The sequence below is a fragment of the Streptomyces sp. NPDC003034 genome, from assembly GCF_053591375.1.
In genome coordinates, this window is the sequence record NZ_JBSFTS010000004.1 from 225,123 (window position 1) to 280,841 (window position 55,719).

At 72.1% G+C, this 55,719-nt stretch carries 54 protein-coding genes and 1 pseudogene (1 of these 55 cut by a window edge); 26 read left to right on the plus strand and 29 right to left on the minus strand.

Annotation, left to right across the window (positions count from 1 at the left end; translation table 11 throughout):
• Positions 1–16: 16 nt before the first annotated feature.
• Positions 17–1,243, plus strand: a complete 1,227-nt coding sequence (locus ACWDX7_RS07445) for a GDSL-type esterase/lipase family protein (RefSeq protein WP_451491071.1) — start codon at positions 17–19, stop codon at positions 1,241–1,243.
• Positions 1,244–1,351: 108 nt separating this feature from the next.
• Here ACWDX7_RS07445 and ACWDX7_RS07450 read toward each other — a convergent pair whose 3' ends face one another.
• From ACWDX7_RS07450 to ACWDX7_RS07465, 4 genes are all read right to left on the minus strand, one after another.
• Positions 1,352–2,011, minus strand: a complete 660-nt coding sequence (locus ACWDX7_RS07450; RefSeq protein ID WP_451491070.1) for an O-methyltransferase — start codon at positions 2,009–2,011, stop codon at positions 1,352–1,354.
• Complete coding sequence (locus tag ACWDX7_RS07455; protein WP_451491069.1) at positions 2,008–2,841, minus strand: HAD family hydrolase; 834 nt, start codon at positions 2,839–2,841, stop codon at positions 2,008–2,010. Before ACWDX7_RS07455 ends, ACWDX7_RS07450 begins: the two co-directional genes overlap by 4 nt.
• Positions 2,838–5,414, minus strand: a complete 2,577-nt coding sequence (locus ACWDX7_RS07460; protein WP_451491200.1) for a phosphoribosyltransferase — start codon at positions 5,412–5,414, stop codon at positions 2,838–2,840. The genes ACWDX7_RS07455 and ACWDX7_RS07460 overlap by 4 nt, the downstream gene beginning before the upstream one ends.
• 101 nt (positions 5,415–5,515) lie before the next feature.
• Positions 5,516–6,682 (minus strand): HpcH/HpaI aldolase/citrate lyase family protein, encoded by a 1,167-nt coding sequence (locus tag ACWDX7_RS07465; protein ID WP_451491068.1) that lies wholly within the window; start codon positions 6,680–6,682, stop codon positions 5,516–5,518.
• A 194-nt stretch (positions 6,683–6,876) separates the two neighbouring features.
• Here ACWDX7_RS07465 and ACWDX7_RS07470 point away from each other — a divergent pair, with 194 nt between their 5' ends.
• Positions 6,877–7,680: a TerD family protein gene (locus ACWDX7_RS07470; RefSeq protein WP_451491199.1), complete on the plus strand. Its 804-nt coding sequence runs from the start codon at positions 6,877–6,879 to the stop codon at positions 7,678–7,680.
• A gap of 69 nt (positions 7,681–7,749) precedes the next feature.
• Here ACWDX7_RS07470 and ACWDX7_RS07475 read toward each other — a convergent pair whose 3' ends face one another.
• From ACWDX7_RS07475 to ACWDX7_RS07500, 6 genes are all read right to left on the minus strand, one after another.
• The gene (locus tag ACWDX7_RS07475; protein ID WP_451491067.1) at positions 7,750–8,490 is read right to left on the minus strand and encodes a TerD family protein; all 741 of its coding nucleotides are present in this window, start codon (positions 8,488–8,490) and stop codon (positions 7,750–7,752) included.
• Between the two features lie 129 nt (positions 8,491–8,619).
• On the minus strand, positions 8,620–9,759 hold the full coding sequence (locus ACWDX7_RS07480; RefSeq protein ID WP_451491066.1) for a DUF475 domain-containing protein: 1,140 nt from the start codon (positions 9,757–9,759) through the stop codon (positions 8,620–8,622).
• A gap of 25 nt (positions 9,760–9,784) precedes the next feature.
• Positions 9,785–10,360 (minus strand): TerD family protein, encoded by a 576-nt coding sequence (locus ACWDX7_RS07485; protein WP_451491065.1) that lies wholly within the window; start codon positions 10,358–10,360, stop codon positions 9,785–9,787.
• A gap of 243 nt (positions 10,361–10,603) precedes the next feature.
• Complete coding sequence (locus tag ACWDX7_RS07490; protein WP_451491064.1) at positions 10,604–11,179, minus strand: TerD family protein; 576 nt, start codon at positions 11,177–11,179, stop codon at positions 10,604–10,606.
• Positions 11,180–11,319: 140 nt separating this feature from the next.
• Complete coding sequence (locus ACWDX7_RS07495) at positions 11,320–11,778, minus strand: peroxiredoxin (RefSeq protein ID WP_451491198.1); 459 nt, start codon at positions 11,776–11,778, stop codon at positions 11,320–11,322.
• Positions 11,779–12,166: 388 nt separating this feature from the next.
• Positions 12,167–12,598, minus strand: coding sequence for a DUF3052 domain-containing protein (locus ACWDX7_RS07500; RefSeq protein ID WP_451491063.1), 432 nt, complete (start codon positions 12,596–12,598; stop codon positions 12,167–12,169).
• Positions 12,599–13,036: 438 nt separating this feature from the next.
• Here ACWDX7_RS07500 and aceE point away from each other — a divergent pair, with 438 nt between their 5' ends.
• A complete protein-coding gene (aceE, locus tag ACWDX7_RS07505; RefSeq protein ID WP_451491062.1) occupies positions 13,037–15,769 on the plus strand; it encodes a pyruvate dehydrogenase (acetyl-transferring), homodimeric type in 2,733 nt (910 codons plus the stop codon).
• A 142-nt stretch (positions 15,770–15,911) separates the two neighbouring features.
• Positions 15,912–16,721, plus strand: a complete 810-nt coding sequence (locus ACWDX7_RS07510; protein WP_451489161.1) for a potassium channel family protein — start codon at positions 15,912–15,914, stop codon at positions 16,719–16,721.
• Here ACWDX7_RS07510 and ACWDX7_RS07515 read toward each other — a convergent pair.
• Positions 16,718–17,098: a peptidase inhibitor family I36 protein gene (locus tag ACWDX7_RS07515; RefSeq protein WP_451489162.1), complete on the minus strand. Its 381-nt coding sequence runs from the start codon at positions 17,096–17,098 to the stop codon at positions 16,718–16,720. The genes ACWDX7_RS07510 and ACWDX7_RS07515 overlap by 4 nt on opposite strands.
• A gap of 493 nt (positions 17,099–17,591) precedes the next feature.
• Here ACWDX7_RS07515 and ACWDX7_RS07520 point away from each other — a divergent pair, with 493 nt between their 5' ends.
• The 6 genes and pseudogenes from ACWDX7_RS07520 to ACWDX7_RS07545 all read left to right on the plus strand — a co-directional run bounded on the left by ACWDX7_RS07520 (position 17,592) and on the right by ACWDX7_RS07545 (position 23,509).
• On the plus strand, positions 17,592–18,848 hold the full coding sequence (locus ACWDX7_RS07520; protein WP_451489163.1) for a helix-turn-helix domain-containing protein: 1,257 nt from the start codon (positions 17,592–17,594) through the stop codon (positions 18,846–18,848).
• A gap of 90 nt (positions 18,849–18,938) precedes the next feature.
• On the plus strand, positions 18,939–19,238 hold the full coding sequence (locus tag ACWDX7_RS07525; protein ID WP_451489164.1) for a DUF6415 family natural product biosynthesis protein: 300 nt from the start codon (positions 18,939–18,941) through the stop codon (positions 19,236–19,238).
• A gap of 370 nt (positions 19,239–19,608) precedes the next feature.
• Positions 19,609–20,643 (plus strand): protein-L-isoaspartate O-methyltransferase family protein, encoded by a 1,035-nt coding sequence (locus tag ACWDX7_RS07530; protein WP_451489165.1) that lies wholly within the window; start codon positions 19,609–19,611, stop codon positions 20,641–20,643.
• A 157-nt stretch (positions 20,644–20,800) separates the two neighbouring features.
• A pseudogene (locus ACWDX7_RS07535) lies at positions 20,801–21,124 on the plus strand (hypothetical protein); the annotation flags it as partial.
• A 304-nt stretch (positions 21,125–21,428) separates the two neighbouring features.
• Complete coding sequence (locus tag ACWDX7_RS07540) at positions 21,429–22,580, plus strand: alpha/beta hydrolase (RefSeq protein ID WP_451489341.1); 1,152 nt, start codon at positions 21,429–21,431, stop codon at positions 22,578–22,580.
• 74 nt (positions 22,581–22,654) lie between these two features.
• Positions 22,655–23,509 (plus strand): DUF4429 domain-containing protein, encoded by an 855-nt coding sequence (locus tag ACWDX7_RS07545; protein ID WP_451489166.1) that lies wholly within the window; start codon positions 22,655–22,657, stop codon positions 23,507–23,509.
• A 190-nt stretch (positions 23,510–23,699) separates the two neighbouring features.
• Here the strand turns inward: ACWDX7_RS07545 and ACWDX7_RS07550 are convergent, their stop codons facing one another.
• Both ACWDX7_RS07550 and ACWDX7_RS07555 read right to left on the minus strand, forming a co-directional pair.
• Entirely contained in the window at positions 23,700–24,791 is a 1,092-nt protein-coding gene (locus tag ACWDX7_RS07550) for an aldo/keto reductase (protein WP_451489167.1), read from the minus strand.
• Positions 24,788–25,186 (minus strand): MerR family transcriptional regulator, encoded by a 399-nt coding sequence (locus ACWDX7_RS07555; protein ID WP_451489168.1) that lies wholly within the window; start codon positions 25,184–25,186, stop codon positions 24,788–24,790. Before ACWDX7_RS07555 ends, ACWDX7_RS07550 begins: the two co-directional genes overlap by 4 nt.
• A gap of 70 nt (positions 25,187–25,256) precedes the next feature.
• On the opposite strand from ACWDX7_RS07555, the gene ACWDX7_RS07560 reads away from it, so the two are divergent.
• Positions 25,257–26,081, plus strand: a complete 825-nt coding sequence (locus ACWDX7_RS07560) for a serine hydrolase domain-containing protein (protein WP_451489342.1) — start codon at positions 25,257–25,259, stop codon at positions 26,079–26,081.
• A gap of 38 nt (positions 26,082–26,119) precedes the next feature.
• Here ACWDX7_RS07560 and ACWDX7_RS07565 read toward each other — a convergent pair whose 3' ends face one another.
• On the minus strand, positions 26,120–26,773 hold the full coding sequence (locus ACWDX7_RS07565) for a pirin family protein (protein ID WP_451489169.1): 654 nt from the start codon (positions 26,771–26,773) through the stop codon (positions 26,120–26,122).
• 69 nt (positions 26,774–26,842) lie between these two features.
• Here ACWDX7_RS07565 and ACWDX7_RS07570 point away from each other — a divergent pair, with 69 nt between their 5' ends.
• The 5 genes from ACWDX7_RS07570 (at position 26,843) to fabF (ending at position 31,746) form a co-directional block, all read left to right on the plus strand.
• Positions 26,843–28,051 (plus strand): PucR family transcriptional regulator, encoded by a 1,209-nt coding sequence (locus ACWDX7_RS07570; RefSeq protein WP_451489170.1) that lies wholly within the window; start codon positions 26,843–26,845, stop codon positions 28,049–28,051.
• An 89-nt stretch (positions 28,052–28,140) separates the two neighbouring features.
• A complete protein-coding gene (locus tag ACWDX7_RS07575; RefSeq protein ID WP_451489171.1) occupies positions 28,141–29,073 on the plus strand; it encodes an ACP S-malonyltransferase in 933 nt (310 codons plus the stop codon).
• A gap of 19 nt (positions 29,074–29,092) precedes the next feature.
• A complete protein-coding gene (locus ACWDX7_RS07580; RefSeq protein WP_355406390.1) occupies positions 29,093–30,097 on the plus strand; it encodes a ketoacyl-ACP synthase III in 1,005 nt (334 codons plus the stop codon).
• Positions 30,098–30,152: 55 nt separating this feature from the next.
• Positions 30,153–30,401, plus strand: a complete 249-nt coding sequence (locus ACWDX7_RS07585; protein WP_451489172.1) for an acyl carrier protein — start codon at positions 30,153–30,155, stop codon at positions 30,399–30,401.
• A gap of 79 nt (positions 30,402–30,480) precedes the next feature.
• Positions 30,481–31,746: a beta-ketoacyl-ACP synthase II gene (fabF, locus tag ACWDX7_RS07590; protein ID WP_451489173.1), complete on the plus strand. Its 1,266-nt coding sequence runs from the start codon at positions 30,481–30,483 to the stop codon at positions 31,744–31,746.
• A gap of 159 nt (positions 31,747–31,905) precedes the next feature.
• Here fabF and ACWDX7_RS07595 read toward each other — a convergent pair whose 3' ends face one another.
• Positions 31,906–32,400, minus strand: coding sequence for a DUF3145 domain-containing protein (locus ACWDX7_RS07595; RefSeq protein ID WP_030160508.1), 495 nt, complete (start codon positions 32,398–32,400; stop codon positions 31,906–31,908).
• Positions 32,401–32,649: 249 nt separating this feature from the next.
• Here ACWDX7_RS07595 and ACWDX7_RS07600 point away from each other — a divergent pair, with 249 nt between their 5' ends.
• On the plus strand, positions 32,650–33,546 hold the full coding sequence (locus ACWDX7_RS07600; RefSeq protein WP_451489174.1) for an SGNH/GDSL hydrolase family protein: 897 nt from the start codon (positions 32,650–32,652) through the stop codon (positions 33,544–33,546).
• 172 nt (positions 33,547–33,718) lie between these two features.
• Positions 33,719–34,429 (plus strand): carbon-nitrogen hydrolase family protein, encoded by a 711-nt coding sequence (locus ACWDX7_RS07605; RefSeq protein ID WP_451489175.1) that lies wholly within the window; start codon positions 33,719–33,721, stop codon positions 34,427–34,429.
• A gap of 55 nt (positions 34,430–34,484) precedes the next feature.
• On the opposite strand, the gene ACWDX7_RS07610 is transcribed toward ACWDX7_RS07605, so the two are convergent.
• The 4 genes from ACWDX7_RS07610 to ACWDX7_RS07625 all read right to left on the minus strand — a co-directional run bounded on the left by ACWDX7_RS07610 (position 34,485) and on the right by ACWDX7_RS07625 (position 39,087).
• Positions 34,485–36,071 carry a DUF2142 domain-containing protein gene (locus ACWDX7_RS07610; protein ID WP_451489176.1) on the minus strand — a complete coding sequence of 529 codons (1,587 nt, stop codon included), beginning with the start codon at positions 36,069–36,071 and terminating at the stop codon, positions 34,485–34,487.
• Positions 36,072–36,084: 13 nt separating this feature from the next.
• Positions 36,085–37,800 (minus strand): hypothetical protein, encoded by a 1,716-nt coding sequence (locus tag ACWDX7_RS07615; RefSeq protein ID WP_451489177.1) that lies wholly within the window; start codon positions 37,798–37,800, stop codon positions 36,085–36,087.
• A gap of 215 nt (positions 37,801–38,015) precedes the next feature.
• The gene (locus ACWDX7_RS07620; RefSeq protein ID WP_451489178.1) at positions 38,016–38,621 is read right to left on the minus strand and encodes a DUF1707 and DUF4190 domain-containing protein; all 606 of its coding nucleotides are present in this window, start codon (positions 38,619–38,621) and stop codon (positions 38,016–38,018) included.
• A 130-nt stretch (positions 38,622–38,751) separates the two neighbouring features.
• On the minus strand, positions 38,752–39,087 hold the full coding sequence (locus ACWDX7_RS07625) for a winged helix-turn-helix transcriptional regulator (protein ID WP_451489179.1): 336 nt from the start codon (positions 39,085–39,087) through the stop codon (positions 38,752–38,754).
• Positions 39,088–39,183: 96 nt separating this feature from the next.
• Here ACWDX7_RS07625 and ACWDX7_RS07630 point away from each other — a divergent pair, with 96 nt between their 5' ends.
• Complete coding sequence (locus ACWDX7_RS07630; protein WP_451489180.1) at positions 39,184–40,098, plus strand: NAD(P)-dependent oxidoreductase; 915 nt, start codon at positions 39,184–39,186, stop codon at positions 40,096–40,098.
• A 43-nt stretch (positions 40,099–40,141) separates the two neighbouring features.
• Here the strand turns inward: ACWDX7_RS07630 and ACWDX7_RS07635 are convergent, their stop codons facing one another.
• From ACWDX7_RS07635 to ACWDX7_RS07645, 3 genes are all read right to left on the minus strand, one after another.
• Positions 40,142–40,981 (minus strand): EI24 domain-containing protein, encoded by an 840-nt coding sequence (locus tag ACWDX7_RS07635; protein ID WP_451489181.1) that lies wholly within the window; start codon positions 40,979–40,981, stop codon positions 40,142–40,144.
• Between the two features lie 86 nt (positions 40,982–41,067).
• Positions 41,068–41,490 (minus strand): organic hydroperoxide resistance protein, encoded by a 423-nt coding sequence (locus ACWDX7_RS07640; protein ID WP_451489182.1) that lies wholly within the window; start codon positions 41,488–41,490, stop codon positions 41,068–41,070.
• 65 nt (positions 41,491–41,555) lie between these two features.
• Complete coding sequence (locus ACWDX7_RS07645) at positions 41,556–42,575, minus strand: NADP-dependent oxidoreductase (protein WP_451489183.1); 1,020 nt, start codon at positions 42,573–42,575, stop codon at positions 41,556–41,558.
• A gap of 187 nt (positions 42,576–42,762) precedes the next feature.
• Between ACWDX7_RS07645 and ACWDX7_RS07650 the strand changes: the two genes are divergently transcribed.
• The gene (locus ACWDX7_RS07650; RefSeq protein WP_451489184.1) at positions 42,763–43,185 is read left to right on the plus strand and encodes a MarR family winged helix-turn-helix transcriptional regulator; all 423 of its coding nucleotides are present in this window, start codon (positions 42,763–42,765) and stop codon (positions 43,183–43,185) included.
• 12 nt (positions 43,186–43,197) lie between these two features.
• Here ACWDX7_RS07650 and ACWDX7_RS07655 read toward each other — a convergent pair whose 3' ends face one another.
• Positions 43,198–43,953 carry an SCO2400 family protein gene (locus tag ACWDX7_RS07655; protein ID WP_451489185.1) on the minus strand — a complete coding sequence of 252 codons (756 nt, stop codon included), beginning with the start codon at positions 43,951–43,953 and terminating at the stop codon, positions 43,198–43,200.
• Positions 43,954–44,181: 228 nt separating this feature from the next.
• On the opposite strand from ACWDX7_RS07655, the gene ACWDX7_RS07660 reads away from it, so the two are divergent.
• Positions 44,182–44,721 carry a hypothetical protein gene (locus ACWDX7_RS07660; RefSeq protein ID WP_451489343.1) on the plus strand — a complete coding sequence of 180 codons (540 nt, stop codon included), beginning with the start codon at positions 44,182–44,184 and terminating at the stop codon, positions 44,719–44,721.
• Here the strand turns inward: ACWDX7_RS07660 and ACWDX7_RS07665 are convergent.
• Positions 44,718–45,428, minus strand: a complete 711-nt coding sequence (locus ACWDX7_RS07665; RefSeq protein WP_451489186.1) for an esterase/lipase family protein — start codon at positions 45,426–45,428, stop codon at positions 44,718–44,720. The genes ACWDX7_RS07660 and ACWDX7_RS07665 overlap by 4 nt on opposite strands.
• Before the next feature lie 211 nt (positions 45,429–45,639).
• Between ACWDX7_RS07665 and ACWDX7_RS07670 the strand changes: the two genes are divergently transcribed.
• The 3 genes from ACWDX7_RS07670 to ACWDX7_RS07680 all read left to right on the plus strand — a co-directional run bounded on the left by ACWDX7_RS07670 (position 45,640) and on the right by ACWDX7_RS07680 (position 50,009).
• Entirely contained in the window at positions 45,640–46,677 is a 1,038-nt protein-coding gene (locus tag ACWDX7_RS07670) for a rod shape-determining protein (RefSeq protein WP_355406426.1), read from the plus strand.
• On the plus strand, positions 46,674–48,314 hold the full coding sequence (locus ACWDX7_RS07675) for a GAF domain-containing protein (protein ID WP_451489187.1): 1,641 nt from the start codon (positions 46,674–46,676) through the stop codon (positions 48,312–48,314). The genes ACWDX7_RS07670 and ACWDX7_RS07675 overlap by 4 nt, the downstream gene beginning before the upstream one ends.
• A 306-nt stretch (positions 48,315–48,620) precedes the next feature.
• Positions 48,621–50,009, plus strand: a complete 1,389-nt coding sequence (locus tag ACWDX7_RS07680; RefSeq protein WP_451489188.1) for a carboxyl transferase domain-containing protein — start codon at positions 48,621–48,623, stop codon at positions 50,007–50,009.
• Positions 50,010–50,019: 10 nt separating this feature from the next.
• Here ACWDX7_RS07680 and ACWDX7_RS07685 read toward each other — a convergent pair whose 3' ends face one another.
• Positions 50,020–50,319, minus strand: coding sequence for a helix-turn-helix domain-containing protein (locus ACWDX7_RS07685; protein WP_451489189.1), 300 nt, complete (start codon positions 50,317–50,319; stop codon positions 50,020–50,022).
• Between the two features lie 58 nt (positions 50,320–50,377).
• Positions 50,378–51,640 (minus strand): MFS transporter, encoded by a 1,263-nt coding sequence (locus ACWDX7_RS07690; protein WP_451489190.1) that lies wholly within the window; start codon positions 51,638–51,640, stop codon positions 50,378–50,380.
• Between the two features lie 246 nt (positions 51,641–51,886).
• Here ACWDX7_RS07690 and ACWDX7_RS07695 point away from each other — a divergent pair, with 246 nt between their 5' ends.
• Positions 51,887–53,044, plus strand: a complete 1,158-nt coding sequence (locus tag ACWDX7_RS07695) for a carboxylate-amine ligase (RefSeq protein WP_451489191.1) — start codon at positions 51,887–51,889, stop codon at positions 53,042–53,044.
• 148 nt (positions 53,045–53,192) lie between these two features.
• Entirely contained in the window at positions 53,193–53,501 is a 309-nt protein-coding gene (locus tag ACWDX7_RS07700; protein ID WP_451489192.1) for a hypothetical protein, read from the plus strand.
• Between the two features lie 135 nt (positions 53,502–53,636).
• Here the strand turns inward: ACWDX7_RS07700 and ACWDX7_RS07705 are convergent, their stop codons facing one another.
• From ACWDX7_RS07705 to ACWDX7_RS07715, 3 genes are all read right to left on the minus strand, one after another.
• Complete coding sequence (locus ACWDX7_RS07705; RefSeq protein ID WP_451489193.1) at positions 53,637–54,005, minus strand: STAS domain-containing protein; 369 nt, start codon at positions 54,003–54,005, stop codon at positions 53,637–53,639.
• Positions 54,002–55,405, minus strand: a complete 1,404-nt coding sequence (locus ACWDX7_RS07710) for a PP2C family protein-serine/threonine phosphatase (protein ID WP_451489194.1) — start codon at positions 55,403–55,405, stop codon at positions 54,002–54,004. The genes ACWDX7_RS07705 and ACWDX7_RS07710 overlap by 4 nt, the downstream gene beginning before the upstream one ends.
• A gap of 270 nt (positions 55,406–55,675) precedes the next feature.
• A protein-coding gene (locus ACWDX7_RS07715; RefSeq protein WP_451489195.1) for an STAS domain-containing protein crosses the window boundary here: on the minus strand, positions 55,676–55,719 show its 3' portion. It continues 268 nt past the right edge of the window; 44 of the gene's 312 nt are visible here — the last part of the coding sequence; its start codon lies beyond the right edge, outside the window — the gene reads right to left on this strand; it ends in the stop codon at positions 55,676–55,678.

Sequence of the window (55,719 nt, forward strand, 5' to 3'; positions counted from 1 at the left end):
CCTGCAGAATGCACCCATGACCGAAGCGCTCGACGACGCCCCCGGCGCCCCCGCGGCTGCCCGGGCGGCGCACTGGATCACCACCCCCCTCACCGCCGATCTCCTGCGCGGCGCCCTGGACCTGGAGCGCACCGAACACGGCGTGCTGCCGCACCGGCTGCCCGCCCGGGCCCGCGCGCAGTGCGCCGACGGGCAGCTGGCGATGGTGGAGGCGCAGCCCTCCGGCGTGCGGCTGGTGTTCCGCACCCGGGCCACCGCCGTGGAAGTGGACGCGCTGCGCACCAAGAACGCCTACCTGGGCGCCCCGCCCCGGCCCGACGGCGTGTACGACCTGCTCGTCGACGGCCGGCTGGCCGGCCAGGCCAGTGTGACCGGCGGCAACGTCCTGACGATCGACATGGCCACCGGAACCGCGGAAACCCGCCCCGGCCCGGTGGGCACCGTCCGGTTCTCGGGTCTCTCCGACCACGTCAAGGACGTCGAGATCTGGCTGCCGTACAACGAGATCACCCAGCTCGTCGCCCTGCGCACCGATGCCCCCGTCGAGCCCATGCCGCAGGGGCAGCGCAAGCAGTGGCTGCACCACGGCAGTTCCATCAGCCACGGCTCCGACGCGGCGAGCCCCAGCACGACCTGGCCCGCGCTGGCCGGCTCCCTCGGCGGCGTGGAACTGACCAACCTGGGCCTGAGCGGCAGCGCCCTGCTCGACCCGTTCACCGCCCGCGCGCTGCGCGACACCCCCGCCGACCTGATCAGCATCAAGATCGGCATCAACCTCGTCAACACCGACCTGATGCGCCTGCGCGCCTTCGGCCCCGCGGTGCACGGCTTCCTCGACACCGTCCGCGAGGGCCACCCCACCACCCCGCTCCTGGTCGTCTCCCCCATCCTGTGCCCCATCCACGAGGACACGCCCGGCCCCAGCGCGCCGGACTTCAGCGCCCTCAGCGCGGGCAGGCTCCGGTTCCTCGCCGCGGGCGACCCGGCGGAGCGGGCCGGCGGGAAGCTGACGCTGGGCGTGATCCGGGACGAGCTGGCCCGCATCGTGGCGCAGCGGGCAGCCGAGGACCCGAACCTGCACTACCTCGACGGCCGCGAGCTGTACGGGGAGCAGGACTTCGCCGAACTGCCGCTGCCCGACCAGCTCCACCCGGACGCCGCCACACACCGACGCATGGGCGAGCGCTTCGCGGCCCTGGCCTTCGGGTCCGGCGGCCCGTTCGCCGCCGCCGCGCGTGCCTGAAAGGCCCTTGCCGCACCGGCTCGGCAGCGCCTTCGACAGCCGGCGCCATGACCGCTCGGACCGGGGCGGGGCAGCCGCCCCACCCCGGTCATACGCGGGCCAGCCCCGCTAGCGCTTGCGCGAGAGCGTCAGCCCGTCGGAGATCGCCAGGAGGACGGATTCCATGCGGGAATCCGCCGAGACGTGGTCGTTGAAGGCGCGGACGCCCGCCGCCGCACCCGTGGCGGATTCGTCGAGCACCGTGCCGTGGAAGAGCGTGTTGTCCGTGACGATCAGGCCGCCCTGGCGCATCCTCGGCACCAGCTCCTCCCAGTAGGCGATCTGGCTCTCCTTGTCCGCGTCCACGTACGCCATGTCGATGTGCGCTTCGGCCGGCATCGCCCGCAGGGTCTCCAGGGCCGGCGCGATGCGCAGGTCGATGCGGTCGGCGACGCCCGCCTCCTTCCAGGCCTCCTGGCCGTACGCCGTCCACTCCCGCGAGACGTCGCAGGCGATGAGGCGGCCGTCGGCCGGCAGTGCCTGGGCCATCGACAGGGTGGAGAAGCCGGTGAAGGTGCCCACCTCCACGATGTGGCGGGCGCCGGTCAGCCGGACCAGGAAGGCGAGCAGGGGCCCCTGTTCCTCCGCCGACTGCATCCCGGCGACGTCCGGGAACTTCTCGTACGTCGTCGCCACCAGCCCCCGCTGCACCTCGTCCAGCGGGGGGTTGTGGGCGAGCATGTACTGGTAGAGCTCATCAGTGATCTTGGTGCTGTTGCCTTTGGTCATGACGTCAGTGTGCCGAGTCGACTGCCCACCTCGCGGGCGAACGCCCGAACGATTTCCTCTCCGGCGAGGACTCCCGCCGTGGGCAGGGCCGTCACCGTCGGCGCCGTCCAGAGCGCGTCGGCCAGCTCGCCGTGGCCCGGGCGCCAGCCCGCGTCCGCCGCCAGCAGCAGGTCCGCATCCAGGAGCGAGTCCCCCGCGGCGAGGGTCGCGGTGGCCCCGGTACGCCGGGCCACTTCGCGCATCGCCGCGCTCTTGGTCAGCGGGCGCGGAACGGCGTAGACCTTGCGGCCCTGGAGCGAGACCGCCCAGCCGCGCGCCTCGCACCACTGCGCCAGGGACTTCAGCCATTCGTCGGGGAGCAGCGCGCGTTCCACGACCAGGTACGCGAAGAGGTCCTCCGCCAGCCGCGCCTTGCGCAGCCACGCCGGGTCGGCCGTCGCCAGCAGATGGGCGTACACCTCCTCCAGCGGGGCGCACTCCTGTGCGAGCCGCGCGGCGACCTGGCGCCGCCAGTCCCGGTCCGGCACCCCGTGCACGAGCAGCTGACCGCCGTTGGCGCAGATCGCGTACGGGATGGGAGCGCCGGGGAAGCGGATCCGCTGGTACTGCTTGCGGGTCCGCGTCGTCGTGGGGACGAAGACGACTCCCGGCTCCGCCGTCAGCTCCGCCAGCAGTCCCGCCGCCGTCTCCGTCATGTAGGACAGCGGCTTGCTCTCGTGGACCTCGACGCACAGCAGCCGCGGGGCCACCGGGTCGGGCATGGTCAGGCCGAGAGCGGCCGCCGAGTAGATGAGCGTACGGTCGAGATCACTGGCTACCAGGACAGTCACTTCGAGGCCACAGCCTTTCCGTCGGCGCCGGTCGCGCCGCGTGTGAATCGGGGATGGATGAGTCCTACGCACGTGTACGGCAGCCCGTCGACCTCTTCCACCGGGACCCCGCGCTGCTCGGCGAGGAGGCGTACGTGGTCCAGGTCCGCCCCGGCCCCGCGCTGGGCCAGGATCTTCCACGGCACCCGGCGCAGCAGCACGCGGGTGGTCTCGCCGACGCCCGGCTTGACCAGGTTCACGTCGTGGATGCCGTACTCCTCGCTGATCCGCTCCACCGCCGCCCAGCCCTCCCAGGTGGGTGTGCGGTCGGCCGCGAGCAGTTCCTTGACTTCGGCGTCGACTGCGTCGGCCACCTCGTCGAAGCGGGCCGCGACGGTGTCGATGAAGTCGACGGAGACATCGGCCGCGGCCAGCTCGCGGTAGTACTTCGCGCCGTGGAAATCGGCGGGACCGACCAGGTCGGACCTCAGAACCGTACGGGAGATCAGACCGGAGACGGTGGAATTGAGGCAGGCGGAGGGGATCAGGAAGTCCTCGCGGGTGCCGTACGTCGGCACGCACGAACCCGGGTCGGCCAGGACGACGATCTCCGGGTCGAAGCCGGGGAACTCGCCGAGCGCGGCCTTCAGTTCGCGCGTGATGGCGCCCTTGCCGGTCCAGCCGTCCACGAAGACGACGTCGGCCGGGTCGTGGTGGGCGGCGAGCCAGCGCAGGGCGTTGGAGTCGATGCCGCGGCCGCGCACGATGGAGACGGCGTAGTGCGGCAGGTCCAGGCCGTGCCGGGCCCGGGCCCAGCGGCGCATCAGCACGCCGACGGGGGTGCCGGCCCGGGCCAGGGAGACCAGGACGGGCGCCGGGGAGCGCTCGGCGAGGACGGTCTCGGTGACGGTGCCGACGGCCCGCGCGATGCGGGTGGCGGATGCGGTCAGGGCGCTCTGATAGAGCTCCTGGTACTGCGGGGACGGCTGGTACTCGACGGGCAGCGACTCGGCGTAGTGGGCGCCGCCCGCCTGGATGGCCTCCTCGCGCTCCTCCGTCGGGGCCTCCAGCTCCACGTCGGAGAAGTCCTGGAGCAGCCAGCCGACGTCCTCGGCGGCGTACGAGGAGAAGGCGGGGCCGCGCAGGGGCTCGGGCATGGTCGGCTCCTGCCGGTCTGAGGTGTACGGGTCTGCCGGGTACGGGTCTGCCGGGGCTGCGGTCGGCAGGTCCGAGGCGGTGCGCGGGGGGACGTACGAGGGGACGTACGAGGGGATCACGGCGAGCAGGACGCGGCCGGTGTGCGGGGCGAGGGCCGCCAGCAGACCCGTACGCAGCGCGGGGGTGTCCCCGGCCGAGTCGACCACGGCGACGACGGCGTCGAAGCCGGCGCCCGCGACGTTGTAGGCGTACCGGTCCCCGGGCCCGTCGGCGGGGGCGTCGTGGGCGGGGAAGACCAGCCGGGTGCGGATGGCGTAGCCGGGGTCGTCCACGGCGAGCACCGGCGAACGGGTGGTGGTCGAGAAGCGGACCTCGCGGGCCGCACCCGCCTCCTGAAGTGCCTTCGCGAGGCGCAGCGGCGCGTACATCAGCTCCTCGTTACCCAGTACGAGGATCCGTCCGGGCTCCGCGCCCAGCGCTCCGGCGAGGTGGCGGGCCATGGCGGGCAGCGCCTCCTCCAGCGCTGTGCGGTGGGCCGGGGTGAAGCCGTGCCGGGCCCCGTCGGGGACGCCGGGGGGCCAGTGGAGCTCGACCCTCCGCCAGGCGCCGTCGCTGTTGCCGTCGCTGTTGCCGTCGCCGTCGCCGTCCGGCAGCGGGTCCGGGGTGGCGTGCACACCGTCCACCGCCGCGGCCGGGGCGGGCCGGGGCGGGCGCATGTCCTCGTACCGCTCGACCAGGGCCCGGCCCTTGGCCAGTACGCCGTCCGGCAGGGACACGGTGCCGCGGGCCAGGGCGATCAGGTCCACCCGCGCGCCGAGCTCGGCGGCGAAGGCGGTGAGCCGGTCCCGGTCGGCCGGGGAGCGCATGTCGACCAGGGCGACCACCACGTAGTGGGAGCGGGGGTGGCGTGCGTGCAGGTCGCGGATGGTGTTGAGGACGGTGTTGCCGGTGGAGAACTCGTCGTCCACGAGCACCAGCGGCCCGCTGCCGGCCAGCAGGGCCGGGTCCTCGGGCAGCAGCAGGTGGGAGGTGGCGTGCGAGTGCGCTTCCTCGAAGCCGCCGGCGGGCTCGACGCCCGTCACGGGCCGGCGGGTGGAGTGCAGGTAGGGGGCCGGGCCCAGGCCGTCGGCCACGCAGTGGCCGAGCCCGGTGGCGGTCTCCGCGTAGCCGACGACGACCGCACGGGCCGCCGCGTCCTCGCCGAGCAGATCCCGGACCCGCCGGCCGAGTCCGTACCCGGCCGTGTACACGGTCTCCGGGGACTGCGGGACGTGCTTGCCCAGCACCTGCGAGACCAGCAGGTGAGCCCGCTTGGGGTTGCGCCGCAGCGCCAGCCCGAGCAGCTCGGCAAGCCGTGGTGATCCCGGCTCGGCGGTCTCCCGCAGGCTCACGCCCAGCCGGTCCGCGACCCAGGTTCCCGACCACACTTCTTCGATCGTCTTGCCTTTCCTCGTTGTCCCGTGACTCTCGCCCGTCCCGCAGGCCCCGACAGCCCCCGGGCCCTCAGTCGGCCCGCCCTCGCCCTGCCCGGACACGCTCACACCTGCAGCCCGGCCGTGAGCAGGTCGACGAAGCCGACCTCCTCCTTCGCCACGCCGAAGACCTCGGCGCGCAGCATGGTGCGCTCCGCCCAGGCGCGGTGGGGCTTCACCTCGTTCATCTTGTTCGTGTAGGCGGAACGCATTACTCCGCCGCCGCCCCGCTCGGGGCGCAGGATGTCCTGAGCGTCGCTGAACTCCTCGTGGGAGACCACCGACAGCGCGTGGACGGGGGTGACGTGGGCCGGGTGGATGCACGTCTTGCCCAGCAGCCCGTTGGCCCGGTCGAGTTCGATCTCGCGCAGCAGGCCGTCCAGGTCGTGCTCGATCAGCGCGGTGCGCAGCTCTTCCACGCCCTCCTCCAGGAAGGGGCTGCGGCGCAGCTGCGGTTTGAAGAGGCGCTGCTGGCTGCGGAAGTACTCCCACACCGGTCCGGTCACGGTGAAGCCGGTGCCGTCGGCGCGGCTCAGGACGTTGACGACGTCCGCGATCACCCCGGCCACGATCTGGACGTCGTAGGCGGTCATGTCGGGGGTGCGCCGCAGGCCGTACGCCGAGCAGAAGTCGGTCACGCCCAGCCGCAGCGCGAGCACCCGCTCGCGGTGGCTGTTGACGGTGCGGGAGATGCCGGCGAGGGCTTCGACGCGGGTTTCGAGATGGAGGAGGTCGGGGGTCTCCAGGACCGGCATGGCGTACAGGCGGGGCTGCCCGCTCGCCGCCTCGGCATCGGCGACGGCGTCGAGGAAGGCGGTACCGCGGCTTTCGTTGAACTTGGGCAGTACGAATCCGGCCAGTCGCCCCGCGGAGCCGCCGAGGCGCTTGACGAGGTCGGGTATCTGCTCGGGCGTACGGATGCGGATGAACAGCAGCGGGAGCTCGTCCACGTCCTCCCGGAGCTCGGCGAACTGCCGGACGAGGTTCTCCTCGGCGCCGGTGACATCGCCGTCGCTGATGGAATCCTCCAGGCAGAGGACCATGGAGACGACCCCGCGCCCGGCTTGCTTGCGGATGTCCGCGGCGAGCTGGGGGCGGGTGGCGGGGCTGTACAGCGTGGCACCCAGGGCGGCGGCGAGGGTGCGGGCCGGTGAGGCAGCGGTGAATTCGGCCGGCTCCTGGTGGAAGAGGCCCTTACGGACAGTGGGCGATATGTGCCCGAAGTGACGCATGTGCTTCCCCCGTACTGCCTCGACGGCCCAACTGGCGTGGCCGGTAATAGTACGTACGAATGAGAGTCAAGAGTTCCTCAAGCACATGAAGTTCAGGTAACCCTCCTGCACCATGCCCAGGTCTTCCGTTCGAGACAAGGCCCTACGGGGGGCCGCATTGTCCCGCTCCGCCCCGGGAGGGCAGGATGACCGGCATGACGCACGCGATGCAGAAGGGCTCCAACATCCCGGTGACCGCCGTGGCGGTCCGGGCGGTGCTGCGCTGGACCGGCGGACCCCAGGTGCCGGACGTGGACGCCTCCGCGCTGCTCGTCGGCCCGGACGGCCGGGTGCGTTCGGATGAGGACTTCGTCTTCTACAACCAGCCCCGCCACCCCTCGGGGGCCGTATGGCGCCTGGGCAAGAAGCAGCTCGGCGATTCCGTCACCGACGCCGTCCAGGCCGACCTGCGCGCCGTGACCCCGGCGGTGGACCGGATCCTGGTCGTCGCCTCCGCCGAGGACGTCCCCTTCGAGCACGTCCGCGACCTGCGGATCCTGCTGTACGACGCCACCGCGAGCGGCGGCTCCGAACCGCTGGCCCACTTCGACGTGCGGCCCGAGACCGGCGCCGAGACGGCGCTGATCTGCGGGGAGCTGTACCGCCGGGGCGAGGGGTGGAAGTTCCGCGCGCTCGGTGAGGGCTACTCCGACGGGCTGGTGGGGCTGGCCACCGACCACGGGATCTCGGTGGACGAGAACGCCCCCGAGCCCGCCGCCAGTCCCGAGGCGGGACCCACCGCCGAGCAGACGGCGGCGATGAGCGCGCCGCAGCCCCGGCCCGCGCCGGTCCCGTCGACACCCGTCCAGCCCGCGCCGGCGCCGCCCACGCAGGCGCCGCCGGCCGAGCCGCCGGCGTACGGGTACCCGCAGCCGGTGTCCCCCGCCCCGGTGCCCGGACCGGGCGGCGACCCGGCCTTCCGGCTACCGGTGCAGGGCCCGCAGTTCATCCGCCGCTGAGGCCTCATCGACCGCTGATGCCTCAGCCACCGCTGACGCCCGGGCCGGGCCCCGCCCGGCGGGCGGGCGTCAGGCCTTGGTGCTCTTGTAGCCGCGCCCCCACTGGAGTCCCCAGCCGTAGAGCCGGTCCAGCTCGGCCTGGAACCCGTACACGAACTTCACCTCGCGCCGCACGAGCAGCTCGCCCTTGACCTTCTCCAGGGAGACGACCGCGCAGGAACGGGCCTCCGGGTGCCGCTCATCCAGCGCGACCTCGATGCGCGGCCCGGAGCTCGGGTAGAGGGTGACCAGGGCGTGGGTGCGGTCGAAGGCCGGGGTCTGGTCGTAGATGTAGACGAAGAGCAGCAGCCTTTTTATCTCGTCGGCGTGATCGAGGTTGACGTAGAGGGTCTCCCCCGAGCCCGATCCGAACCTGTCGTCGCCGCTGAGCTTGACGTACGGCGGGTCGTTGATGTCCCCCAGGAGATTGCCGAGCGGCTGTACGGCGCCCCGGGTGCCGTCGGTGAGCTCGTAGAGGCAGCCGAGGTCGAGGTCGACATTGACCACGCCCTGGGTGTGCGCCTGCACCATGTCGGGTTTGAAGAGCTTGAACGGGTGCCGGAAGAGCTGGCCGCTCTGGCCGGAACGGCCGCCGAAGTCCGAGGTCCGCATGCGCCACGACAGATTGACGCGCAGGTTGCCGTGGACCGCTCCCTGCTTGGTGAGCGACACCGTCGGGCGTCGTTTGGTCAGCTCGATCGAGTTCGACGAGGCGCTGCCGGACTGGAACTGTGAGGCGCGAGCGCCCCTGAGCCCGTCGAAGAAAGCCATGCCCCAACCCCCCAGGTCGGTTCCCGCACCGGATGTGCGGCGGGGCGGCCGCGCGGTCCTGAAGGATCCGCGCGGCCGCCCCGCCGAGTGAATGGTCCCGCCTGAGAGTATTTCGCGGTCGGGGCCCGGTTACACCCCGGCCTTGACCTCCGCCGGCTCTCCGCCGTTGCCGCCCTCGGCGGCCAGTCGCTTGTTGCGGCGCACCGAGGACCAGAAGGACCACCCGATCAGCACCACGCCGATGAGGCCGGTGATGAGCTCGTTGATCTCGTACTGGATGGTGACGAGCAGGAGGATGGCGAGCGCGCCGATGGCGTAGTGCGCGCCGTGCTCCAGGTAGACGTAGTCGTCGAGGGTTCCCTGGCGGACCAGGTAGACCGTCAGGGACCGGACGTACATGGCACCGACACCGAGACCAATGGCCATGATCACGATGTCGTTGGTGACGGCGAAGGCGCCGATGACCCCGTCGAAGGAGAACGAGGCGTCGAGGACTTCGAGGTAGAGGAACATGAAGAACGCGGCCTTGCCGGCCATGGCGACGGCCGAGACCGGCTTGCCGCTCTTCCTCGCCACTTCCTCGGCCTCGTGTTCGGCCTCCTCCTCTTCCTCCAGCTTGTGCTCGAAGAAGCCGGAGAGGCCGCCGACGACCATGTAGGTGATCAGACCGAGGATTCCGGAGATGAGGACGGTCTGCGCCTTGTCCACGTGCGTCCCGCCGTGCTGGTGGGCGTGGGTGGCGAAGGTCATGGAGGTGATGAGCAGGACGATCAGCGCGATGCACGCCGACAGCATGTCGATCTTGCCGAGCTTGGCGAGCGGACGCTCCAGCCACGTGAGCCACTTGATGTCACGGTCCTCGAAAATGAAGTCGAGGAAGATCATCAGCAGGAACATGCCGCCGAAGGCCGCGATGGACGGGTGAGCGTCCGTGACCAGCTGCTTGTACATGTCCTTGTCGGTCATGGCCAGCTCGACGGCCTCGATCGGTCCGATCTTCGCGCTGATCGCGACGATCACGACGGGGAAGACCAGTCGCATGCCGAACACGGCGATGAGCACGCCGATGGTGAGGAAGATCTTCTGCCAGAAGGCATTCATCCTCTTCAGGATTCCGGCGTTGACCACCGCGTTGTCGAAAGACAGCGAGATCTCCAGGATGCACAGGATCGCCACGATTCCGAAGGCGGTCCACCCCCCGTAGAACACCGCTGCGACCAGACCGAGCGCAGTGACTGCGAACGACCAGCCGAAGGTTTTGAGAACCACTGGCACCCCATCGTGTTGTACGGCTTTACGAAACGTTGACCCCGAAGTCTAGAGCGATGCCCCTGAGACCCGACGCGTACCCCTGCCCCACCGCGCGGAACTTCCACTCGCCCCCGTACCGGTAGACCTCGCCGAAGATCATCGCGGTCTCGTTGGAGGCGTCCTCGGAGAGGTCGTAGCGCGCCAGTTCCTGACCGTCCGCCTGGTTCACCACGCGGATGAAGGCATTGCTGACCTGGCCGAAGCTCTGCCGGCGGGCGTCCGCCTCGTGGATCGAGACCGGGAACACGATCTTGTCCACATGGGCCGGCACCTTGGTGAGGTCGATGATGATCGACTCGTCGTCGCCGTCCCCCTCGCCGGTGAGGTTGTCGCCCGTGTGCTCGACGGAGCCGTCGGGGCTCGTCAGGTTGTTGTAGAAGACGAAGTACTCGTCCCCGAGCACCCGGCCGCTGTTGCACAGCAGCGCGCTGGCATCGAGGTCGAAGTCGGCTCCCGTGGTCGAGCGTGCGTCCCATCCCAGCCCGATCAGAACCCGGGTCAGGTTCGGTGCGGCCTTGGAGAGGGAGACATTGCCCCCCTTGGCGAGTGTGACGCCCATGTTGTGGTCCTCCCCGGACGACGGTGTGACGGATGTGGCGGACGCGCCGCGTGCGGCGCCGCCCGCCGGTGGAGCGGGTCAAGCAGGTCCAACGGGTCAAACGGTCGAGCAGGTCCAGCCGGTTAAGCGGGTCCAGCCGGTCAATCGGATGAAGCGGGTAGAGATCAAGCGATCAAGCGCGTAAAGCCAGTCCGGCGCCGTACACACTGTGCACGGCGCCGGACGGGTGAACTGCTCTCGGACTCAGACGTTGACGCCGAAGTCCTGCGCGATGCCGCGCAGGCCCGAGGCGTAACCCTGGCCGATTGCACGGAACTTCCACTCCGCGCCATTGCGGTAGAGCTCGCCGAAGACCATGGCGGTCTCGGTCGAGGCGTCCTCGGAGAGGTCGTAGCGGGCGAGCTCGGCGTTGTCGGCCTGGTTCACGACGCGGATGTACGCGTTGCGGACCTGGCCGAAGCTCTGCTGGCGGCTCTCGGCCTCGTAGATCGAGACCGGGAAGACGATCTTCGCCACATCGGCCGGGACGCCGGAGAGGTTGACCTTGATCGCCTCGTCGTCGCCCTCGCCCTCACCGGTGGTGTTGTCACCGGTGTGCTCGACGGAGCCGTCGGGGCTCTTCAGGTTGTTGAAGAACACGAAGTTCGCGTCGCTGGCGACCTTGCCCTGGTCGTTGGTCAGGATCGCGCTGGCATCGAGGTCGAAGTCGACGCCGGTGGTGGTGCGAGCATCCCAGCCCAGACCGACGATGACCGCCGTCAGGTTAGGCGCGGCCTTGGTCAGCGAGACGTTGCCGCCCTTGCTGAGGCTGACTCCCACGGGTCCTCCATTGGGTTTCATGTGTGGGGCGGGGCCCCGTCGTGCGATTGCTTACCGGATCAACGCTTCGATCCTAGTGACGGGTTCCCGCCTGTACGCGGTTTTTAGCGGGTTGCTCGGAGCGAGGTCGCCCAGAGACTTCAGAGGCTGTCCAGGGCCTTGAGGTACTCGTTCAGGTCACGCCGGTCGGGCAGACCGTTGACGACGGTCCAGCGCACCACGCCGTCCTTGTCGATGATGAAGGTGCCACGGACCGCGCAGCCCTTGTCCTCGTCGAAGACTCCGTACGCCCGCGAGGTCTCCCCGTGCGGCCAGAAGTCCGACAGCAGCGGGTAGTCCAGGCCCTCCTGCTCCCCGAAGACGCGCAGGGTGGGCACGGAGTCGTTGGAGACCGCGAGCAACTGGACCTCGCTGTTCTGGAAGCGCGGCAGCTGGTCGCGCAGCTCGCACAGCTCGCCCGTGCAGACGCCGGTGAAGGCGAACGGGTAGAAGAGCAGTACGACGGCCTTCTCCCCCCGGAAGTCGGAGAGCCGCACGGTGGCGCCGTGGTTGTCCTTCAGTTCGAAGCCCGGAGCCTTGTCGCCGACCTCGATCGCCATCTTTCGCATCCCTTCGTTCCTGCGTCCGTTTCCTGCGTCCGTTCCCGTCCAGGCCGGTGCCCCGGACGGAATCCGGAGCGGTTGGGCCGTTCGGGTGAGGCAAGCCTAGGGCGTGTCTTTCGGATCGTGTCGGCCGAGCCCGCGTTGTCCGGTGCCGTGCCTCCCAAGGCGGAAGAGCCTGCCTCGTACTGGACGTACCTGGAAGCCCCGACAACGCAGGGAGGTGCGGTGCCGGGCCATGCGGTCCCGGCAAGATCCGAAAGACCCGCCCCAGGGGGTGGGCCCGGGGGCCCGGGCAGCCGCCGGGACGGTGAACGCGCACACCCCGCCGACCGGGTCACCTGGTCGGCGGGGTGTGGTTGCGTTTCCGCTCGGCTGCGGGCGCGGCTCAGCGCTTGGACTTGGCGGCGGTCTTGGGCGTCACCATCTTGGTGGCGGCCCACTCCTTGCCGACACTGATGCTCCTGGTCTGCGAGAGGCCGGCGGTCTCGGCGGCCTCGCTGATGTCGCTGGCCTCGACGTAGCCGGAGCGGCCCGTCTTGGGGGTCAGCAGCAGGATCAGTGCGCCGTCCTCGACCAGCTCTGTGGCGTCGACCAGCGTGTCAGTCAGATCGCCGTCGTCCTCCCGGAACCACAGCAGAACCGCGTCGGCGACGTCGTCGAAGTCCTCGTCGACGAGATCGGTGCCGATGTGTTCCTCGATGGCATCACGGAATTCCTGATCGACGTCGTCGTCGTAGCCGATCTCCTGGACCACCTGTTCGGACTGGAAACCCAGCCGGGCGGCCAGGCTCTCCGCGTGGTCCGCGGTCGCGCTCACGGGGTGCCTCCTGCTCATGTTCGGTGAATGTCTTCGGCGGCGCGCGTACGCGCAGCATTGGGCGTAGTCCACACGGGCGCGGCGGATCGCGCAAGTACCCGGCCGCCAAGACCGTCGAAACGGTGACGATTGCGGCCGTCTCGCCGCAACTTTCAGTCTCCCCGGCCCCGCCTCTCGTGATTCATCCCACACCATTCCAGCTCATTCGGCATCGCTTGAGGACTTTCCTACCTGTTTGAGGGACGAACGGCCTTACGAAGGGGCTGACCGGCTTGGGAGTAAAGTGACGCTTTGGGCGGTACCGCCTCCGATCGCCTCCTGCCGGGATCCCCGCGACTCCGGGGATTACCCATTGGTAAAGATGACGATTGGGGCCGAGCGTACGACCATGGGAGGCGGCGAACCCAAGGCACGACCCCCCGACAGCGAAGGAACAGCGTGGCTTCCGCATCCGATCGCAATCCGATCATCATTGGCGGCCTGCCGAGTCAGGTCCCGGACTTCGATCCGGAGGAGACGCAGGAGTGGCTCGACTCCCTGGACGCCGCAGTCGACGAGCGCGGCCGTGAACGCGCCCGCTACCTGATGCTGCGGCTGATCGAGCGGGCCCGCGAGAAGCGCGTGGCCGTGCCCGAGATGCGCAGCACGGACTACGTCAACACGATCGCCACCAAGGACGAGCCCTTCTTCCCCGGCAATGAGGAGATCGAGCGCAAGGTCCTCAACGCCACCCGGTGGAACGCGGCCGTCATGGTCTCGCGCGCCCAGCGGCCCGGGATCGGCGTCGGCGGCCACATCGCCACCTTCGCCTCCTCCGCCTCCCTCTACGACGTGGGCTTCAACCACTTCTTCCGGGGCAAGGACGAGGGCGACGGCGGCGACCAGATCTTCTTCCAGGGCCACGCCTCTCCCGGCATCTATGCCCGCGCCTACCTCCTGGACCGGCTCTCCGAGCAGCAGCTCGACGCGTTCCGGCAGGAGAAGTCGAAGGCTCCCTACGGCCTTTCCAGCTACCCGCACCCCCGGCTGATGCCGGACTTCTGGGAGTTCCCGACCGTCTCCATGGGCCTCGGGCCCATCAGTGCCATCTACCAGGCGCGGATGAACCGGTACATGGAGGCGCGCGGTATCGCGGACACCTCCAAGTCCCACGTCTGGGCGTATCTGGGCGACGGCGAGATGGACGAGCCGGAGTCACTCGGCCAACTGTCCATCGCCGCCCGCGAGGGCCTGGACAATCTGACCTTCGTCGTCAACTGCAACCTGCAGCGCCTCGACGGTCCGGTGCGCGGCAACGGCAAGATCATCCAGGAGCTGGAGTCGCAGTTCCGCGGCGCCGGCTGGAACGTCATCAAGCTGATCTGGGACCGCTCCTGGGATCCGCTGCTGGCCCAGGACCGCGACGGCATCCTGGTCAACAAGATGAACACCACGCCCGACGGCCAGTTCCAGACGTACGCCACCGAGTCGGGCGCGTACATCCGCGAGCACTTCTTCGGCGACGACCAGCGGCTGCGCGCCATGGTCGAGAACATGACAGACCGGCAGATCCAGCACCTCGGCCGCGGTGGCCACGACCACAAGAAGGTCTACGCGGCGTACGCGGCGGCCAAGGCCCACAAGGGCCAGCCGACGGTGATCCTGGCCCAGACGGTCAAGGGCTGGACCCTCGGCCCGAACTTCGAGGGCCGCAACGCGACGCACCAGATGAAGAAGCTGACGGTCGACGACCTCAAGCGCTTCCGCGACCGCCTGCACATCCCGATCACGGACAAGCAGCTGGAGAACGGCGCGCCGCCGTACTACCACCCGGGCCCGGACTCGCCGGAGATCCAGTACATGCACGACCGCCGCAGCGCGCTGGGTGGTTACGTGCCGACCCGCGTGGTGCGCGCCAAGCCGCTGCAGCTGCCGGACGACAAGGCGTACGCGGCAGCCAAGAAGGGCTCGGGCCAGCAGTCCATCGCCACCACGATGGCCTTCGTCCGCATCCTGAAGGACCTGATGCGGGACAAGGAGATCGGCAAGCGCTTCGTGCTGATCGCGCCGGACGAGTACCGCACCTTCGGCATGGACGCCTTCTTCCCGAGCGCCAAGATCTACAACCCGCTCGGTCAGCAGTACGAGGCGGTCGACCGCGACCTGCTGCTCGCGTACAAGGAGTCGCCGACCGGCCAGATGCTGCACGACGGCATCTCGGAGGCGGGCTGCACGGCCTCGCTGATCGCCGCCGGTTCGGCGTACGCGACGCACGGCGAGCCGCTGATCCCGGTCTACGTCTTCTACTCGATGTTCGGTTTCCAGCGCACCGGTGACCAGTTCTGGCAGATGGCCGACCAGCTGGCGCGCGGTTTCGTCCTCGGCGCGACCGCCGGCCGGACCACCCTCACGGGTGAGGGCCTCCAGCACGCCGACGGTCACTCCCAGCTGCTGGCGTCGACCAACCCGGGGTGCGTGGCCTACGACCCGGCCTACGGCTATGAGATCGCGCACATCGTCAAGGACGGTCTGCGGCGGATGTACGGCCCCGACGCCGAGGACGTCTTCTACTACCTGACCGTCTACAACGAGCCGATCCAGCACCCGGCCGAGCCGGCGGACGTCGACGTGGACGGCATCCTCAAGGGCATCCACCGGGTGGCGGCGGGCACCGAGGGCGCCATCGAGGCGCAGATCATGGCCTCGGGCGTGGCGGTGCCGTGGGCGCTGGAGGCGCAGCGGATCCTCGCCGCGGACTGGAACGTCAAGGCGGACGTCTGGTCGGCCACCTCCTGGAACGAGCTGCGCCGCGAGGCCGTCGAGGTGGAGCGGCACAACCTGCTCCACCCGGAGGAGGAGCAGCGCGTCCCGTACGTGACGCGCAAGCTCTCGGAGGCGCAGGGTCCCTTCGTGGCCGTCTCCGACTGGATGCGCTCGGTCCCGGACCAGATCTCGCGGTGGGTGCCCGGTGCGTACACCTCGCTGGGCGCGGACGGCTTCGGCTTCGCGGACACGCGGGGCGCGGCCCGGCGCTTCTTCCACATCGACGCCGAGTCGGTGGTCCTGGCGACGCTCACCGAGCTCGCCAAGGAGGGCAAGATCGACCGCTCGGTGCTGAAGCAGGCCGTCGACCGCTACCAGCTGCTGGACGTGACGGCGGCCGACCCGGGTGCGGCGGGCGGCGACGCCTGACGTCCGGCGAAGGCCGGCAGGGGACCGCGGCGGCCGGTGAACCCGTTCACCGGCGTGGCGGTGGCCCCCGCCACGCGTGAGCCAAGGGGGGGCCGGGACCTTGGTCCCGGCCCCCCCTTACGCGTTCCTTACGATGCTCGGCATGAAGGAACAGTCCGTGCAGCTCCGCTGGGAGCGGCGCACCCAGAAGCCACTGCTCGTCCTCGCCGTGGCCTTCGCCGTCGCGTACGCCGTCCCCATCGTCGTCCCCGACGCGGAGCCGGTCGTCCACCGGGCGTGCACGGTCACCGAGTGGCTGGTGTGGGCCGTCTTCGCCGCCGACTACCTCGTACGGCTGGCTCTGTCCCCGGCGCGGAAGGCATTCGTCCGCACGCATTGGCTGGATCTGGTGGCGGTGGCGCTGCCGCTGGTCCAGCCGCTGCGGCTGCTGCGGCTGGTGTCCACCCTGCTGCTGGTGGGCCGGCGGGCCCGGATGGCTCCGCAGATCCGGTTGACCACCTACATGGCGGGTGCGGTGGTCGGGCTGATGATGTTCGGCTCGCTGGCGGTGCTGAGCGTGGAGCGGGACGCCCCGGGCGGCAACATCCGCAATCTCGGCGACGCGGTGTGGTGGAGTTTCACGACGATGACGACGGTGGGGTACGGGGACCACTCCCCCACCACCGGGCTCGGCCGGGTGCTCGCGGTGGGGCTGATGCTGTCCGGGATCGCCCTGCTGGGTGTGGTGACCGCCAACATCGCGGCCTGGTTCATCTCCCGCTTCGAGCGGGACGACCGGGCGGAGCAGGAGCAGACCGCCGCGATCGCCGAACTGACCGCGGAGGTACGGGCACTGCGCGCCGAGGTCGCCCGCCTGAGCGGCCCGGTCCCGGTGCCGGTCCCGGTCCCGGTGCCGCTCCCGCTACCGGCCCGGGCCGCGGACGCGGTGCCCGGGCAGAGGGAGACGGCCTAGCTTTCCCACACCTTGAACGCCCTGACCTGGTAGGGCGACTGGGGCAGCCAGACGCCGTCGCCCGGGTAGGTCTGGAACTCGCCGGTCTCGGCGCACTCCGCCGACTGGTAGGTGGTCACGGGGCGTCCGGTCCGGTTGGCGAGGGCCTGGGAGCTCTTGCCTGTGGGCAGTGCCGTGCAGCTGTTGATGTCGAGCGTGCTGAGCTCGTGGACGTGCCGGGTGCCCTTGAAGTCCGGTTGCGCCCATAGGCACAGCTGCCCCGTCGCACAGGCCCCGAGGGGCGGTGGGCCGGCGGCGCGGGCGCTGGTGGACGTACTGGGGATGAGGGCGGTGGCGGCCAGGACGGTGGCGGCGATTGCGGTGCTCCACGTACGCATGACGGGTCAACTCCAAGTGGACGAGGGGCGTTCCGGACCGTTCCGGAGCGCCGTTGGCACCACGCTGACCTGCGACGACGGCCGGGCGGAAGGGGCCGCGGCCGGGTCCACCCGGATAGGCGACAGCCCCGCCGGGTGGCCCGGGCGGGGCTGTCGGACGTACGGAGTTGACGCCTCCGCAAGGGCGGCCGGTGGTCCGTGGGACGGCCCCGGGGTGAGGGGGGGCAGCTCCGCCGCCCGCCACTTGTCCCCGAACGAGTTCCCTGCCGAAGCAGGCGGCGGCGGTTGCGGCCATGCCCGCGACCAGCGGGACCCGGGGGCCGACCTGGGTGATGGCGGCGCCCGCCAGCGGCGAACCGCTGATCATCACGCGGTCAGCCGGAGCGGGTGCGGTTCGGGCGCAGGGGGAGCTCTCGTGCGGTCTGGATCACACGAAAAGAGCCTTGCCCCCTACGCTGTTCAGCGTCGAGCTGCACAGAGAAGGGGCAAGGCCGTGTCATCTGATGCTACCCCCGACCCGTACGACAACCCGGTCGCATTCGGGCAACGTGTCCAGATCTACCGCAACCGCCGAGGCATGACCCGCGAACAGCTGGCCGGGCTCCTCGGCCACCACGCCTCGTGGGTCAAGAAAGTCGAGACCGGCACCATAAGAATGCCGCGACTGCCGGAGATCCTGCGCATCGCTGAAGTGCTGCGCGTCCGCCGGCTGAACGATCTCGTGGGCGACGTCGGCGCCGAACCGCACACCGACCTGTTCCTGGGCCCCGGGCACGACCGGCTCCCCGCGGTCCGTACGGCCCTCTCCTCCTACCCGGCTCGCGGTAGCCGGGAGGCACCTTCCAGGGCGTACCTGCGGGCTGCGTTGGATGCCGCGTGGGCGGCCCGCCACGAGGCACCGAACCACCGCGCTGTGCTGGGCGGTCTCCTGCCCGGGCTGATCCGTGACGCCCAGCTCGGCGTACGGCAGGCCGACACTGCGGCCGACCGGCGCGCAGCCCTGGCCCTCCAGGCAGAGGTCTACTTCCTCGCCCAGTTCTTCGTCGCCTACCAGCCGGACCCTTCCCTGCTGTGGCGGGTGGCCGAGCGCGGCATGGCCGCTGCGCAGGAATCCGAAGACCTGCACGCGATCGGTGTGGCCGCCTGGCTGTCGGCACAGGCGCACCGCGACTCGGGGCCGGGACACTACGACGAGGCTGACGACGTCGTCATCGGGGCCCTGCGTCTGCTGGAGCCCGGACTCGCCGACGCTCCGCTGGACGTGCAGGCCATCACCGGCGCGCTGCGCGTAGAGGCTGGACTGACCGCGGCGAAGCGCCGCGACACGGGCACCGCGTGGGGCTGGTGGGACCGCGCGGGCGGCATCTCCCGCCACCTTCCTGCCAGCTACTTCCACCGGGTCACCAGCTTCGGCCGGGCGGTGATGGGTGCGCACGGCGTCACCGTGGCAGTCGAGTTGCGAGCCGGTGGCGAGTCCGTCCGCCAGGCCAACCGGGCCGAGGCCGACGCGATCCCGTCCCGGCCCCGGCGGGCCCGGCACCGGATCGAGCAGGCCCGCGCCTACCATCTCGACGGGCAGCAGGAGACCGCGCTGGCAACGCTGGAGCAGGCACACGCGGCCGCGCCGGAAACGATCCGCTACAACGGATACGCCCGGACCATCGTCCTCGAAGAGACCACGTCCCGGCTGCCGGAGCGTCGGCAGCGGGCGAGTCAACTCGCTGTCGATATCGGTCTGCTGGCCGCGTAGGGAGAGGGGCCCGGACCGGGCCCCTTCTTCGTTTCACCTGCCTCCATGCTGGTCTCACCACCCGCTGACGACGGTAGGGAGCACCCCGGCATGGGCAGCACACACGCAGACTTGGACACCGGCACAGCCCTCGTGACGAGGGCCCTCGTTCCGTACAACCAGAAGCCCGCCGAGGCGGAGATCGCAGCCCTCGTTGATGATCTGATGCGCCACGGCGAGTTCCTCCTCGCCGACGTCGCGCACCTCGACGCCGCGGCGGCCGCGCTGGGCGACTGGCACCGGCTCATCAGCGAGGGCCCGACCGGCACCCAGCTGGGCAACTGGAACCACGCCCGTGCACTGGCCCGGACCATCCGCACCATGCACCGCGTGCTGACCGGGCAGCGGTGAGCGAGCTCCACCGGCAGGTCCTGTACGTCGTCATCGTGCTCGGCATACTCGCCGCGATCACGATCGGCATCCACTGACTCCCGCCCCAGCTGGGCGGGCATCCTGCACCATTCACCGAGCGCGTGGGGATAGCGATGGGCAAGCACGCTGGATCACCGCAAGACAAGCCGTGGACACCGCCGTCCCAACCGTCGAGCCCCGACGGCAGCCGGCCGACGCCTCAGCCGTCCACTCCGCCGCCGCCCCCGCCCCCGCCCCCGCCGGGCAAGAAGTGAACCGGGAAATCTGCCGCGAAGCCCTGGTGACCGCAGGGTTGCTGCGTGGGCCGTGGTTGGCGCAGGCCTACGACACAGTCGATCGCGAGGCCTTTGTGCCGCAGGCCATATGGCTGCCCGTACGGGACGACGAGGGCCTCTGGCAGTTCGTGGTCCGCGCGGAGGAACCCGAGGTATGGCGCCGCGCGGTGTGGAACCCACACCAGTCGGTGGTCACACAACTGGACGACGGCGACATCACACCCGGCCCGGCGCCTGGCGACTTCACCTCGTCCGTCTCCGCGCTGGACATCGTGATGCGAAAGCTTCACCACCTGGCCCTCAAGCCACGCTCTCGTGTGCTGGAGATCGGCTACGGCTCCGGCTATCACACGGCCCTGCTGTGTGAGCGCGTCGGCTCGGAGCGGGTGGTGGCCATCGAGGTGGACGACGAGCTCGCGCGGACCGGTGCCTCCAACCTGAAGGCCACCGGCTACCACCCCGGACTCGTCGTCGGCGATGGCCTCCAGGGTGCTCCCGGCGGGGGCCCGTTCGACCGGGTCGTCAACACGGCGTCCCTGCGGCGCGTGCCGTACGCCTGGATCGAGCAGTCCCGGCCGGGCGGCGTGATCCTGACGCCGTTCGGGACGGTGTACAGCAACGCGGGGCTTTTGCGGCTCGGGGTGGACAGCACGGGGACAAGGGCGCAGGGCTGCTTCGTCGGGGCGTCCTCGTACATGTGGATCCGCAGCGAGCGGCCATGTGTCGAGCTGCGGGTCCCGGAGGAGTCCGTCAGCAGGCGTTCCCCGATCGACCCGGCTCAAGTCCTCGCGAGTGGTTACCTGCAGGACTTCGCCATCGGCCTTCAGGTGCCGGACATCTCGCACTCGCACCGCGGGGAGGGCGACGACCGGAAGGTTCAGTTCGTGGACGAGGCCGGAACGTCGGCCACGATCGTCCGCTACGGCGACTGGTGGCGGGACGATGCGGTCCGCTCGTGGGGACCGCGGGACCTGTGGGCCGAGGTGACGGCGGCCTACACCTGGTATGAGCTGCGCGGCCGACCTCACATCACCCGCTTCGGCGTCACCGTGGAGGTGGGCGGCCAGCACGCCTGGCTCGATGAACCCCGTCAACACGTAGGTTCTTGACCGTAGCCCCGGCCGGACCCCTTCGGCCGGGGCTCCTCTCTGCCCACACTGGCCCCGGCGGATGGTCTGCCGGGGCCGCGACGTGTCCGGCGCACCGGTCTACCTGACGATCGACTTCTCTCGACGGCTCGGGCCGGGGGGTCATGGTTCCTTGGCGGGCCTGGACGTGGACGCGGATCCTCGGCCACGGGTGGCCGTCGCCGCCTTCTGCGGTGTGATGAGGGTCACGGGACGGCTGTGGGGTCAGGGCGCGGACACCAGCGTGCAGGCGATCCGGCGGATGACGGAGCGGTACCTGGACCAGATCGGCCCCGCGTTGGCCGCCGACTGGCGCCGCCCCGAACCCGGCGGCGGACCCGAACCCGGCGGCGGACCCGGAAGGGGCGGAGCGGAAACGAACGGACGCGACACGGGCGGACCGGTCCCCCATCCGGCGCAGCCGGGAGCGGCAGCGCCGATGGCCGGGAACCGCCCCGTCTGACACGCCGTTTACCGCGCCGACCGGGGAACCGGCCGTCCCCCGGTCGGCGGTGACACCCGTCACCCGGCGCGCCGTGTCCGGAAACGGTCTCCTAGGCTGGGTCCCAGTGAAACTGCCCGGCCCCGCCCTCCCCACAGCACTCAGCGCCATCCCGCGCCCCGCCCTCCCGCACCCTGCCGTCCCCGCCGCGCCGCATCCCGCCATCCCGCGCCCGGACGGCACGCGCCCGGACCGCACGCACCCCGACGCACCCCAGCCCGCCGCCCCGCGCCCCGCCGCGCTGCGCAGCCTGCTCGCGCTCGCGGTGGTCCTCGTCCTCCTGGCGACGACCGGCTGGTCCGCCGTGCACCGCCCCCACGGCGGCACACCGCTGCGCGCGACCGCCCTGGCCGCCTGGGCCAAGGCCCGCATCGGCGGCCGCCCGCTGCCGCCCGCGGACGCCCCCGTACGGACGGTGGCCCGCTTCTTCAGCGGCCTGGACGGCGCCCAGCGGGCCCGGCTCGCCGACGGCTACCCGTTCGTCGTCGGCAATCTCGACGGGGCCCCCGCCGCGACCCGCTACCGGGCCAACCGGCGCGGCCTGGAAGAGGCCGGCCGGATCGAGGAGGCGCGCAGCCGCGACATCGCTCTGACCCCGGCCGACCGCACCACGGCCGCGCGCCGCGCCCACCGCTTCGCCTCCCTCGCCGAACCGGGCCGGCAGATCCTCGCCTTCGACCCCACCGGTGGCGGCCGCGTCGCCGAGGTGTTCGGGGACCTCGACCGGGCCCGCCGGATCTCGGTGATCGTCCCCGGCGTCGACACCGACCTGATCACCTTCGAGCGGACCCACCGCCGTTTCAGCGCTCCCGTCGGCATGGGGCAGTCCCTGTACGAGGCCCAGCGCGCGGCGGCCCCCGACAGCCGGACCGCGGTCATCGCCTGGGCCGGATACACGGCTCCCACCGGGGTCGGCATGGACGCGGCCACCGGCCGGATGGCCGTCGAGGGCGCCGCCCTGCTGGAGTCGCTGGCCGCGGCCCTGCCCGGGCAGGCGAGCGTGGCGCTGTTCTGCCACAGCTACGGGTCGGTGGTGTGCGGGGTCGCCGCGCGGGCGCTGCCGGACCGGGTGACGGACCTGGTGGTGGCCGGCAGCCCCGGGATGCGTGCGGCGAGCGCCGCGGAGCTGGGCACGCGGGCCCGGGTGTGGGCCATGCGGGACGAGGGGGACTGGATCGGCGACGTACCGCACCTGGAGGTCGGCGGGCTGGGCCACGGTGCCGATCCGGTGTCCCCGGAGTTCGGCGCGCGGCTGCTGTCCTCGGCCGGGGCCAAGAGCCATACCGGCTATTTCTCGCCAGGTACGGCCTCGGTGGACAACTTCGCCAAAATCGGAACCGGTGCGTTCGCTTCCGTTGCCTGCGCACCGGCGGACGACGCGTGCCGGCAAGGAATTTCCGCGTCGGAAGCCCACTGACGCGCGTAGAGACCCGAAATCGGGCCGTGCACCGAGGGGGACGCCCGGGGGGCCCTCCCTTTACCATGTGCCGCATGGGTGACGTACTGGCCGGAAACCATGCCGTCTGGGAGTTCGACTCGGACTCGGTGCTCATCCGCTTCGCACGGGGGATACGAACGCCGAGGACGCCGAGACTCTTCCACGCCCTCGGCTCGCGCCGGGTCCCCCTGGAAGCGGTGTCCGAGGTGACTCTGACCGCCGGGAAGCGGGACACGGTCGTGCTGCGCGCCGTCCCGCGGCCGGGCGCGGATCCGCTGATGGAGGCCGCCGCCGGGCAGCTGAAGGAGACGTGCGACCCGTACCGGCTGGTGCTGCCGGGCGAGCGGGCGCCGCTCGCCGCGGCCTTCGCCGACGCCCTGCGCTCCCGGCTCGGCCCCGATGCCGCCGAGCCGGCCCCGCGTTTCCTGGTCGGCGTACCGCGGCCGCCGCTCCGGCTGAAGGCGTACGACGCGCGGGTGAGCTTCGACGGTTCGGCGGTCGCCTTCCAGTGGTCCCGTACGGGCGCCACCAGCACCAAGTGGAAGGCGGGCGACCAGCGTTACCCGCTGGCCGCCCTCACCGGCGTCGAGTGGACCTCCCCGGACGGCCCGGGCGGCCACCTGCGGCTGCTCCTGCGGGAGCCCCGGCAGACCGGCGCCGACCCCCGCCCGGACCACGACCTCGCGTCCGCCGTCTTCGGCATGGGCTACGGGGCGGTGTACGAGTCGCTGCCCTTCGCCGCGGCCCTGCTGGCGGCCGTGCGCGGTCGCAGCCCGGTCGCCGCGGTGCCCCGGGCCCGGTCCGGCGACGACCGCCTGCGCCACCTGGGCGAGCTCCACACGGCGGGCCTGCTGACGGACGCGGAGTACGCGGCGCTGCGCGACCGGTTCGCGGCCGAGTCCCTCTGAGCCCTCCGGTCCCCGTGATCCGCCGCCACGACCCGGGCGGCGCGGGCGCCGCGGCCACCGCCACGGACCCGCCCGCGCCGGTACCCGCGCCCGGCCCGGCTCAGCCCTCGCGGCGCACCCGGCTCAGTCCTCGCGACACGCCCGGCTCGGCCTCGCGCCCGGCACGGCTCACCACGGCGCCCGGCCCGCCTCAACCCTCGCGGGCCGCCGAGGTGGAGCTCATGTCCGGGTAGCGGTCCCCCTCGACCCGGGCGGCGATCGGCTCCAGCAGCGCCAGCTCCGCCGCCGTCAGGGTGATCCGGGTCGCCGCGGTGTTCTCCGCGAGGCGGCCGGGCTTGCGGGTTCCCGGGATCGGGATCACGCTCAGCCCGTGCACCCGGGCCCGCTGCTGCACCCACGCCAGCGCGATCTGCGCCGGGCTCGCCCCGCGCGCCCGCGCGATCTCCCGTACCGGGGCCAGCAGCGCCGCGTTGCTCTTCGCGTTGTCACCGGTGAAGCGCGGCTGGAAGCGGCGGAAGTCGTCCGGCGACAGGTCCGTGCCCGCGTCGGCGAACGCCCCCGTCAGGAATCCGCGCCCCAGCGGCGAATAGGGCACGAAGGCCACCCCCAGTTCGGCCGCGGCGCCCACCGCGCTGCGCTCCACGTCCCGGCTGAACAGCGACCACTCCGACTGGAGCGCCGCGATCGGATGCACCGCGTACGCCTCGCGCAGTTCCGCGCCGGTGACCTCGCTCAGCCCCAGGTGACGCACCTTCCCCTCCCGCACCAGCTCCGCCATGGCGCCCACCGACTCGGCCAACGGCACCGCCGGGTCGCGCCGGTGCATGTAGTACAGGTCGATCACCTCGGTCCCGAGCCGTCGCAGACTGCCCTCGACGGCCTGGCGTATGTACGCCGGGTCGTTGCGGATGCCCCGGTAGTGCAGGTCGTCGGTGCGCTCTATGGCGAACTTCGTGGCCAGGGTGATCTCTTCCCGGTGCGCGGCCACGAACGGCGCGAGGAACTCCTCGTTGCGCCCCCGCCCGTACACGTCCGCGGTGTCGAAGAGCGTGACCCCGGCGGCCAGGGCCGCGTCCAGGGTCTCCCGGGCCGCCGCTTGGTCCGTCTCCCCGTAGAACTCGCTCATGCCCATGCAGCCGAGGCCCTGCACGCCGACCAGCGGGCCGCCCCTGCCCAGTTCGACCTGCTCGATGGTGGTAGTGCTGGTGCTGCTGGTCGTGCTCGTGGCGGTGCTGCCGCTGGTCGTGCCGGTGGTGCTCGTGGTGGTGTCGTTCTGCGTCATTGCTCCGCCTTCTCCGCGACCGCGTTCATCGCATACATCCCGATCTTGAAGTCCAGTACGCCGAGCGCGTCCGTCAGCTCCGCGAGCCGTGCCCGTACATCGCGCCGCGTCCGCTCCAGCAGCTCACGGCGCTCGACGACGGTGTGCTCCCCCTCGCGGACCAGCTGGGCGTAGCAGACCATGTCCGCCACCGACATCCCGGTGGCGCGCAGCTTGCCCACGAAGGCCAGCCAGTCGAGGTCCTTGTCGCTGAACCGCCGCTGCCCCGAGTGGGAGCGGTCCACGTGCGGCATCAGGCCGATCCGCTCGTACCAGCGCAGCGTGTGCTGGGTCAGACCGGTCCGGGCCTCGACCTCGCTGATCGTGTACCGCGCCGGTGTCAGGCTCTGGCTCATGGCCCCCACGCTAAAACCTTGGAGTGCACTCCAAGCAAGTAGGCTCGGCCGCATGGAGAGCGTGAAGACCCTGGAAAGCCTGCGGATCATCGATACCTGGCCGGTGACGACCGCCGCGGCGGCCGTCGTGCGCGCCGACGGGAGCATGGCGGGCTCCCACGGACCGGTCGGGCACCGCTTCGCCCTGGCCTCGGTCACCAAGCCGCTCACCGCGTACGCCGCGCTCGTCGCGTACGAGGAAGGCGCGGTCGAGCTCGACGAGCCGGCCGGGCCGCCCGGCTCGACGGTCCGTCACCTCCTCGCGCACACCAGCGGTCTGGCCTTCGACGACCACCGCGTGACGGCCCCGCCCGGGCAGCGGCGGCTGTACTCGAACGCCGGTTTCGAGGTGCTCGGCGACCACATCGCCAAGGCGACCGGCATCCCCTTCGCGGAGTACTTCCAGCAGGCGGTGTGCGAGCCGCTCGGCATGACGGCGACGACCCTGGACGGCTCGCCGGCCAAGGACGGCGTCTCCACCGTCAGCGACCTCGTACGCTTCGCCGCGGAGCTCCAGGCGCCCCGGCTGCTCGATGTCCGCACGGTCGCGGAGGCCACCTCGGTCGTCCAACCCGGCCTCAAGGGCGTCCTGCCGGGCTACGGGCACCAGTCCCCCAACGACTGGGGGCTCGGCCTGGAGATCCGCGACGGCAAGTCCCCGCACTGGACGGGCGCCACCTCCTCCCCGCGCACCTTCGGGCACTTCGGCCAGGCCGGCACCTTCCTGTGGGTGGACCCCGACGCGCGCGCCGCCTGCGTGGTGCTGACGGACCGGGCCTTCGGGCCGTGGGCCGTCGAGGCGTGGACCCCCTTCACCGACGCGGTCCTGGCCGAGCTGGCCCCGCACCGCCGGTAGGCCGTGCCCGGGCGGAGGAAGTGACCTCGCAGACGCTCCTACGGCAGTTCCCAGATCAGCAGCTCGCCGGGGGATCCGGCGGTGACCTCCAGGCCCGCCTCGCCGGTGATCCGTGCCGAGTCCCCCGGCCCGAGCTCCTCCCCGTCGAGGCGCAGGTCCCCGCGGACCACGTGCAGGTAGACCCGCTCCGCGGCGGGTACGGCGACCCGCTCGCCCGCGCCGGGCCGGCGCACGTGCAGGACGGCGCCGGCCGCGGGGACCTCGTAGGGCGTGCCGTCGGCGGTCCCGGTGACCACCTCGTACGAGGGTTCCCCGCCCGGGGTCAGCGGCTCCAGCCACATCTGCACGAAGCGCAGGCGCTCGGTGCCGTCGTTGCGCTCCACGTGCCGCGCCCCGGATCCGGCACCGAGCCGCTGCACGTCCCCGGCCCGGACCCGGGCGCTCTGGCCCGTGCTGTCCTTGTGGGTGAGTTCGCCCTCGGTCACCCAGGTCACGATCTCGGTCTGGCTGTGGGGGTGCTCCTCGAATCCTGCGCCGGGTGCGAGGGTCTCCTCGTTGCAGGCGAGCAGCGGGCCGAAACGGAGGTTGTCCGGGTCGTAATGGGCCCCGAAGGAGAAGGCGTGCCGGGTGATGATCCCGGCCGCGGGATCCCCGCCCTGGTACCGGTCGGCGCCGCGACGTACATCAATCATGGAGCCACCGTAGACGCCGGGTGCGGGACCGGACTCCGCTCACGGGCGCCGATAAGGCAGTCTTGTCCCGTGCCCCAACCCGAACGTGAGCATCTCCCCGCGCATGCCGCGCATCCCGCCCATCCGCACACCGCGACGCTGCGACGACTGGAGAAGTCATCCGGCCGGCTCGCCGCCAACGCGATCGCGCGCATGGACGAGACCCTGCCGTGGTACCGGGCGATGCCCCCGGAGAACCGCTCGTGGATCGGCCTGGTGGCGCAGGCCGGCATCGCCGCGTTCACGGAGTGGTTCCGGCACCCGGAGACACCCCAGGCGATCTCGACCGACGTGTTCGGCACGGCTCCGCGCGAGCTGACCCGGGCCATCACCCTGCGCCAGACCGTGGAGATGGTCCGCACCACGATCGAGGTCATGGAGACCGCGATCGAGGAGGTGGCCGCGCCGGGAGACGAGTCGATCCTGCGTGAGGCGCTCCTCGTGTACGCGAGGGAGATCGCCTTCGCGACCGCCCAGGTGTACGCGCAGGCCGCCGAGGCGCGCGGGGCGTGGGACGCCCGCCTGGAGTCGCTCGTCGTCAACGCGGTCCTCTCCGGCGAGGCCGACGAGGGCGCGCTGTCGCGGGCGGCCGCGCTCGGCTGGAACTCGCCGGAGCACGTGTGCGTGGTGCTCGGCACCGCGCCGGAGGGGGACAGCGAGCTGACGGTCGAGGCGATCCGGCGCGCGGCCCGCCACCACAAGCTCCAGGTGCTCACCGGTGTGCTCGGGGACCGTCTGGTCGTCGTCGCGGGCGGCAGCGACAATCCGATGCGGGTCGCGAAGTCCCTGATCGGTCCCTTCGCCGCGGGCCCGGTGGTGGCCGGTCCAGTGGTGCCCGACCTTTTGAACGCGACGAAGTCGGCGCAGGCGGCGGCGGCCGGGCTGAAGGCCTGTACGGCGTGGCAGGACGCCCCGCGCCCGGTCTTGGCGGACGATCTCCTCCCGGAACGCGCGATCGCCTCGGATCCGGCTGCCAGGGAGCAGCTGGTGGAGGAGATCTACAGACCGCTGGAGGAGGCGGGGTCGGCGCTGCTGGAGACGCTGAGCGTCTACCTGGAGCAGGCGAGCAGTCTCGAAGGGGCCGCGCGGATGCTCTTCGTGCACCCCAACACGGTGCGCTACCGGCTCCGACGTGTGACGGACGTCACCGGCTGGTCACCCTCCGATGTCCGCTCCGCGTTCACTCTGCGGATCGCCCTGATCCTCGGGCGTCTGGCCGATGGCGAACCTCAGTCCTAGACTTTTGTCGGACATCAACAATTACCCCGACGGTTCTTGGTCCCTGTCCCCACGGGCGGCAGGGACCATCCACAAGAGAGAGTGTGAGGGTGCTCGTACTCGTCGCTCCCGGCCAAGGCGCTCAGACGCCCGGCTTCCTGACTCCCTGGCTCGACCTTCCCGGCGCCGCTGACCGCGTCGCCGCATGGTCGGACGCCATCGGGCTCGACCTCGCCCACTACGGCACGCACGCCGACGCCGACGAGATCCGCGACACCGCCGTGGCTCAGCCGCTGCTGGTCGCGGCCGGACTGCTGTCCGCCGCCGCGCTGAGCGCCGCCCACGACAAGGGCCGTACGGCCTTCGGCGCCGTCGCCGGACACAGCGTCGGTGAGATCACGGCCGCCGCGTACGCCGGCGTGCTGTCCGAGGCCGACGCCCTGTCGTTCGTCCGCACGCGCGGGCTGGGCATGGCCGAGGCCGCCGCCGTCACCGAGACCGGCATGGCCGCGGTCCTCGGCGGTGACCGCGACGTCGTCGTCGCGCATCTGGAGAAGCTGGGGCTGACCCCGGCGAACATCAACGGCGCGGGCCAGATCGTCGCCGCCGGCACCATGGAGCAGATCGCCGCTCTGGAAGCCGAGAAGCCCGAAGGTTCCATGAAGGTCGTCGCCCTCAAGGTCGCGGGCGCCTTCCACACGCACCACATGGCGCCCGCGGTCGCCACGCTGGAGAAGGCCGCGGAGGCTCTTGATCCGGCCGATCCGGCGCTGAAGTACGTCTCGAACAAGGACGGCCACGTCGTCGCCACGGGCGCCGACGTCGTCGCCCGCCTGGTCGGCCAGGTCGCGAATCCGGTCCGTTGGGACCTTTGCATGGAGACGTTCGCCGAACTGGGCGTCACCGGGATCATCGAGCTCTGTCCCGGGGGCACCCTGACGGGTCTGGCCAAGCGCGCGCTGAAGGGCGTACCGAGCGTGGCCCTGAAGACCCCGGACGATCTCGACAAGGCCGCTGCGCTCGTCGCCGAGCACACGGCCTGAGAGAAGGAGCCCACACAGCATGTCCAAGATCAAGCCGGCCAAGGGCTCCCCGTACGCCCGCGTGCTGGGTGTCGGCGGTTACCGGCCGACCCGCGTGGTGCCCAACGAGGTCATCCTCGAAACGATCGACTCGTCCGACGAGTGGATCCGCTCCCGCTCCGGCATCGCGACCCGGCACTGGGCCTCGCCCCAGGAGACCGTCGCCGTGATGTCGGTGGAGGCCTCGGGCAAGGCGCTGGCGGACGCCGGTATCTCCCCGGAGCAGATCGGCGCCGTGATCGTCTCGACGGTCTCCCACTTCAAGCAGACCCCGGCGGTCGCCACCGAGATCGCGCACCGCATCGGCGCGGGCAAGCCCGCCGCCTTCGACGTCTCGGCGGGCTGCGCCGGTTTCGTCTACGGCCTGACCCTGGCCAAGGGCCTGGTCGTCGAGGGCTCCGCCGAGTACGTCCTCGTCATCGGCGTGGAACGGCTCTCGGACCTCACCGACCTGGAGGACCGCGCGACGGCCTTCCTGTTCGGCGACGGCGCCGGCGCCGTGGTCATCGGCCCCTCGGACGAGCCGGCCATCGGCCCCACGGTGTGGGGTTCGGAGGGCGACAAGTCCGAGACCATCAAGCAGACCGTGCCGTGGGACGAGTACCTCGGCAAGGACGGCGGCGAGAAGTTCCCGGCCATCACGCAGGAGGGCCAGGCGGTCTTCCGCTGGGCCGTCTTCGAGATGGCCAAGGTGGCCCAGCAGGCGCTCGACGCCGCCGGAATCACCGTGGACGACCTGGACGTCTTCATCCCGCACCAGGCCAACATGCGGATCATCGACTCGATGGTGAAGACTCTGAAGCTGCCGGAGCACGTCACGGTCGCCCGTGACGTGGAGACCACCGGCAACACCTCGGCCGCCTCGATCCCGCTCGCTATGGAGCGGCTCCTGGCGACCGGAGCGGCGAAGAGCGGCGACACCGCGCTCGTCATCGGCTTCGGGGCGGGACTCGTCTACGCCGCGACGGTCGTTACCCTCCCCTAGGGCCCGGATCCACATCCCGGCCTGAAGAACCACCCAGCTACAGAAGGAGCGCCACATGGCCGCCACGCAGGAAGAGATCGTCGAGGGTCTCGCGGAGATCGTCAACGAGATCGCCGGCATCCCGACCGAGGACGTCGAGACGCACAAGTCGTTCACCGACGACCTGGACGTCGACTCGCTGTCCATGGTCGAGGTCGTCGTCGCCGCCGAAGAGCGCTTCGACGTCAAGATCCCGGACGAGGACGTCAAGAACCTCAAGACGGTCGGCGACGCCGCCGACTACATCCTGAAGCACCAGGCCTGAGCCTGACGAGCGTTTGTCGCCACCCGGCGGTGGCGCCGTGACAATTCAGCACCCCCTTAGACGTGGAGAAAGAATTCCTGTGAGCCCGACCAATCGCACCGTGGTCGTCACCGGTATCGGCGCAACCACTCCGCTGGGTGGCGACAGCGCTTCGACCTGGGAAGGCCTGCTCGCCGGCCGCTCAGGCGTGAAGCCCCTTGAGGGCGAGCGCTTCGCCGAACTCCCGGTCCGTATCGCCGCCCCGGCCGCCGTGGACCCCAGCGAGGTCCTGCCCCGGCCGCTGGCCCGCAAGCTGGACCGCTCGGCGCAGTTCGCCGTCATCGCGGCCCGCGAGGCCTGGGCCGACGCCGGCTACACCACCCCGGCGGGCGAGGGTACGCCCGTGGCGCCCGAGCGCCTGGGCACCGTGATCGCCTCCGGCATCGGCGGCGTAACGACCCTGCTCGACCAGTACGACGTGCTCAAGGAGAAGGGTGTGCGCCGGGTCTCCCCGCACACCGTCCCCATGCTCATGCCGAACGGCCCGTCCGCCAACGTGGGCCTGGAGGTCAACGCCCAGGCGGGCGTGCACACTCCGGTCAGCGCCTGCGCGTCCGGCGCCGAGGCCATCGGCTACGCCGTCGAGATGATCCGTACCGGCCGCGCCGACGTGGTCGTCGCGGGCGGCACCGAGGCGGCGATCCACCCGCTGCCGATCGCCGCGTTCGCCAACATGATGGCGATGTCCAAGAACAACGAGAACCCCGAGCAGGCTTCCCGCCCGTACGACAAGGGCCGGGACGGCTTCGTCCTCGGCGAGGGCGCGGGCGTGGTCATCCTGGAGTCCGCCGAGCACGCCGCCGCGCGGGGCGCCCGGATCTACTGCGAGGTGCTGGGCCAGGGCCTGTCGGCCGACAGCCATCACATCGCGCAGCCGGAGCCCACGGGCCGCGGTGTCGCGGCCGCGGTGCAGAACCTGCTCGACAACACGGGTCTCGACCCGGCCGAGCTGGTCCACCTGAACGCGCACGCCACGTCCACCCCGCAGGGTGACACGGCCGAGCTGAAGGCCCTGCGCAAGGTGCTGGGCGACGACCTGGACCACATCGCGATCTCGGCCACCAAGTCGATGACCGGTCACCTGCTGGGCGGCGCCGGTGGTATCGAGACCGTCGCGACGGTCCTGGCGCTGTACAACCGGCTGGCCCCGCCGACGATCAACGTCGACGAGCTGGACGACGACATCGACGCGGACATCGTGCGCGGCGAGCCGCGCAAGCTGCCGGCCGACGGCCCGATCTCCGCGATCAACAACTCCTTCGGATTCGGCGGCCACAACGTCACCCTGGCGTTCCGTACTGTTTAGTGCGCCTGAACCGGCGCCGCTCTCGCGGACGTGGTTGCTCGCCGTGAGGCTTGCTCAATTGATGGTCGCGGCGTTCGTCGTTTCGAACACCGCAACCGCCGCAAGGCCATGCAGAAGGCCCGCTCAGGATCCCGAGCGGGCCTTCTGCATGGCCGGCGGCTAGACCACCTGGTGGAGCCAGCGCACCGGGGCGCCCTCGCCCGCGTAGCGGAAGGGCTCCAGCTCGTCGTCCCAGGGCTTGCCGAGCAGCTTGGCGATCTCCGCCTCCAGGTCGGTCTCGCCGCGGGCGGAGCGGGCGAGGGCGGCGCGCAGCCGGTCCTCCGGGATCAGGATGTCGCCGTGCATGCCGGTGACGGCGTGGAAGATGCCGAGCTCGGGGGTGGAGCTGTAACGCTCGCCCTCCGCGGTCGGGCAGGGTTCCGCGGTCACTTCGAAGCGCAGCAGGTGCCAGCCCCGCAAGGCGGAGGCCAGTTTCGAGGCGGTGCCCGCTTCGGCCTGCCAGGAGAACTCGGCTCTCCAGGTGCCTGGGGAGGCGGGCTGCCTGATCCAGTCGAGGTTCACCCGCACCCCCAGCACGCCCGCAACAGCCCATTCCACATGCGGGCAGAGCGCGCGCGGTGCGGAATGCACGTACAGGACTCCACGTGTCGTCACCGGGACCTCCAGTGTGGGACGAGGTCGGGAATAAACTCCAGAAAACGGACAGTATGTGACGAGATGTAATGTAACGGAAATTATTTGACATTGCGCTACGGGACCTGCGGCCGAAACGCCACGGGAAAAAGCTACCGTGAGTCAGGGGTCGCGGTGTGACGTACGGTCGCTCCGAGGCCGGTCAACACAGAGCTTTCACTCAGCAGGACGCCCCGAAAGATGTGGGGCGACGAGGAGGGGACCCATCCGATGCGCACCACCGCCACCCGCCGCCGCTCGCGCCGGATCCTCGCGGGCGCCGCCACGGCGGCAGCGGTGCTGGCAGGGGCGCTGACCGGGTGTCAGTCGGGCGGGTCGGGGGCCGAGGGCGAGCGCGGGTCGCAGGCGGCGCCGCGCTGGAACACGGCGCCCGCGTCCATCGCCGCGGTGGGTGACTCCATCACCCGGGGTTTCGATGCCTGTTCGGTTCTGGCTGACTGCCCGGAGGTCTCGTGGGCCACCGGCAACGACCCCGCGGTGCGATCGCTGGCGACGCGGCTGCTCGGGGACGCGGCGGCCCCGGCCCGCAGCTGGAACTACGCGGTGACCGGCTCCCGGATGGCGGACCTGCCGGCGCAGCTGGCCTCGGCGGCCGCACACCGTCCCGAGCTGGTCACGGTGATGGTCGGCTCGAACGACGCCTGCCGGCCGACGGCTTCGTCGATGACGCCGGTGGCGGAGTTCCGCGCCGGCTTCGAACAGGCACTCGCGGGCCTCAGGGCCGCCTCGCCCACCTCCCAGGTGTACGTCTCCAGCGTGCCGGACCTCCAGCGGCTGTGGGAGCAGGGCAAGGACCTCCCGATGGTCCGGCAGGTGTGGAAGCTGGGCATCTGCCAGTCGATGCTCGCCGATCCCCTGTCGGCGGCCACGGGGGCGACGGCCCGGCGCGAGCAGGTGCGGGCGCGGGTGGTCGAGTACAACGAGGTGCTGCGCGAGGTGTGCGCGAAGGACCCGCTGTGCCGCTACGACGGCGGCGCGGTGTTCCAGTACCCCTTCGCCGCGGATCAGTTGAGCCGCTGGGACTGGTTCCATCCGGGCAAGCTCGGCCAGGCGCGGCTGGCGGAACTGGCACACCGCCAGGTGACGGCGGCCGAACCGCCGCGTTGACGCCGACGCGGGAGGACGGGCCGTCGGGCCGGACGCGGGTGCCGGGGCCCGCCTCCGGCCCGTTCGCGCAGGCCGACACCGTGGGTGATTTCCGGCCATACGGGATGCCGGGCGACATCGGGCCCCCGGCGGTCCGGGCCGACGGCCCTCGGACGGGTGGCATGCTGGCCTCATGAAGATCGCCGCCGCCCAGCTCACCTGTGTCCCGGGCGACGTGGCCGCCAACTCCGCGCAGGCCGTCGCGCTCGCCGCGCGGGCCCGCGCCGAGGGAGCCGAGCTCGTGCTCTTCCCCGAGTTCACGCTCACCGGATACGAGCTGGAGGCGCTGGCCGCCGACCCCTCGCTCTGGGTGGACGCCGAGGACGCCCGCCTGGACCCCTTGCGCTCCACCGGCATCGCCACCGCGGTCAATGCCGCGCTGCGCACCGGCGGTCCGCTCCCCGCCATCGCGACCCTGGTCTACGGGGCGGACGGCGCGCACCTGACGACGTACGCCAAGCGGCACCTCTACCGGCAGGAGCGGGGCGCCTTCGTACCGGGCACGAGCGACGGGCGCTTCGAGCTCGGCGGGATCCGCTTCTCCCTGGGCGTCTGCTACGACAACCACTTCCCCGAGCTGCCGGGGCGGGGCGCGGCGGACGGCTGCCGGGTCCACCTGGCGAGCTCCCTGTACGGGACGGGTGACGGGATCGGCGAACGGGCCGCCGTCTACCCGGGCATGGCGAAGGAGCACGGCCTGTACGTGGTGCTGGCCAACCACGTCGGCCCGGCCGGGCCGTGGACCGGCTGCGGGCGGGCGGCGGTATGGGCTCCGGGCGGGGCGCTGCTGGCCGAGGCGGACGACCGTACGGCCGGGGTGGTGACGGCGGAGGTCGGCCTCTGAGGGACCCGGCCCCGGCGCCGCCCCGCGGACCGGGGCCGGGTCCCTCAGGGGTCGCTCAGACCGGCTCCGGCATCCGCGAGTGGCGTCCCGAGCGGGGGTCGTCGAGGCGCCTGCCGTCCACGGTCGCGGGCGTGCGGTCCGGCATCAGCGCCGGCACGATCAGGGCGAGCGCGGCCAGCGTGTAGACGCCGGTCCACAGGACCCAGCCGCCGGGAGGGGCCCAGTGCGCCGAAGCCGGCACCCAGGCACCGCTGGTGCCCACCGCGAAGCGCCGCAGGGTCCAGAAGAAGGCGGCCGCGTTCGCCAGCGCCAGCCCGGCGACGGTGAAACCGATCAGCCGGCGCCAGGGGAAGCCCCGGTCGGGCGCCCGGCTCGCGCTGATCAGGACCGCCATCAGCGGCAGGCCCACGGCGAGCGGCAGCAGGTAGCGGCCCTGCCACACCATGCCGATCTTCTCCGCCTGTGAGGCCTGCGCGATGACCGGCAGCATCACGATGCCCGCCAGCATGCCGAGGACCGCCAGCGTCTCGCGCGCCCGCCCGTAGGCCAGTGCCAGCGCGACGAGCGTCGCGATCGCGCCCAGCCAGACCAGCCAGGTGAAGGCGGGCGCGGGCGTGTCCAGCCAGCCGAAGTACCCCAGCATCTGCTTGATGTAGGTGTCGGTGTTGCCGAGGGTCTGCCTGGCCGCGACCCCGGGCGTCAGCGACGCGGGCGTCTTGATCACCGAGTTGTCCGGGTGCGTGGAGGCCCAGACCAGCGCACCGGCCGCCGCGGCGCCCAGCAGGCCCGTCCAGAGCCAGAGGGCCTTGCGGCGCAGCACCGAGCCCAGCAGCCCGCGCCGGCGACTCAGCAGCAGGCCGAAGACCAGCGCCCCGGCGAACCAGATCAGTCCGAGCGGCCGGATGTTGATGAGTACCAGCCCACCGATGCCGAGCCGGGCCAGCCGGCGGTTCAGCAGCCGCGGATCCGGCGACATCGTGATCGACAGCAGCGCCGTCCAGACCAGGATCCCGGCGGCGATCTCGCCCCCGCTCGGGTTGACCATGCCGGCCATGTACAGCGCCATGGGCGTGGCCGCGGCCAGGACGCCGAGCGTCGCGAGGGAGCGGCGCCGCCACTCGGCGGCCGTGACCACCGCGCTGGCCAGCAGGGCCGAGCAGAGCAGCGCCGACATCAGCCGCATCAGGTACAGCCCCTTGGGGCCGTCCACGAGCAGGCTCGGCCAGCCGGTCGCCAGGTAGTAGGCCGGGTGGTAGCGGCCGGCAGCGGTGGTGACCTGGACGGTCTGCTCGGCGTTCCCGATCGAGGGCGCGCAGGAGGCGGGCTCCTTCTCATGCCAGGCGTAGCACTCGTGCAGCTGGGGCAGCTGCTGGTACCACTGCGGCAGCCGCACCCCGGTCTCGGCGAAGTGGCCCTCGATGCCCGCCACCACGTGCGGGACCATCACCTCGGGTCCGTTGATCTGGCCCCGGGCGACGGCCGCGGCGCGGATGAAGTGCGCGTGCTCGTCCGGCGAACCGCCGAGCGGGGTGGCGGCGGACCAGGAGCCCGCGAGCGTGAAGAAGAGGGCGAAGGCGATCAGCCAGAGCCGCCTGGGGGTTCGGGCTGACCAGTCGGCCAGCCGCGTCAGTGCGGAGATCATCTGTTCCCTCTGGTCATCGGATGAAGCTCAGCCAGCTCTGGTCGCCGTCCTTGGAGCAGGTGCCTCCGGGGGCGAACTTCGGGCAGCTGCCGTCCAGCTCGGTGATGGTGTGCGACACCCAGGGCAGGATCCGGTAGGTGCCGTCCTGGGCGGGCATGTAGCGGTCGGACATCGAGGAGGCGACGGTGCCCAGGAGCAGCAGCAGGGCGCACAGGGTTCCGATCACCGCCGCCTCGCGGGCCGGGAGGCCGGGGGTGGCGGGGGTGCCGGGGAGGCCGGGGAGGCCGGGGGCGCCCGCACCGCCGGCCTGGGATCCGGCCGTGTCCTCGGCGGCGTCGGTCCGGTGCCCGGCCATCCGCAGCGAGACCAGGTGGGCGATGAGCGCGCACAGGATCAGGCCGCAGTAGAGCAGCTGGTTGTTGGTGCGGGTGTACAGCTGGACGGTCTGCGTCTCGTACATGTGCGAGGCGATGTACATCCGCATCACCCACGCGCTGATGAACATGGCCGCGATGGTGACCACCAGCGGTTTGCGGATGCCCAGCCAGATCGCCGCGCCGAGGCCGACGAAGGTGACCAGCGCGAACAGTCCGACACCGCCGTACTCGCCGGGCAGCGGCCAGTCGCCCGCCTTGCCCGGCATGTCGGTGCGCCACATCAGGTAATACGCCGGGTCGGTGAAGTTGTCGAAGCGGAAGTTGTAGTCCTTCGTGGTCTGCCCCTCGGTCAGCATGACCAGGAGGTAGCGCCCGGCCACCACGAGGAAGGCCGCCAGGGTGACGCCCATGAAGGACGCGCCCCTGAGCCGGCCGGTCCGCCACGGGAAGTACAGCAGCGCGGCGAAGAAGACACCCGCCGCACTCCACAGGAACCAGCCCGAGTACGTCAGGAAGAGCACGCCGAGCAGCACGCCGAAACCGGCGCCCTTCAGCAGCAGCGGCCGCCAGGCCTCGGTCGCGCTGCGGCGCAGCGCCACCACCATCGCCACGAGCACCGGCACCAGCAGCACGAGCACCGTCTGGCTGTACGGCTTGTAGGCGTCGATCAGCGCGAAGGCCGGCGCCACACCGAAGGCGAGCGCCCGGACCGGACTGAGCAGCATCCGCCAGGCGAGGTAGACCAGCGGCCCGAAGGCGGCGGCGCCCAGGATCTGGAGGTCCTTGAAGGCGTACGCGGTGTTGCCGTCCCGGAACCACTCGGCGTAATGGCCGAGGGTCTGGAGGGGCAGCGGCGGGTAGACCGGCGAGCCCGAGGGCTGCCCGTTGGCGACCGCGTGGGCCCATTCGACGATACGGCCACTGTCGCCGTTGAGGCCGAACATCGGCCAGGGGGTCCCCAGCAGCGCGACGACCGCGCCGGCGGCGACGAACCCGCTCGCCAGACCTGCGATGCCGGCGGCGGCCAGCCGGGCGGCCAGGTCGAAGTGCCGGCCGCCGCGCAGCCGCATCGCCAGCACCACGGCGGCGACGAGCAGCAGGCCGATCAGCGCGAACCGCAGCTGGATCGCGGCGAGGCCGCTGACCTGCGCGATCCGGTCCAGCGGGTTGAGCTCGAAGCCACGGGCCAGCAGCGGGAGGACGAGGGCCGCGGCGAAGGCCACGGCGGCTTCCAGGAGCAGCAGCCCACCGCGGGAGCGCGGTGCGCGCCGGGGGGCCGGTTCCGGCCCGGCGGGCGCGGCCGGTCCGCTCGCGGGCAGCACGGCGACCGCCCCCTGGGTACTGACTGTCACTGCGATGTCCCTACTGCTGGTCGGTCCCCTGCGATGAGGGCCGGATCGTGCGTCGGCAAGCCGCTGCCCGGCTCCGGGCCCCGCACCAAGCTCCGGGCCGGGGCGGACTCAAGGGCAGTGAGAGACAGCCTTGGCACGTGTTGCCGTGCATACTATCGGGCCGCCCCGGACAAGCGGAGGGCCGGAATTCGATCACGTTCCGGGCACGAAAGGCCTCAGGAGCCGAGCAGCACGGCCAGCACGAAGAGCAGGGCCCAGCCGCCCACCGAGAGCCAGCCGAGCACCAGGCCGGTGCTCGCCATCCCGTCGCCCTCGTCTCCACGGGCACGGATCTGCGCCTTGGCGATGTGGCCGGTGATCACGGCGGGCAGGGCCGTCGCCCCGAAGGTCGGCAGGCACAGCACGCCGAGCACCAGCGAAGCCACCGCCTGCCCGTTGACGCGGCGCGCCTGGGGCGGCGGCCCGAACAGCGGCGCCCCGAAGGACTGCCCCGCGAAGGAGTGCGGTGCGTACGGGTGCGCCGCGTAGGACGGCGGCACCACCGGCACCGGGGAGCCGAAGGGAGCCACCACAGGCCCGGACGGAAGGTCGGCGACCAGTCGCCCGAGCTCGCCGTACGTCTGCGCCTCGTACACCGCGTCAAAACGCTGCCCGTACTCCTCCGCGTCGAGCCGGCCCTCCGCGTAGGCCGCCTTCAGCACGTCCACGGTCCGGTCGCGGTCGGCGTTCGAGGCGCGCATCGCGGACTGCGGGGTGTGCGCGGGCTGCCAGGGCTGCCCGTACGGCTGCTGCGAATGCTGACCCCACGGCTGTACGGCCATCCGGCCACCTCCGAAGCCCGGGCGCGGGACGGGCTCCCCGCGCGCTGTGCGTGCCCTTCCAGAATGCAGGACGACCGGGCGCGGGGAATGGTTTCCGCCCCGCCGCTGCGGCGGTCGTCGCGGCGGGGCGTCAGGCGGAGTCCGGCAGGAGGTGCTTGGTGCCCCACTCGCCCAGGCTCGCCAGGGCCTCGCTGAGGCCCTGGCCGAGGGGTGTCAGGGAGTACTCGACGCGGGGCGGGACCTCCTCGTGGACCTCCCGGTGGACCATGCCGTCCGTCTCCAGTTCGCGCAGCTGGGCGGAGAGCACCTTCTCCGAGACCCCGGGAACCAGCCGGCGCAGTTCACCGAAGCGGCGCGGGCACTGTTCCAACTCCCACAGGAGAGACACCTTCCACTTGCCGTCGAGCACGGACATCGCCGCGGCGATCCCGCAGTGATCCGCACCGGGCCTTCGCGTCACCGCCATCGCCCACCCTCCCCACCTGCTCGCTCACCTTGGAGTAAGCACCCACTCCAAAGTGCGTACTTGAGCCCCGCACTACCTGCCACCAGGCTAAACGCCATGACCGACAACGCGACGCAGAACCCGCTGAACTCCCCGCTCACCCCCGTCACCCTCCTCGGACTCGGCGCCATGGGCACCGCCCTCGCCCGCACCTGGCTCGCCGCCGGGCACCCCCTGACCGTATGGAACCGCACCGCCGCCAAGGCCGGCGCCCTGGCCGCGCAGGGGGCCACCGCCGCCGCCAGCCCCGCCGAGGCGGTGGCCGCGAACGGGCTCGTCGTGCTGTGTCTGCTGGACGACGAGAGCATCGGCTCCACGCTGGACGGCGTGGACCTGACCGGCAAGGACCTGGTCAACCTCACCACCGGCAGTCCGGCCGAGGGCCGGGCGCGCGCCGCCTGGGCCGAGGAGCGCGGAGCCCGGTTCGTGGACGCCGGGATCATGGCCACGCCGACGATGATCGGGGTCCCGGAGGCCGGGGGCTACGTCTTCTACAGCGGCTCCCGCGCCCTCTTCGACACCCACCGGACGACCTTGGAGGTCCCGGCCGCAGCCCGCTTCGTCGGCGAGGACCCCGGTCACGCCGCCCTGCACGACGTGGCGCTGCTGAGCGCGATGTACGGGCTGTTCGCCGGGATCTCGCACGCCTACGCGCTCATCGAGGGCGAGGACATCTCCCCCAAGGACCTGTCTCCGCTGCTGTCCGAGTGGCTGGGCGCGATGGGCTTCTTCGTCGGCACCACCGCCGAGCGGCTGAGCTCGGGGGACTTCACCACCGGGGTGGCATCCAGCCTGGGCATGCAGGTCGCGGCCACCGGCACCCTGACGCGCACCGCCGGGGAGCAGGGGGTCAGCACGGAGTTGATCTCGCCCTACCTCGAACTGATGCGGCGCCGGCTGGCCGAGGACCCGGCGGCCCGCGCCGGGGAGGACCTGGCAGCCGCCATCGCGCTGCTGCGAGCCGGGCGGTGAAGGCGCCCCGCGCCTGCGCCCGCGCCCGGCCGGGAGCCGCGGCTCAGCGCCCCGGAGGGGGACCGAAGCCCGGGGGCGCGGGGGCCGCCGGCGCCCCGGGGCCCGCCGGTGCCTGGTGTCCCCGGCCGGCCGGTGCCTCCGGCGGGGTGCCGCCCAGGAGGTCGCGCGCCATCAGCGTGGCCCCCGCCACCGCACCCGGCATCAGGAACACCGCGACCAGCGGCACCAGGAAGGCCAGCACCAGCGGGACCCCGAAGCCGAGCACCGTCATGCGGCGCGAGCGCAGCAGCGCCAGCCGGTCGGGCAGGTCCACCTTGCGCCGCTGGAGGGCGACCGCGGTGAGCTCCTGGGTCAGGAAGTAGCCGGAGACGCAGAAGCCGAGGACGGGGACCACGGTCTGTCCGATCACCGGGATGAAGCCAAGGGCGAAGAGGAGGATCCCGTACATCAGCACCCGGCCGAGCACCCGCACGCTGTCCCGCGCGGAGATCCACAGCTCGCGCCAGAGCGGGAGGCCGGACTCGGGGACGTCACCGCCCTCGCTCCGGTCGACCTGCTCGGAGAGGGACTCGTAGAACGGCTGGCCGATCAGCAGGGTGACGGCGGTGAAGGTGATCACCGCGAGGAAGAGCCCGAGGCCGAAGACCAGGGCGGTCAGGAAGCCGCGGAAGAGCCCCAGCCACGGCGAGGACCAGCCGTCGGCGAAGGGGGTGAGCCATGCGGTCAGGTCGTCGGCGCCGTAGCCGAGCCCGGTCAGGGCGCCGGCGTAGAGCACGAACGCCACCAGTCCGGGCAGCAGCCCGAAGCCCAGCCAGCGGCCGTGCCCGAACACCCATCGCTGGCCGGCCAGCAGATACCGGAAACCCCCCGCAAGATCACGCATGGGCACAGCTTACGGCGAAGGCCGCACCCCCGGGCTGGGGGTGCGGCCTTCGGCGGCGTGCAGCCGGATCAGCGGGATCCGCTGGATCAGACGGCGAGCTCGACGGTGATGTTGCCGGCGGTGGCCTTGGAGTACGGGCAGACCTGGTGGGCCTTCTCCAGAAGGTCCTTGGCGGTGGCGGCGTCCACGGTCGGGATCGAGGCAGAGATCTTGACGATGAGGCCGAAACCCTCGTCGTTCTTGCCGATGCCCACCTCGGCGGTGACGGTGGCGCCGGTGATGTCGGCCTTCTCGTTGCGGGCGACGACGCCGAGCGCACCCTGGAAGCAGGCGCTGTAGCCGGCGGCGAAGAGCTGCTCCGGGTTGGTGCCGGCGCCGCTGCCGCCCATCTCCTTCGGCGGGTTCACGACGACGTCGAGCTGACCGTCGTGGGTCGAGACGCGACCGTCACGGCCGTTCTCGGCGGTGGCGACAGCGGTGTAGACGACATCGGACTGCTGGATGGACATATAAGAAGATCCTCCTGGTGAATCGCCGCGGCTCGCGCCCACGACCACGGCGGTGTGCAGTGAGCCTAACCGGTGAAGGAAACGATCATCTTTCCGGTGTTCTCCCCGCGCAGCATGCCCAGGAAGGCGGAGGTCGCGTTCTCGACGCCCTCGACCACCGTCTCGTCGTACCGCAGCTCGCCGGAGCGCAGCCAGCCGGCCACCTCCTGGACGAACCGCGGCTGGAGGTCCGCGTGGTCGCTGACGAGCACGCCCTGGAGGCGCAGCCGCTTGCCGATGACCTGCACCAGGTTGCGCGGGCCGGGGGTGGGCTCAGTGGCGTTGTACTGGGCGATCGCGCCGCACAGGGTGGCCCGGCCGTGCACCTTCAGGGAGGATATGGCGGCCTCCAGGTGGTCTCCGCCGACATTGTCGAAGTAGACGTCTATGCCCTCGGGCGCGGCTTCCTTCAGCTGTTCGCCGACGGGGCCGTTCTTGTAGTTGAAGGCGGAGTCGAAACCGTACTTCTCCGTGACCAGCGTCACCTTCTCGTCCGAGCCGGCGGAGCCGATCACCCGCGACGCGCCCTTGAGCTTCGCGAACTGTCCGACGAGGCTGCCGACCGCACCCGCCGCGCCCGAGACGAAGACGCTGTCGCCCTCCTTGAAGGAGGCGGTCTCGAAGAGCCCGGCGTAGGCGGTCATGCCGGGCATGCCGAGGACCCCGAGGTAGGCCGAGAGCGGGGCGATCGAGCCGTCCACCTTGGTGGCGTGCCGCGCGTCCACGTCCGCGTACTCGCGCCAGCCCGCGCCGTGCAGCACGTGGTCGCCGACCGCTATGCCCTCGGCGGCGGAGGCGACGACCTCACCGACCGCGCCGCCGTCCATCGGCTTGTCCAGCTGGAAGGGCGGGACGTACGACTTCACGTCATTCATCCGGCCGCGCATGTACGGGTCCACGGACATGTGGAGATTGCGGACCAGGATCCGGCCGGGCGCGGGCTCGGTCACGGGCACCTCGCGCAGGGCGAAGTCCTCGGCGACGGGCCAGCCCTGCGGGCGGCGTACGAGGTGCCACTCGCGGCTGACGGCGGGGATCTCAGACATGCGGCGCTCCTGATGACGGGACAGGCTTTACGGACAGTGCTTCACGGGCAGTGATGCACGGGCGGCGCTTCACGAGGACTCGCGAAGATCGCTCCGCGCGCATTGCTGCACGCACATTGCTTCACCACCTGAAACAACCATGCTCCTGCATATTTCATGTTGTCAAGTAAATGGGTAGTCTGGATCCATGCCCAGTCGTCGCGCAGACCCCCTGACCGTTGAGGTCGTCGAGCTCATCGGCGATGTCGTGGCCCGCTACCACGAGGAGTACGAGCACGCCGCCGCCCGCCACCAGCTCACCGGCGCCCAGGCACGCATCCTCGGACTGCTCTCGCTGGAGCCGCTGCCGATGCGCCGCATCGCGCAGAAGCTCAAGTGCGAGCCCTCGAACATCACCGGGATCATCGACCGGCTGGAGACGCGCGGCCTGGTCGAGCGCCGCCCGGACCCCACGGACCGGCGGGTCAAGCTGGCCGCCCCCACCGAGGAGGGCCTGCAGACCGTGGACCGGCTGCGGGAGTCGCTGGACTTCGCGCGTGAGCCGCTGGCCGGACTGAGCACGGCGGAGCGGGCGGTACTGCGCGATCTGCTCAAGCGGATGCTGGGCTGAGCCGCCCCGCCCTCAGCAGAAGATCCACCAGCAGGACGGCTTCTTCGGGGTCGGCGACGGCGAAGGCGACGGAGGGGGCGCGGGACTGGTGGACGGCTTCGCGGTGCCGGAGCCGCTCGGCGCGGGCCGAGTCGCCGATGCCGTCGGTTTTACGGGGCCCTGCGTGTCGGAGGGACCGGGCGTCGGCCCCGCCGTCGCGGAGGCGGAGGCGGATGCGCTCGGCCCCGGCTCCGTCGCCGCGCCGGCGGACGCCGCGGGCCCGGCCGGCTTCGTGGCGCCACCGGTGGCCTTCGCGGTCGCGGGCCCCTTCCCGGAGGCCTTCCCGGAAGGCGCGCCGCCCGTCTTGGGCGCATCCGGGGCCGCAGCGGCCCGGTCCGGCTCGGCCTCGTCCGTCAGCACGACGGTGGAGGCCCGGTCGGTGCGCTCCCCGTCGGTCACGAGGCGGGCCATGGCCAGCGACCCGCCGGCCGCGAGAACCAGCCCGAGCCCGATGGTGAGCAGCGTCCGGCGCGGCCCGCGGTGCGTGCCGCGGCGGCGGCGGCGCGACGCGGCCCTGCCGCCCTCGTCGGGCGCGGACAGCACGACGAGCGAGTCGGCGAACACCTCGGTCAGCGCGGCGGGTTGGGGTGCCTGCTGCGGTGCGGAGCCGGGCGGCCCGCCGGGCCCGGCGGCGGGGCCGGCGGGTATCAGGTACTGGGCCGGTGTTCCGCACCCGGCGCACGCCAGTGCGCCGTTGAGGTGCCTCCGGCAGGCTTGGCAGTAATTCATGGCGCCCGCAGGCTATGCGCTCCCCGGCAACATCCGTATCCCGGGAAGGTAAGGATCCTGTGTGGAATCGTGGCCCGCATGACAGCGACCCCGGACCTGACCCCGGACCCGACGCGGACCCCGGCCCCGCACCCGACCCGGACGCCCGCCCCGCACCCGACCCGGACCCGGGCCCCGCACCCGGGATCCTTCGGGCCGGGCGCCTTCCAGCTGGTCCTGCTGCGCCGGATGGCTGATTTCCAGCCGGACCTGGCCGAGGAGGCCCGCCGGCGGCTGGGCGCCTCGCTCGCGGAGCAGCGGGAGGCCAACAAGCGCTGGCAGGCCATGGTCCGCTCCCCCAGGTCCCGCGGCGCCCTGGCCCGCTACCGCTCGGTGCTCGGCCCGCCGGAGTCGGCCGAGCGCCGCCGGATCGGCGACCTGGAGTGCGAAGCGCTGCGGTGGCCGGTGCCGCTCTGGCCCGACCTGCGCTTCGAGGTGCTGGCCGCGCCGGACGGCGCGGTGTGGAACGAGTGGCTGGTACGGGCCCCGGGCGCGCGGGGGCCCGTACTGGAGTCGCCGGAGGATCTGCGGCCCTGGTCGGCCACGGTGGACGAGGTGGCGCGGGCCTTCGCCCCGGTCCGGCCGATGGAGGGGACCGCGCCGACCCGCTGGCGCCTCGCCTTCGACGTGCGGGGGCGGGCATGGGTGGCGGAGTTCACGTACGGGCTGCTCCAGCGGGTCTCGGCCGAGGAAGCCCCCGGGCGGGCGGGACCCCGGAGCACCCCCTAAGCCGCGAGGAAGGCCCGTACGGCGGCCGAGGCTCCGTCGTCGAACAGCAGGTCGTTGTGTTTCAGGCAGCCGGCCGGCGTGTTGGCCGCACCGGTCAGCGGGACGCTGTCGTCCGGGTTGACGACCTCGTCGCAGTCCGACCAGAAGGTCGCGTACTTGACCGCGCCCGGGGTCTCGTCCCCGCTGTTCAGGTTCCGCACCACGTACGAACCGGGGGTCATGTCCCGGCAGGCCTGGTCCCACAGGGCGCAGGCCCAGGCGGTGGAGGTGCCCCGGTTGGGCCCGGCGAGCGAGACCCAGTGGTCCACGGCCGCCGCGCCGCCGCCGTATTTCACGTACCAGCGGCTGACGAGCGAGCCGAAGGAGTGGGTGACGATGTCGACCTTCGCCGCGCCGGTCCGCGACCGCACCTCCTCGACGTACGCACCGAGCCGCCCGGCCAGCACCTCGTTGACCGACTGGTGGCTGTCGTAAGCCCACGAGAAGAGCTCCGAGTCCGCGTACCCGGCGGTGAGCAGGTCCTCGCGCAGGGCCCCCCAGACGCCCGGGGCGGCGTTGTAGCCGTGCACGAGGACCACCGGATTGCGCGGTGACGCCTGGTCAGAGCCCGCATCCGTCACCCGGTCGGCGGCATGGGCCGGGAAGGGCGCCCACAACGCCAGGCAGAGCGTCAGAAACGCCGCCAGTCTCTGGCGTGCCGTCAGCATCGGGTCTCCCTTACCTGGTTACGCGCCAGTAGCGCGTGCGGTGCGGGCATCGTGCTGCCTGTCGGTACAGAAATCCACCCCCATGCAGCCGCCGGGCACCCCCAGCCGGAGCATCACAACGGGCGGTCCGCCCCATATGCCGCAGAAGATAAGACAAAGCGACCGGCATTCCGCCGGTCCTCTTGCGTCAGCGCCCCCGGGAGGATCTGCCGTGACCGTCAGTCTTGAGCAGTTGTGCCGCTGCCACGTGGCCGTCGACCTGGGCGCGGCCAGGACCCGTGTCTACGTCAAGGGCGCCGGCCTCGTCGTCGACGAACCCAGCGTGGCCGCGGTGAACACGCGGACCGGTGCACTCATCGCCGTAGGCACCTTCGCCGAACGGATGACCGGCCGCACGCCCGACTACATCCGCGTGGTACGCCCCGTCTCCGGCGGCACCGTGGTCGACATCGAGATGGCCCAGCGGATGCTGCGCCACCTCCTCGGGGAGAAGCTGCGGCGGGCCCTGCGCCGCAAGCCCCGGCTGCGGGCGGCCGCCTGCACCCCGCACGACGCGGACCCGCTGGCCCAGCGGGCGACCGTGGAGACCCTCGTCGGGCTCGGCGCCCGCCGGGTCGAACTGGTCGACACCCTGATCGCGGCGGCCGTCGGCTGCGGACTGCCGGTGGAGCAGCCGACCGCGACAATGATCATGGTGTGCGGGGCCGCGGCGACCCAGGTGGCCGTCCTCTCCCTCGGCTCCATCGTCACCGCCGTACGCATCCCCGTCGGCGGCGAGGCCATCGACCACGCGGTCGTCCAGCACCTGCGGCACGCCCACGAGCTGATGCTGCCCAGCCAGGCCGTCCGGCCGCTCCAGGTGGCCCTGCACGGCAACGGCATCACCGCCGAGGGCCCGGCCTCCACCCTGATCCACGGCCGTGACGTGGCCACCGGACTGGCCCGCTCCGTCCACGTGGACACCGCGGCCGTACGGGACGCCATCCACACCCCGCTGACGGCCGTCCTCGACGGCATCGGCAAGGTGCTGCGGGACTGCCCGCCGGACCTGGTCGCGGACCTGACGGACAAGGGAATCATGATGGTGGGCGGCAGCGCCCTACTGCCGGGCCTGGACCAGATGCTGCGTGACGCCACCGGCATGCCCGTCGCCATCGCGGAACGGCCGGACGTGTGCGCCGTGCTCGGTCTCGGCGCGATGCTCGAAGGGAAGATCGCCCCGATGGTTCTCAACCCGCTGGCCGAATGACGCACACCGGCACGCCGGAGCCCGCACCGGATACCGGGCGGGAGCGCGAGGCCGGACAGGAGCACGAGGCGGGACCGCCGCGGGATCCCGTACGCGAGCGGTCAGGCCTCCCGGCGCTGCTGGAGGCGGTGCTCAGCGTCGGCTCCGAGCTCGAACTGCACGCCATCCTCCAGCACCTCGTGGACTCGGCGACCGAGCTGTGCGCGGCGCGCTACGGGGCGCTCGGGGTCGTCGATCCCGAGCGGATCCGGCTGACCGAACTGTTCACGACGGGCCTGAGCGAGACGCAACGGGGGGCGGTCCCGCGCCTGCCGGACGGACCCTCCGGCCCCGCCCTGCTCAGGGCCCTCATCGGCGACCCGCGCCCGCTGCTGCTGGACGGCCTCGCCAAGGATCCCCGGCCGGCGGGCCTTCCTCCGGGCAAACCGCCCCTGCGCGCCTTCCTCGACGTGCCGATCCGCGTGCACACCGAGGTCTTGGGCCATCTCTGCCTCACCGAGAAGCGGGGCGGCGGTCCCTTCACCGACGAGGACCACGCGCTGCTGCGCGTCCTGGCCGCGCAGGCGGGCATGGCGATCGGCAGCGCCCGGCTGTACGAGACCGTGCGCCGCCGGGAGCGGTGGATCGACGGCGCCGCCGCCGTGACCACGGCCCTGCTGGCAGGCCGCCCGGCGGCGGACGCGCTGATGTGCGTGGCCGACCGGGCCCGGCTCCTCGCGGACGCCTCGGCCGGGGTGGTGCTCCAGCCGACCGCCGAGGGGGGCATGGAGATCGTCGCCGCCTCCACGCACGGCGACCCGGGTGACCTCGTCGGCACCGCCATCGCACCCGGTTCGGCCGTACTGGAGCAACTCCTCGGCGGCGAACCGGTCTTCATCGAGGACTCGGCGACGGACCCGCGGATGACCACCCCCGTCCGCGAACGCTTCGGTCCCAGCATGATGCTCCCGCTCCAGAGCGGGGGCCAGCTGATCGGCACCCTGGCCCTGCCGCGCGCCCGGGGCGCTCCCCCGTACGACGCGGTGGACCGGCTGCTCGCCTCGCAGTTCGCCTCCCAGGCCGCGCTGGCCCTCGTGCTGGCGGACGCGCAGCACGACCGGGAGCAGCTGGCCGTGTACGAGGACCGCGACCGGATCGCGCGCGACCTGCACGACCTCGTGGTCCAGCGGCTGTTCGCGACCGAGATGATGCTGGAGAGCACCCTGCGCCGCTCCTCGAACGCGCCCTCCGGAGACACGGTCGGCGAGGAACTCAGCCGAGCCGTGGACGAGCTGGACTCCACCATCCAGGAGGTCCGCACGGCCATCTTCGCCCTCCAGCAGCCGCCGGCCGACGCCCCGACGACCTTCCGAGGCCGGGTGCTGCGCGAGACGGGCGGCGCGGCGGTGCTGCTGGGCTTCCCGCCGTCGGTGCACTTCACGGGCGCGGTGGACGCGCTGGTCCCGCCCCAGGTGGCGGGCGACCTCCTCACGGCCCTGCGCGGCGCCCTCGCCGCGGCGCACCGGCGGGCCGAGGTCAGCAGCATCGAGGTGGAGGTGGAGGCCGCGCCGTCCCGCGTCCGCCTGACGGTGACGGACGACGGCCGCACGGAGTCGGGCACGCGCGGCACGACGTCGACGTGGGAATCGGCGCTCTGAAACATCCCGCGGCGTGCGGCTCGCATGCGGGGTAACCCCGCCGCAGGTCCAGGTCCAGGCCCAGGTGCGGGAGCCCGGACCGGGGGGGCGGGGGCCGGCCCAGCCCCGGTTCGGCCCAGCCCCGGTTCGGTTCGGCTCGGCTCAGTTCGGCTCCGTGCAGTTCGGCTCGGCTCGGCTCAGTTCGGCTCGGCTCAGTTCGGCAACCCCAACACGCCTTCGGCGGAACCCCTGCCGGTGCCCCCGCCAGGGGTCGGCGTTGGGCGGGCGGGGCTGCGGTGGCCTCAGCGCCATGCTTAGTGTGAGCCCGTGACGACGACCCGCCTCTCGGCCCGCGCGGCCATCGCCTCCGTGGCCGACCCCGGCAGTTTCTCCGAACTCCTTGTGCCGGACGGGGAATCGCCCCCGGACGGCCCCCTGGCCTGGACCGGCTACGACGCCTCCCGCGCCCGCGCCGCCGCGCGGACCGGCGAGCAGGAGTCCGTCGTCACCGGCACGGCCCGGATCGGCGGGCACGAAGCCGCCGTCATCTCCTTCGAGTTCGGCTTCCTCGGCGGTTCGCTGGGCCAGCGCACCGGAGACCGGCTCGAAGCCGCCTACACCCACGCCCGCGAGCACCACCTCCCTCTCGTCTCCCTCATCGCCACCGGCGGCTCCCGCATGCAGGAGGGGATGCTCGCCCTGACCCAGCTCCAGCGCGTCGCCCGGCAGTGCGTCCTGACCCGCGCCGCCGGGCTCCCGCAGATCGCCGTCCTGCGCGACCCCACCACCGGTGGCGGCTGGGCCACCCTCGGCGCCGGGGCGGATGTGGTCCTCGCGCTCGCCGGAGCCCAGGTCGGCTTCGCCGGCTCCCGGGTACGGCCCGCCGACGCGGACCCGGCGGCCTACTGCGCGGAGGGGCAGTACGCCTCCGGCCACGTGGACGCCGTCGTCCCCCCGGCGGAACTCGCCGCCACCGTCACCGGCTGGCTCCGCGTCCTCGCCGCGCCCCGGCCGGCCGGGCCCGTGGACCCCCCGGCCGCGCTAGGCGGCGTACGGGGGGCCGCGCCGCCGGAGACCGGCTGGGACGCCGTACGGCAGGCCCGCGACCCCGGCCGCCCGCGCGCCGAGGCCTACCTGGACGCGTACTTCAGCCTCCGCCTGCCCCTCTCCGGGGACCGGGCGGGCGGCACGGACCCCGGGATGCTGTGCGGATTCGGGCTGCGGGAGGGCCGGGCCGTGGCCTACGCCGCGCAGTGCGGCACCGCCACCCGCCCGGCGGGATACCGTACGGCCGCCCGCGTCATCCGTCTCGCGGACCGGCTCGGGATTCCCGTACTGACCCTGGTGGACACCCCGGGCGCCGCCAACGACGCCGCCGCCGAACACGCGGGGGCCGGCGCGGCCATCGCCGACACCTTCGCGGCGCTGGCCGGGGCCGCCATCCCCGTCACCACCCTGCTGATCGGCGAAGGCGGCTCGGGCGGCGCGCTGGCGCTGGCGGCCCCGGGGAACACCTGGGTCACCCCGGACAGCTACTTCTCGGTCATCGCCCCCGAGCTGGCGGCGGCCATCCTCAAGCGCCCCCCGGCCGAAGCCCCCGCCACGGCCGACCAGCTCCGCATCCGCCCGCAGGACCTGGTGGCCCTGGGCGTGGCCCGCGGCATCTCCCGCCCCGCGTCCTCAGACGCCCCGTCGGACGGCCCGGCGGGCGCTTGAGCCACAGCGCTCACCCGTGCCCGCGGGGGCACCCGATCCCTCCGGACCGCGCGAACCGGGCCGGGCCGACCCCGACGTGCCGGCCGAAGTGCCGCGTCAGGTGTGCCTGCTCGTAGAACCCGGCCGCCGTGGCCGCCTCGGCCGGCCGCATGCCCGCCAGCAGCAGCCGCCGCGCCAGCGCCACCCGCCGGCCGGTGAGGTGCGCGTGCGGCGGCAGCCCGTACGCCCCGCGGAAGCTGCGGATCAACTGGGTGGGATGGACATCGCCCAGTTCCGCCGACGCCTCCTCCAGGGTGATCCCCTCGACCACCCGCGCGTCGAGCAGCTCGCGCAGCCGTGCGGCGACCCCCGCCCCCGGGGTCGCCCGGCTAGGCCTGCGGCGAGCGCGCGTCGCAGCGCAGGAAGCCGCGCCAGCGCAGCGCGAGGAGGCCCGTCACCAGCACGCACCCGAGGCCGCCGCCCGTGATCGCCACGGCCGGGGAGGTCAGGTCGGCGGCGGTTCCGGCGAGGAAGTCCCCGAGCCGGGGGCCGCCCGCGACGACCACGATGAAGACGCCCTGCAGACGGCCGCGCATCTCGTCCGGCGTGGCCGCCTGGAGCATGGTGGTGCGGAACACCATCGAGACCGTGTCGGCGCAGCCGGCCAGGGCGAGGAAGAACAGCCCGAGCCACAGGTTCCGGGTGAGCCCGAAGACGGCGACGGCCAGCCCCCACGCGCCGACGGCGAGCAGGATCGCCAGCCCGTGCCGGCGGATGCGGCCCTGCCAGCCCGAGAACAGCCCGCCCATCAGTGCCCCGACGGCGGGCGCGGCGGCGAGCAGGCCGACCGTCCTGGCGTCGCCGCCGTACCAGAGCACGGCGATGGCGGGGAACAGCGCCCTCGGGTGCGCCAGCACCATGGCGGCCAGGTCGGTGAAGAAGGTCATCCGGATGTTGGGCCGCGTCCCCAGGAAACGCAGGCCGTCCACGACCGAGGCCCTGCCCCGCGCGCCCCGGGCCCGGTCGGGTTTCATCGACGGCAGCCGCCACATCGCGTACAGGGCTGCGCAGAAGGTGACCGCGTCGATCAGGTAGGCCGCCTGGTATCCCCACCAGCCGACGATCACGCCGCCCAGCATCGGGCCGACGGTCATCCCGGAGGTCATGGTCACGGAGTTCAGCGCGTTGGCGGCGGGCAGCTGCTCGGCCGGCAGCAGCCGCGGGATCATCGCCGACCTGGCCGGCCCGCTGAGCGCCCCGCAGACCGCCTGGAGTGCGACGACCGCGTACAGCAGCCAGACGCGGTGGTAGCCGAGCAGGGCGGCACAAGCCAGCAGGACGGACAGCGCGGTGAGGCCGGCGGAGCTGGCCAGACCGAGGGTGCGCCGGTCCACGGTGTCGGCGATGGCGCCGCCGTAGAGCCCGAAGGCGACGAGCGGGACGAGGGAGAAGAGTCCGACGAGTCCGACCGAGAAGCTGGATCCGGTGATCTCGTAGACCTGGAGCGAGATGGCGAGGATGGTCATCGCCTGACCGATCCACGAGACCGTCCCGCCGATCCACAGCCGCCGGTAGTCCGGGGAGGTACGCAGCGGGGTGAGGTCGGCGAATACGCGCCGTCGGGGGCGGGCGAGCGCGTTCGATCGGGTCACATCGGATGATAACCGGCGGCGGTCAAGGCACCCGGGGCCCGCCCTGCGTCCCCGCTCGGGCCCCCGGGGGCGGTCTCACGTCCTCGCCCACCGGCCACAGGCGCCCCACCCGGACCGCCGCCCCCAGACCGGGCCGCGTCTTGCCGGTAACTCGCCACTATCACCCGACATTTGACTGAATCGACGTGCGCTGCGCGCCGCGTGCTCCGCTCATGATGAAAAGACTCGTATGTCCAGGGAGGCGCAGTGATCGAACCTGGCAACAGCACCACGAGCACCGGCACCACCCCGAACACGGTGCGCACCACCGTCCCCCTCACCGTCGGCGTCGAGGAAGAGTTCCTCCTCGTCGACGCCCGCACCTTCCGGGTGGTTCCGGCCGCCCCGCTCGTCCTCGCCACGGCCGCCGGGCTGCCCCAGCAGCTGCACCCCGAGGGCACCCGCTACCAGGTGGAGATCTCCACCCCGATCGCCCATTCGGCGGCGGCACTGCGCGAGGAGCTCGCCGCCCTGCGGCGCACCCTCGGCCTGGCGGCCCGCGCGCACGGCTGCCGGCTCCTCGCCGCGCCCTCGCCGGTCCTGGCCGTGGAGGGGCCGCTGCACCTGACCGACGACGAACCGCGCCAGCGCGAGCAGCACCGCCGCTACGGTTCGCTCACCGACACCCTCGTCAGTTGCGGCCGCCACATCCACATCGGGACGCTGGACGTGGACACGGCGGTCGCGGTGTCCAACCGGGTCAGGCCGTGGCTGCCGACGCTGATCGCGCTCGCGGCCAACTCGCCGTTCTGGGGCGGCCGCGACACCGGCCACGCCAGCTGGCGGGCGATGGCCTGGTCGGGCTGGCCCTCCGCGGGGCTGCCTCCCCACTACACGTCCACGGCGCACTTCCGGCGTTCGGTGCAGACCCTGCTCGGCTCCGGGGCGGCCCTGGACATCAAGATGGTCTATTGGGACCTGCGCCCTTCCGGGAACTGGCCGACGCTCGAAATCCGGGCGCCGGACATGTCCCCCGACATCGATACGGCGATCCTCCAGGCGGAACTGGCCCGCGCCCTGGTGAAGACGGCCCTGCGCGAGATCGCGGAGCAGGTTCCCGAGCCGGCCGTACGGGACGACGTACTGCGCCTCGCGCGCTGGCGGGCGGCCCATGACGGCCTGGAGGGCTTCGGCCTCGACCCGTACACGGGTGCGGAACTCCCGGCGGCCGACCTCGCGGAGGCCCTGCTGGAACTGGTCGCCCCGGACCTCGCGGCGGCCGGCGACCTCGACCACGCGGCCAAGACCTTGGGAGGCCTCCTCAGGGACGGTTCGGGCGCCCACCGCCAACGGGCCGCCTTCGCCCGCCGCCAGGACCTGACCGATGTGCTGCGCTACCTGGCGGACGAGACGGAGAACTTCTGACGGCGAACTTCTGGACGCACCAGTCTTAACCCGCGTTTACTTGGGCGATTGCGGGTATCCGGAGGCTGAGAGCGTCGATCTTCGACGCAGCTTCCCGCTCTCGCGGAGTGCGTCGCTCACTTCCCGGAGCAGACAGGGGTGTATCGCCATGACCATGCAAAACCCGGCCGGTAACCCCGCCCCCCACGGGGGCACCGACCCTGTCGGCACGCATCGGCCCCGTCGTCTGTCGACGGAGACGAAGTCGGCCCTGAAGACGACCGAATTCTTCATCTACCTCGCCTCCGTGGCCGCGGTCCTGATCGCCTCCATGGTCGTGGGGACCGAGGAGGGACACTTGGACTACTTCCGCGCCGACAAGGCGTGGCTGTACATCGTGATCCTGACGTTCGGCTACATGATCAGCCGCGGGCTGGCCAAGTCCGGCAGCCGTGACCCGTACGACGAGTCCCACTGACCCGGATTCCCGGGAGAAGCCGACGCCCCTGGCGCTGCCGGGCCTCTTTCCGGGCCGGCAGCGCCCGCGGGTGCGGCCCACGGCAGGGGGAGCGGCCGCTGATTCCGGCACCGGGTGTGTCGGGCGCTGGTGCTTTCAGGCGCTGGTGCGGTCGTCCAAGCCCGCGGCGATGGCGGCGTCGGTGGTGGGATGGACGGGCAGGAAGGTGCTCATGCCGGTGGTGGCGAGCAGGCGGCCCAGCCGGTCGGGGATGGCGGCCAGGGCCAGCGAGCCGTCGGCCTCCTTGGCGCAGCGCCAGATGCCGACGATCGCGCCCAGGCCCGAGGAGTCGCAGAACGTGACGCGAGAGAGGTCGGCGATCAGGTCGGGGTGGCCGTCCGCGATGAGCTCCAGCGCGCGGGCGCGTACGCCGGGTGCGGTGGCGATGTCGAACTCACCCGACAGTGCGAGCACCGCTGTGGTGCCGTCGGCGTAGGGGACGTCGATGTGGAAGGCGTCGCTCATGGGCGTCGGTTCTCCTGCCCCGGGGAGATGTCGGCGGGTGTGGTCGGGGCGGCGGCGCTGTGGGCGGTGGTGGTGATGCCCACGGGTGCGGCGTCGGCGGTGGGGACGGACAGAGCCAGCAGCGCCACGTCGTCGCGGTCGCTGTCGGGCAGCGTCTCCAGCAGTGCGACGGTGTCCTCGACGAGGGCGGCGGCGCTGACGGGGGCCGGCCGCTGGGCGAGGAAGTCCGCCAGACCGCTGTCGGCGAGCATGTGCCCGTCGGCGGTGCGGGCTTCGGTCAGCCCGTCGGTGTAGAGCAGCAGTCCTTGCCCGGGCTGAAGGTGCAGGGCGAGTGAGGCGAAGGCGGCTTCGGCGAACGCGCCGACCAGCATGCCGCCCTTGGCGCGGGCGGCCGCCACGCGTACACCGCCGTCCTCGGCCGGGCTGAGGTGATAGGCGGGCGGGTGGCCGCCGGTGGCCAGCGTGACGATGAACCCTCCGTCAGCCGACGGTTCCAGCAGGCCGATGATCGCGGTGCAGAAGCGGGTACCGACCGCCGCGTCCAGGAGCAGCGAGGTGTTCAGCGCCTGCAGGGCGGCCGTCGGGTCCGCGTCGACCAGGGCCGCGGCTCTCAGCGTGTAGCGGATCAGTGAGGTGACCGAGGCGGCTTCGGCACCCTTACCGCACACATCGCCCAGGAAGAACGCCCACCGGCCGCCGCCGACGGGGAAGACGTCGTAGAAGTCGCCGCCCACTTCCTGCGGGGAGGCCGTCTTGTAGTGACAGGCCAGCTCCAGGCCGGGAACGGCGGGCAGCACCGGTGGCACGAGGGTGCGCTGCAGCGTGGAGGCGAAAGCCGCGATGGCCGCCTTGTCCCGCTCCGCGCGGCGCCGGGCCTCTTCCTCCGCCTGGCGCCTCTCCTCCTCGGCCTTGCGGCGTTCCTGCTCGAAGCGCACGGCGTCCAGCGCGGCCAGCCGCAGCTCCAGCTGGTCACGCACCACGGCCGCCAGGTCGGCGAGCGTGGCCGTGTCCTGCTCGCTGATCTCGCGGGGGCGGGTGTCGAGGACGTTGACGGTGCCGAGTCTGTGGCCGTCGGCGGTGACGATCGGAGCGGCCGCGTAGAACCGCACCCCCATGGGCCCGGCGACCAGCGGGTTGGCGCGGGCGAGCGGGTCGAGCAGGGTGTCGGGGATGACGGTGGCGTCGTCGGTGAGCACCGCCGAGGCGCACAGGCCCGGGTCGCGGCCGATCTCGCTGACGCCTTCCAGGCCGTGAGCGGCCTTGAACCAGATCCGGTCCTCGTCCACGATCGTCACCGTCGCCACCGGCACGTCGAACAAGCGCGCTGCCAGTGCCGCGACCCTGTCGTAGGCGCCGTCCGGAGGGGTATCGAGGATGTCGTAACGGCGCACCGCCGCCATCCGCGCTGCCTCGGCCGGCGCGGGTGCAGGCCCGCTCGGTGCGATCGCAGGCGCACTCGCTCGCTCTGGCATAACCCTCGTCTCACTTCTTCCCCCACGGAAGGCGCCCGCCAGGAGGCGGGCGCCCGGAAAACCAACTCATCGCTCCCCCGCCTTCCCGGTCTGCCGCCGCCCACACCCGGGGCCTCTCCGGGGCACTGGCGGGGCGACGTGCCGGAAGGACGCGCGATCACCGCTGGTCGCGTCCGCTGGGCCGCCGCAGTGCGGTTGTTACGGGGCGGGCGGCGTCCCGGGTTCCGTGCCGTGGACGGTGG

What these genes read in the sequence shown, in the direction of transcription:
- ACWDX7_RS07475 (WP_451491067.1), bottom strand. Translation starts at nt 8,490, where the DNA reads ATGGCTTTCTTCGACGGGCTCAGGGGCGCTCGCGCCTCACAGTTCCAG.
- ACWDX7_RS07620 (WP_451489178.1), bottom strand. Translation starts at nt 38,621, where the DNA reads ATGGCCGTACAGCCGTGGGGTCAGCATTCGCAGCAGCCGTACGGGCAG.
- ACWDX7_RS07650 (WP_451489184.1), top strand. Translation starts at nt 42,763, where the DNA reads ATGCCCAGTCGTCGCGCAGACCCCCTGACCGTTGAGGTCGTCGAGCTC.
- ACWDX7_RS07630 (WP_451489180.1), top strand. Translation starts at nt 39,184, where the DNA reads ATGACCGACAACGCGACGCAGAACCCGCTGAACTCCCCGCTCACCCCC.
- ACWDX7_RS07655 (WP_451489185.1), bottom strand. Translation starts at nt 43,953, where the DNA reads ATGAATTACTGCCAAGCCTGCCGGAGGCACCTCAACGGCGCACTGGCG.
- ACWDX7_RS07640 (WP_451489182.1), bottom strand. Translation starts at nt 41,490, where the DNA reads ATGTCCATCCAGCAGTCCGATGTCGTCTACACCGCTGTCGCCACCGCC.
- ACWDX7_RS07515 (WP_451489162.1), bottom strand. Translation starts at nt 17,098, where the DNA reads ATGCGTACGTGGAGCACCGCAATCGCCGCCACCGTCCTGGCCGCCACC.
- ACWDX7_RS07495 (WP_451491198.1), bottom strand. Translation starts at nt 11,778, where the DNA reads ATGGCGATCGAGGTCGGCGACAAGGCTCCGGGCTTCGAACTGAAGGAC.
- ACWDX7_RS07610 (WP_451489176.1), bottom strand. Translation starts at nt 36,071, where the DNA reads ATGATCTCCGCACTGACGCGGCTGGCCGACTGGTCAGCCCGAACCCCC.
- ACWDX7_RS07585 (WP_451489172.1), top strand. Translation starts at nt 30,153, where the DNA reads ATGGCCGCCACGCAGGAAGAGATCGTCGAGGGTCTCGCGGAGATCGTC.
- ACWDX7_RS07580 (WP_355406390.1), top strand. Translation starts at nt 29,093, where the DNA reads ATGTCCAAGATCAAGCCGGCCAAGGGCTCCCCGTACGCCCGCGTGCTG.
- ACWDX7_RS07565 (WP_451489169.1), bottom strand. Translation starts at nt 26,773, where the DNA reads ATGATTGATGTACGTCGCGGCGCCGACCGGTACCAGGGCGGGGATCCC.
- ACWDX7_RS07665 (WP_451489186.1), bottom strand. Translation starts at nt 45,428, where the DNA reads ATGCTGACGGCACGCCAGAGACTGGCGGCGTTTCTGACGCTCTGCCTG.
- ACWDX7_RS07525 (WP_451489164.1), top strand. Translation starts at nt 18,939, where the DNA reads ATGGGCAGCACACACGCAGACTTGGACACCGGCACAGCCCTCGTGACG.
- ACWDX7_RS07600 (WP_451489174.1), top strand. Translation starts at nt 32,650, where the DNA reads ATGCGCACCACCGCCACCCGCCGCCGCTCGCGCCGGATCCTCGCGGGC.
- ACWDX7_RS07625 (WP_451489179.1), bottom strand. Translation starts at nt 39,087, where the DNA reads ATGGCGGTGACGCGAAGGCCCGGTGCGGATCACTGCGGGATCGCCGCG.
- ACWDX7_RS07660 (WP_451489343.1), top strand. Translation starts at nt 44,182, where the DNA reads ATGGCTGATTTCCAGCCGGACCTGGCCGAGGAGGCCCGCCGGCGGCTG.
- ACWDX7_RS07700 (WP_451489192.1), top strand. Translation starts at nt 53,193, where the DNA reads ATGACCATGCAAAACCCGGCCGGTAACCCCGCCCCCCACGGGGGCACC.
- ACWDX7_RS07645 (WP_451489183.1), bottom strand. Translation starts at nt 42,575, where the DNA reads ATGTCTGAGATCCCCGCCGTCAGCCGCGAGTGGCACCTCGTACGCCGC.
- ACWDX7_RS07710 (WP_451489194.1), bottom strand. Translation starts at nt 55,405, where the DNA reads ATGGCGGCGGTGCGCCGTTACGACATCCTCGATACCCCTCCGGACGGC.
- ACWDX7_RS07555 (WP_451489168.1), bottom strand. Translation starts at nt 25,186, where the DNA reads ATGAGCCAGAGCCTGACACCGGCGCGGTACACGATCAGCGAGGTCGAG.
- ACWDX7_RS07510 (WP_451489161.1), top strand. Translation starts at nt 15,912, where the DNA reads ATGAAGGAACAGTCCGTGCAGCTCCGCTGGGAGCGGCGCACCCAGAAG.
- ACWDX7_RS07470 (WP_451491199.1), top strand. Translation starts at nt 6,877, where the DNA reads ATGACGCACGCGATGCAGAAGGGCTCCAACATCCCGGTGACCGCCGTG.
- ACWDX7_RS07605 (WP_451489175.1), top strand. Translation starts at nt 33,719, where the DNA reads ATGAAGATCGCCGCCGCCCAGCTCACCTGTGTCCCGGGCGACGTGGCC.
- ACWDX7_RS07550 (WP_451489167.1), bottom strand. Translation starts at nt 24,791, where the DNA reads ATGACGCAGAACGACACCACCACGAGCACCACCGGCACGACCAGCGGC.
- ACWDX7_RS07465 (WP_451491068.1), bottom strand. Translation starts at nt 6,682, where the DNA reads ATGCGTCACTTCGGGCACATATCGCCCACTGTCCGTAAGGGCCTCTTC.
- ACWDX7_RS07675 (WP_451489187.1), top strand. Translation starts at nt 46,674, where the DNA reads ATGACGCACACCGGCACGCCGGAGCCCGCACCGGATACCGGGCGGGAG.
- ACWDX7_RS07635 (WP_451489181.1), bottom strand. Translation starts at nt 40,981, where the DNA reads ATGCGTGATCTTGCGGGGGGTTTCCGGTATCTGCTGGCCGGCCAGCGA.
- ACWDX7_RS07450 (WP_451491070.1), bottom strand. Translation starts at nt 2,011, where the DNA reads ATGACCAAAGGCAACAGCACCAAGATCACTGATGAGCTCTACCAGTAC.
- ACWDX7_RS07485 (WP_451491065.1), bottom strand. Translation starts at nt 10,360, where the DNA reads ATGGGCGTCACACTCGCCAAGGGGGGCAATGTCTCCCTCTCCAAGGCC.
- ACWDX7_RS07445 (WP_451491071.1), top strand. Translation starts at nt 17, where the DNA reads ATGACCGAAGCGCTCGACGACGCCCCCGGCGCCCCCGCGGCTGCCCGG.
- ACWDX7_RS07545 (WP_451489166.1), top strand. Translation starts at nt 22,655, where the DNA reads ATGGGTGACGTACTGGCCGGAAACCATGCCGTCTGGGAGTTCGACTCG.
- ACWDX7_RS07705 (WP_451489193.1), bottom strand. Translation starts at nt 54,005, where the DNA reads ATGAGCGACGCCTTCCACATCGACGTCCCCTACGCCGACGGCACCACA.